The following is a 57,671-nucleotide window of genomic DNA, read 5'->3' on the forward strand; positions in this document are numbered from 1 at the left end:
CCATAAATCTCTAGACCCCAGTGGTACGAGAAAAGCAGTCAGGTCACCACCTGCCCGGTAGGAATCCGGCAGGGTGCGGGCGACACTGACGCCGCCTGTGGTGTCGGCAAACGCCTCCCCGGGCGCTGACCGCTATCGAACCAAACCTGTGCGCTATCGAGCGAACATTGCCCTGCGCGCTGACACACGGCGAAGGCGTCCTGAACGGCAGACGTCTGCGTGTCACCCAGCGCAATGCCGATCTCTCCATTGACTGCACGCACGACCGCCCAGTAAGCCGGCCCATTACCGGACATCAACACGTCGCATCGCCCGCCCCGGCGACCGGAAGCCAGTTGGGCTCGGCAACGATCCAGCGCGGCGACCTTGGCCTTTGCCATCGACGTCTGGTCGGTCACCGACACATACCGAATCCCGCTCGCGGTCCGCACCCCGGCCACCGCCGACGCCGCGACACTCGGCGTGCTGGCGATCGCCAGCACGCTCGCGAGGCCTACTGTGCAAATCAAGGGATAGGAACGCCACCACTGATTCATGACGTGACCGCCGCCGCGCGATTTCCAAAAGTTGAGATTCATACGGCATCAGATCACATCGCCCAAACCGACGAAGCCTCAAGCAGAAGGGAAATCAGTCGCCATATGGCATCGCCGTAAGCCCGTTCGATCGCCCCGCGATCAAGTGACATCGCACCAACGACGCACGCTCAAAACAAAACAGGCGGCGCATCTCACGATGTCACCGCCTGCTTTGTCGGGGCTCCCCCCTTGCCGAACGCCGCCTAGCGGCATGTTCAGCCATCCCGTCGTCGCTCAGGTGCCGCGCTTGATCCACGCCGACAAATTGTGCGGACGCAGCGTGTCGTACTCTTCGAACGGCTGGTGAATCCACGGATTCGTCGGCAGGAAATCGACCGCGTAATCGGGCGCCACTTTCGAACACGCCTTGTGCCACAGCACCGCCGAGCGCACGTCTGTCACCTTTGGGAAACGCTCCTTGAGGTGCTTGCCAACGCGCTCGAGCGTCACGCCCGAATCGACCAGGTCGTCGACCAGCAGCACGCGACCTTCCAGCTCGCCGCGCGTGATGGTGATGAAGTGAGCGATGTCGAGGTCACCGCGAACGGTCCCTTCGGCTTCACGATAGGAACTGGTCGCCAGAATCGCGAGCGGCACGTCGTAGATGCGCGCGAGTTGATCGCCCACACGCAAGCCACCCCGGGCCAGGCACAGGATCTTGTCGAACTTCCAGTTCGATTCGTAGACCTTGAGCGCAAGTCGCTCGATGAGCCGATGATACTCGTCCCACGAGACCCAAAGGTTCTTGTCGTCGTTTTGGGGTAGATTCATGGTGTGCTGTGCCAACGCTACGGTGCTTCAGTGCTTGAACGGGTGACGCAACAAGATGGTTTCGTCACGATCCGGGCCGGTCGACACCATGTCGATCGGAATACCGCTCACCTCTTCAATGCGCTTCAGATAGTTCTGCGCCTGAGCCGGCAATTGGTCCCATGCCGTCACACCCACCGTGCTCTGCGACCAGCCGGGGAAGTCTTCGTACACCGGCTCGCATCGCGCCACATCCACCGCACCACGGGGCAGGATGTCGACCGTCTTGTCGCCAATCTTGTAGCCGACACACAGACGCACCGTGTCGAGACCGTCGAGCACGTCGAGCTTGGTCATGCACAGGCCGGTCACGCCGTTGATCTGAATCGAGCGCTTGAGTGCTGCGGCATCCATCCAGCCGGTACGGCGCGGGCGGCCCGTCACCGAACCGAATTCCTTGCCGACCGTGGCCAGTTGCAGGCCGATCGCTTCCTGACGGGCGGGGTTGTCCGCATCGTACAGTTCGCTCGGGAACGGCCCCGCACCCACGCGAGTGCAATAGGCCTTGGTGATGCCCAGCACGTAATGGAGTTGTTGCGGACCGACGCCCGCGCCAGCCGAAGCGGCACCCGCGACGCAATTGCTGCTGGTCACAAACGGATACGTACCGTGATCGATGTCGAGCAACGTGCCCTGGGCGCCTTCGAACAACAGGTTCTGGCCTTCTCGGTTGGCCGCGTAGAGCATCTGCGACACGTCGGCGATCATCGGCTGCAGACGCGCAGCGTAGCTCAGCATCGTATCCAGCGTTTCCTGGAAGTCGACGGCCTTCGCGCCCAAATACTGTGTCAGGACGAAGTTGTGATAATCGAGGGTTTCACGCAGACGCTCGGCGAAAGTCTCCGGATCGAAGAGATCCTGCACGCGCAGCGCACGACGGCCGACCTTGTCTTCGTAAGCCGGGCCGATGCCGCGACCGGTCGTACCGATCTTGCCGGCGCCGCGACGGGCTTCACGCGCCTGATCGATGGCGACGTGATACGGCAGAATCAGCGTACAGGCTTCGGAAATGCGCAAACGACCGCACACATTCAGGCCCGCGCTTTCCAACTCCTCGATTTCCTTGAACAGCGCTTCCGGCGAGAGCACCACGCCGTTGCCGATGTAACAGGTGACGTCCTTGTGCATGATGCCCGAGGGAATCAGGCGCAGAATTGTCTTCTTGCCACCAATGATGAGCGTATGTCCGGCATTGTGGCCACCTTGAAAACGCACCACGCCTTGCGCGTGATCGGTCAGCCAGTCGACGACCTTACCCTTACCTTCGTCGCCCCATTGAGTTCCGATAACGACGACGTTGCGCCCCTGATTCAAAGCATTGCCGGACATAACAATAGTTGGTTTGGTTAAAAACGTATTCTACCCGTGTTGGCGTAGGCTAGTGCCGCTTTTTTCAGCGACGTTCACCGGGGTGTCACAACCCATTGGCCCGCTTTTTCGACAAGGACGCGGTCGCCCGTGAACTCCTCGAAATCCTGATCGTGGCCCGGCAGCATGCGAATAACGACTTCACCCGCGTTGCGCAGGCTGTCGATCTTCGCGCGCAGCCCCGGCACATCGTCAGCCGGCGCCAAAATCGCGTTACTCCGCGCTTCGACCGGGGAAATCGCAGCCAACTCACGCAAATCCAGCGAAAAGCCCGTTGCCGGACGGTCTCGACCAAACGCCTGGCCCACCTTGTCGTAACGGCCGCCGCGCGCAATCGCATTGGGGATGCCGTCGACATAGGCCGCGAACATCACGCCGCTGTGGTACTGATAGCCACGCAGATCGGCCAGGTCGATCGACAATACGGCCGGCCCGTCCTTGCTTTGCGCCGCCGCCAGATAGGCCAGATCGTCGAGTGCCGCCCTCACGCCGGGCAGGTCCGGCAACGCCTTGCGGGCACGAGCGAGCGTCTCGGCCGGTTCGCCATACAGCGTGGTCAGCGCCAGCAAGGCATCGCGCAGGCTCGCCGGAAGATCGCGGGTCAACGCCTCGAGCTGCGGCACGTCCTTCGTGGCCAATGCCCCGAACAACTCGCTCTCGACGGCCTCAGCGGCCGGCACGCCCTCGATGAGCGCTTCGAGCACACCGGCGTGGCACAAATCGATGCGGATCTGCTTCAGACCGGCAAGCTGGAGACAGTAAAGCAGCAGTTCCTGGATCTCGAGATCGGCTTCGAGCCCGCTGTGCCCAAAGATCTCGGCACCGATCTGGAATGGCTCGCGCGTCGCCAGCAGATTACGCGGACGCGTAAATAGCACGCTTCCGGCATAGCACAGCCGCGTCACGCCCTTCCGATTGAGCAAATGAGCGTCGATACGGGCAATCTGCGGGGTAATGTCCGCACGCAGGCCCATGGTGCGCCCGGAAAGCTGATCGACGAGCTTGAACGTGCGCAGATCGAGGTCATGGCCGGTGCCGGTCAGCAGCGACTCGACGTACTCGAGCATCGGCGGCATCACGAGTTCGTAGCCGTAGGTACGGAAACGGTCCAGCATCAGCCGGCGCAGATCTTCAATCTTGCGCGCCTCGGAAGGCAGCACGTCGGCGATATTTTCGGGGAGTAGCCAGTTCGGCATGGGTATTTCGGTATTCAGGCGGCGCGAGAAAGCGCCTTTTAGTGGTCGGCCAGCAGCATCAGAATCAGCCCCAGCGAGACGGCGGCCAAACCGAAAAAGCGAATCTGGCCGGACGGCATTTCCGTTATTTTACGAAAACTTTGCCGCCACCGGTCTGGTGCGACAAACGGAAACATTCCCTCGACAATCAGCATGAGGGCCAAAGCGAGAAGAATCGTGCTGGTGCTCACAGGGGACTCGGCCAAAATGCCACCGCCCGCGATTGACGCGGGCGGTGGCAGCTACTCGGATGTCAAGGACGCTATTTTCGCGCTTTTCCGGCCGACGCGCCAGCCGCACCGCCGGAACCACGCATGAATCGGAAGAAATCGCTGTTCGGATCGGCAATGATCACGTCGCGCTTGTCACGGAAGGTCGCCTTGTACGCTTCGAGGCTCTGATAGAACTGAGCGAACTGCGGATCGCGACCGAACGCCTGCGCGTAGATACCGGCAGCCGTCGCATCGCCCTCCCCCTTGACCTGCTGCGCCTTGGCATAGGCCTCCGCCACGACCACGTCGCGCTGGCGGTCGGCATCGGCGCGAATCTGCTCGGCCTCGGCCGCGCCGGTCGAACGCAATTCGTTCGCCACGCGCTTGCGCTCCGCCGCCATCCGGCTATAGACCGAATCGCTGATACCCGCGGCCAGATCGACCCGGCGCATCCGCACATCGACAATTTCGATGCCGACTTGCGCAGCGTCCTCGCCGACCTTCTGCTTCACCCACTGCATGACCTGATCGCGCTGCGACGACACGACCTCGGTCACGGTGCGCTTGGTGAACGCTTCCTGCAACGCCGAGCGAATCTGCTGCGTCAGACGATCCTGCGCGAGGCGGCTATCTCCCTTGAAGCTGACATAGAACTTGCGCGGATCGACAATACGCCACTTCACGTACGAGTCGACGATCAGGTTCTTCTTCTCGGCCGTGATGAAGCGTTCCGGCTCGGGATTGTCGATGGTCATGATGCGCTTGTCCAGATACAACACGGTCTGGAGCGGCGGCGGCAATTTGAATTTCAGGCCGGGCTGACTATAGACGTCCTTGATCTCGCCCAGCGAGAACACCACGGCATAACGGCGCTGATCCACCACGAACATGGTCGAGGCAAGCACGATCAACAAAACGATCAGCGCGACAATAACGGTTCCAATACGGTTCATGCGCTTATCCCCTTAGCGTGAATCGCGTTCGCGGTTGCGCAGTGCCGCGCGCGATCGATCATGGTCAACATCGCTGCCGTCATCGGCGGCGGGCGCACCCGCGGCCTTCCCCGTGCTGGCGCCCGAGGCCGGTGCCGGGGCCGACGCGTCGCTACGCGAACGCTCCATGATCTTGTCCAGCGGCAGATACAACAAACTATTGTTCTTCGAATCCACCATGATCTTCGTGGTGCGCGAGTAGATCTGCTCCATCGTGTCGAGATACATCCGCTCGCGAATGACGCCCGGCGCCTTCGCATACGCTTCCTGCACCGACTTGAAGCGATCGGCATCGCCCTGTGCCTGCGACACTACGCGCGCCTTGTACCCGGCCGCCTCTTCCGTCAGACGCGACGCCGTGCCCTTGGCGCGCGGAATCACGTCATTAGCGTAGGCCTGCGCCTCATTCTTGGCACGCTCCAGATCCTGGCCCGCCTTCACCGCATCGTCGAACGCAGCCTGCACCTGTTCAGGCGGCTGCACGCTTTGCATCGTCACGCTCGTGACCAGGATGCCGGTCTTGTAACCGTCGAGAATGCGTTGAATCGAGGTGACGAGTTCATTGGCGATTTCTTCGCGGCCAGCGTAGAGCACGAAATCCATGTTGCTCTTGCCGACAATCTCGCGCACGGCCGTTTGCGCGGCCAGATTCACCGACGATTCGGCATCCACGTTATTGAACAGGAACTCGGTGGCGTCCTTGATGCGGTACTGCACGGCAAAGCGCACGTCGATGATGTTCTCATCGCCGGTGAGCATCGACGAGTCCTTCAGATCGGTGTCGCGAATGGTGTTCGAGCGGCCGATTTCGACCGAACGGATCTGCGACATGTTGACGATCTCGACCGCCTGGAACGGATACGGCAGGCGCCATTGGATACCCGACGTCGTGGTGTACTTGTACTTGCCGAATTGGGTGACGACGCCGACCTGCCCTTCCTGGACGATGAAGACGCCCGTTGCCAGCCAGATCAGGAATGCCAGCGCGACGACCACGCCGACGCCGATACCCGAGCCACGCGAGCCCCCGGCGCCGCTACTCGAGCCACCGTTACCGCTCCCGCCGCCCTTGCGGCCGAAGATACGGTTAAGACGCCGATTGAAATCGCGCCAAAGTTCGTCGAGATCGGGCGGGCCGTCCTGCTGCGGACCTTGCGGTCCGCGCTGCGGCTCCTTCTGATCCTGCGAATTCGGATTGTTCGAACGATCGGGGCGGTTCGGTTCCTGATTACCGGACGGCGTATCGCCGCCGCCGTCCCGCCCCCAGCGCGGGTCGTTCAGGGAGAAGATCAAGCCAACTCGTCGCATCAAAGCTTTTGGAAGCATAGGTAGAAGCGTGGTGACTGAAGCGGTCTTGGCGTTGCGACCGGCGCGCCCACTTCGGAGTGCGCATGCTGCCGGTTCGCGCGTGGTTCCCGAATCTGGTATGCCGATCGGCGGCCTTGACCGGCCTCCGTCTGGTCTCTTGCCAGGTCGTCGCCCTCGTTGGGCCGTGCTGCCGGAAATCCCCGTGGCAAGCTCCGCCCTACATGGTGCGACGTCTCGTGTTATCTGTCTTCTGCGCGCGGCGCATCGGTCCAACGGTCGATAAGCCGGACATCGGGCGCTTCTTGCAGCGATTGTAACCCACCCGTACCGGCCACAACCGCCTCGCTGATGGCCTCGCGCAGCAGGTCGAGCCCTTCGCCAGTGCGCGCGCTCAAAAAGACTCGCGTGATGCGCCCGGCTTCATCCCGTTCGATTCTCGGGCCTTGCGCGGCCAGTTCCGGCACCGCATCGATCTTGTTCCAGACGAGAATCTGCGGGATGTCCGCCGCATCGATCTCCGCCAAAACGGCGTTGACCTCGGCCATCTGCTCCTGACGCACCTGACTTGAGGCGTCCACCACATGCAACAGCATGTTGGCGTGCACCGTTTCCTCAAGCGTCGCCCGGAATGCCGCCACCAACTGGTGCGGCAGCTCGCGGATGAATCCGACAGTGTCAGACAGCACGATGTTCCCGACTTCGCCAAGATAAACGCGACGCGACGTCGTATCGAGCGTGGCAAACAGCTGATCTGCGGCGTAGGCGTTGGCTTTCGTCATCGCGTTGAAAAGCGTGGATTTGCCTGCGTTCGTGTAGCCCACGAGCGAAATCGACATGGTGCCGCTGCGCTGACGCGCACGTCGCTGGGTGTCGTGCTGGCGCTGAAGCCGTTCGAGACGCGCAGAAAGCGACTTCACGCGCTCGCCGAGCAGGCGACGATCGGTTTCCAACTGCGTTTCACCCGGCCCGCGCAGACCGATACCGCCCTTCTGACGTTCCAGGTGAGTCCAGGCGCGCACGAGGCGCGTGGACAAATACTGCAACTGTGCGAGTTCGACCTGCAGCTTGCCCTCATGACTCTTGGCGCGTTGGGCAAAGATATCGAGGATCAGGCTGGTACGATCGACCACACGGCACTGCAGCAGGTGTTCGAGGTTACGCTGCTGACCGGGGGTCAGGGCGTGATTGAAAATCACCAGTTCGACATCGTACTCGTGGATCGCGGCACGCAGTTCTTCGGCTTTGCCACTGCCGATGAACAGCTTCGCGTCCGGGCTACGGCGACGGCCGGTAACGGTCACGACAGGCGTGGCGCCTGCGGATTGCGTCAGAAGGTCGAGTTCTTGGAGACTGGCTTCGAAATCGAGTTTGCCGAAATCGATGCCGACGAGCGCGGCGTTGATAGTCAAGCTACGCGGGGAGTGGGTATTGGGGCTGTTGGACAAGAGCGGGCGATGGGGAAGAGAAATTCGCCCGGCCGGAGTGACTCCCGGTCGGGCGAGCCTGAATCAGGACTGCTCGGCTTCCGGATGGAAATTCACCGGACGCGCAGGCACGACCGTCGAAATGGCGTGCTTATAAACCATTTGGGTGACCGTGTTGCGCAGCAGGACGACATACTGGTCAAACGACTCGATGTTTCCCTGCAGCTTGATACCGTTGACCAGATAGATCGAGACGGGAACATGCTCCTTACGCAAGGCGTTCAGAAACGGGTCTTGTAGAAGTTGCCCTTTGTTGCTCATATATAACTCCGTTGTATTTTTAGCAAATGACCGTAAGTCAAGGCGTGTGCGCGCTTCCCGCCTTGACTTCCACACTATAGCTGATTTTGCTAGCGTCGCCAGCAAAACCCCGCCCGGGTTTGGCTTTCATTCGCCCTTGGCGTAAGGGTTCGCGCTGTTGCGAAACTCTATGCGTAATGGAGTGCCCTTCAACTTAAAAGTTTCCCGGAAACGATTCTCCAGATAGCGGCGATAGCTGTCGGTCACGCCATCGAGACTATTCCCGTGGATGACGATGATCGGCGGATTCGAGCCCCCTTGGTGCGCGTAGCGCAACTTCGGACGCGAGAACCCGGAACGCCGGGGCTGCTGGTGCTCCACCGCCTCGTTGAGGGCGCGCGTGAGCTTCGGCGTCGGCAACTTGGTCATGGCCGCCGCGTACGCATCGTCCACCGAGCGCATCAGCGGGCCAATGCCCGTGGACTTCGTCGCCGAGATAAAGTGAAAATTCGCAAAGCCAAGGAATTTGAGTTTTCGCTCAAGCTCCTGCTTGATCTGGTCGCGCGAATACTCGTCCAGCCCGTCCCACTTGTTCACGCCGACGACCACCGCACGTCCCGACTCGACGATGAAGCCGGCAATGTGCGCATCCTGATCGGAGATGTCCTGACGGGCATCGAGCATGAGGATCACCACGTTCGCATCGGCAATCGATTGCAGTGTTTTCACGACCGAAAACTTTTCAACCGCTTCGAACACCTTGCCACGACGACGCAGCCCGGCCGTATCGATCAACGTGTAGTTTCGCCCCTGACGCTCGAATTCGATGTGGATCGAATCGCGCGTGGTCCCCGGCATGTCGAACGCGATCACGCGCTCTTCGCCGAGCAGCGTGTTGACCAGTGTCGACTTGCCAACGTTAGGACGCCCGACGATCGCGATCTTCACTCGCCCGTCGTCGCGCGTGCTGTCCTCGTTCTCGTCCTGATTGGCATAGAACGGCGCGATGGCTTCGTCGATGACTTCCTTGACGCCGTCGCCGTGTGCCGCCGAGATCGCCAGCGGATCGCCCAGGCCGAGTTCGTAGAAGTCATTCGCGACCGCACTGTACTTCATGCCCTCGGCCTTGTTGACCACGAGCATGATCTTGCGTCCCGTCTTGCGCAGATAGTCCGCGATGATCTGGTCTTGTGGCGTCAGGCCCTGACGCCCGTCCACGATATAGATCACCACGTCGGCCTCGACCACGGCCTGGCGCGTCTGCTTGGCCATTTCGTGGAAAATGCCGTCCTTGGCCACGGGTTCGAAGCCACCGGTGTCGATCACCAGGTACGGATGCTCGCCAACGCGCCCCTCGCCATAGTGACGGTCGCGCGTGAGCCCGGGCATGTCGGCGACGAGCGCGTCGCGCGAGCGGGTCAAACGGTTGAATAGCGTCGATTTGCCGACGTTGGGGCGCCCTACGAGCGCGATCACGGGTTTCATGAATAAGCCTAAAAACGAAGACGGCCGGCGCGCTGCCGGCCGTTCCCGGAAAATGCCCGGGTGCTGCCGGTCACCGGTTAATCCGGACGGAAGCCGTAAATGTTGCCGTCGCGCGTTTGCACGACCAGCGTCTGGCCGGCGAGAATCGGCTGTGCGCTGATCGCACCACTGAGCTTGACGCGGGCGAGCAGTTCGCCGTTCTCACGCGACAGGAAATGCAAATAGCCCTGCTTGTCGCCCACCACCACGACACGGCCGAGCGCCAACGGCGCCGACAAGTCGCGGTACTTGAGCTTGTCGTTCTGCCACAGTGTACTGCCATCGGCAGCGTTGAAAGCGTAGACGGCGCCGTCGGTGTTGACCGCCGCCACGACACGCTCGTCCTGCGTCACACCATTCGGCGACGAAAAATCACGCGCCCACAGGCCATTGCCGGTCTGCACATCGGCGCATCCCACCCGGCCCTGGAACGTGGCGCCGCACACCTGGCGGCCGAAGACGACCGGCGTGCCCGTAACGTCGTTCACACGCTCCACCTCGGTCACGCCCTTCGGGTACGACAGCGGCGTGACCCAAAGCGGGTTGCCGGTGTTGGCATCGAGCGCCACCAGCTTGCCCCCCGGGAAGCCCGTCACGACCGCACGATCGCCCAAAAACGTCATGCCAGTCCCGGTGCGCAGTGTGAGCGTCGACGTCGGCTGCGAGTACGACCAGCGCACCGAACCGGTGGCGGCGTCAAACGCCGTCACCCGGTTGTTGATCGCGCGCACGACGACCAGACCCCGACCGACCAGCGGCGCCGTGAGCACTTCGCTACCGGCGTTCGCCTTCCAGGACGACTTGCCGTCGTGATCGAACGCGATCACGTCGCCCTTGTGCGTGGCGACGACGGTCGTCTCCCCATCGCTGCCCGGACCGGCGGTGATGTTCGTATCCGCCTTGGCCGACCAAGTCGACGCGCCGGTGTCGGCATCCACGCGCACGATGCTGCCGTTGGCGCCCGCCGCGAACACGGCGTTGCCCACGGCGACCGGTGCGAAGCTATAGGCGCCGGACTTACCGACGCTCGCCGTCCATATCTGCTTGACGTTCAGCGCCTGCTTGATCTCCGTGAGCGGCGTCGGCTCGTGCGCCGGCTTGCTGCCAAAGAGTCCACACCCTCCCAGCGTACCCAGCACGGCCAGCATCGTCACGGCGCTGCCCGCGCGCTTGAAAATGCCACGGCGCGTCGAGGCGGACTGTGACATGGCCATCGTTTGCGGCATCGATCGACGGAAGTCGTTAAAGATCATCATGTACCCGATTTTGCGTTATGGGAGGGTAATACTTGCCAACGGAATGCCGACGCGCGTCAGGCCCCCAGCGCGTCGAGCTTGAACTGAACGAACTGGCGCATGCCCGAGTCCTGCTTATCGAGCTTGTCGAGTGCCAGCTTGTATGCGGCCCGCGCGTCGGCCATCTTGCTCTGTGCGACGAGCACGTCGCCACGGCGATCGGCAAACAGCCCGGCATACGGTGCAGGCGGATTGTCGAGCAGCTTGAGCGCCTCGTCGTACGCCTTCTCGTCGAGCAGCACGCCGGCCAGACGCAGCTTGGCGAGTTGCTTGTACTCGTCGTCTTTCGCGTTCGACACAGCCCATTGCAGTTGCGCTTTCGCGAGCGCCACGTCGCCCGCGTCCGCCAGCGACTTGGCCGCCAGTAGCGCCGTCATCTGGGCGTAAGGCGTGCCGCTGAACTTGCTTTCCATGTCCGACGCGATACGCGCCACCTTCGCCTTGTCCTTGGCGTCGATCGCGGTTTCCAGCTCGCCGTAAAGCACACCGGCCTCGACAGTCTGCTTGCGGTCGTAATAACGCCACAGGTTCCAGCCACCATAGGCCAGCATGATGACGACCAGCATCCAGACAACGTAATTGCCGTACTGCTTCCACCAGGCCTTTACGTTCTCGATCTGTTCCTGTTCCTCGTGATAGCTGCTCATTCGCCGGGGTTCTCCGTGTCTGGCGTCTTGGGTTAGTGAAGCGTCGTGTTCGCCGTGCCGTCATCGGCCAGGCTTTCGTTCACGCTTTCGTCGGCACTGGCGACGATGGCGTCGATCAGGTGTTCCGCGAGGGCCTCGAACGCCACGCTCGTCTGGTTGTTCGCCGGATCGGCGGCACGCAGATGCTTGACGACGACGGTACCCGACGCTACTTCGTTTTCACCGACGATGATGGCGAAGTTCGCGCCGCTCGCATCCGCTCGCTTCATTTGCGACTTGAAGCTGCTGCCCTTGCCGTCCGGGCTGCAATGGAACACGACGTTCAACCCGGCGTCGCGCATGCGTTCGGCCGCGATCAAGGCCGGCGCAACCGCCGCCTCACCCTGGTGCACGACGTAGACGTCGGCCCCTTCGGCCTGCGGCACGAGGTCGTCTTCGCGCAACAATTCGAGAATGCGCTCAACGCCCATCGCCCAGCCGCACGCCGGCGTGGCGTCGCCACCCAGTTGCTCGACCAGCGGATCGTAGCGGCCGCCACCGGCGACCGTACCCTGCGCGCCGAGCTTGTCGGTCACCCATTCGAACACGGTCAGGTTGTAGTAATCCAGACCGCGCACCAGACGCGGATTGATCGTGAACGGAATGTTGTTCGCCTTGAGCAGCGACTGCACGCCTTCGAAGTGCTTGATCGAGTCCTCGCCGAGATAATCGATGAGTTTCGGCGCCCCTTCGACCATCGCCTGCATCGCCGGGTTCTTCGTATCGAGCACGCGCAACGGATTCGTGTAGAGACGGCGCTTGCCGTCTTCGTCGAGCAGGTCGACGTGCTTCTCGAGATAGGCAATCAGATCGGCGCGATGACGCGCACGCTCTTCGCCCTGGCCCAGCGAGTTCAGTTGCAACTGGATGCCGGTCAGGCCGAGATCGTCCCACAGGCGCTGGCACATCAGGATGATTTCGACGTCCGCATCCGGGCCGGCAAGCCCCAGTGCTTCAACCCCCACCTGGTGGAACTGGCGATAGCGGCCGCGCTGCGGCTTCTCGTGGCGGAACATTGGACCGAAGTACCACAGGCGCTTCGGGCCGCTGTACAGCAAATTGTGTTCGAGCGTTGCCCGAACCGCCGCAGCCGTTCCCTCAGGGCGCATCGTGAGCTGCTCGCCGTTGAGCGAATCGGTGAAGCTGTACATCTCCTTCTCGACGATATCGGTCACTTCGCCAATACCGCGCGTGAACAACGACGTATGCTCGAGGATCGGCGTGCGGATCTGCTGATAGCCATACGCGCGCAGCATGGCGCGCACCGATTCCTCGAAAAACTCCCATAAGGCCTCATCCTGCGGGAGGATGTCGTTCATGCCTTTGACCCCGGCCAGTTTGGCGGGGCGCTTCTTCTTTGCGTCAGTCATATTTTCTTGTGTCCTGCCTGCTTAGGCGGTGACCGCCCCTTCGGTCTGAGCGTAGCGGGTCTTCACGTACTCGTCGACGATCTGCTGGAACTCTTCGGCGATGCGATCGCCGCGCAGCGTGCGGACCTTTTCGCCATCGACAAAGACCGGCGCGGCCGGCGATTCGCCCGACCCCGGCAAGCTGATGCCGATGTTCGCGTGCTTCGATTCCCCCGGACCATTCACGATGCAGCCCATCACCGCCACGTTCATGGTCTCGACGCCAGGATATTGAGCCTTCCATACCGGCATTTGTTCACGCAGATATGTCTGAATACTGGAAGCGAGTTCCTGGAACACCGTGCTCGTCGTGCGGCCGCAACCCGGGCAGGCGATGACCATCGGCGCGAACGCACGCAGGCCCATCGTCTGCAGAATTTCCTGCGCCACGACAACTTCCGCGGTACGCGCACCGCCCGGCTCGGGCGTAAGCGAGATGCGGATCGTATCGCCGATCCCTTCCTGCAGCAGCACCGACAGCGCCGCCGTCGACGCCACGATACCCTTCGAGCCCATGCCGGCTTCGGTCAATCCCAAATGCAGCGCGTAGTCGCACCGCTTGGCCAGTTCGCGATACACGGCGATCAGGTCCTGCACGGCGCTCACCTTACACGACAGCAAGATCTTGTCGGCCGACAGACCCACGCGCTGCGCCAACGCCGCCGACTCGAGCGCCGACGTGATGAGCGCTTCGTACATCACGCTTTGCGCGTCCCAGGGATGGGCGCGAGCAGCGTTCTCGTCCATGATGCGCGCGAGCAACGCCTGGTCCAGGCTGCCCCAATTCACGCCGATTCGCACCGGCTTGCCGTACTTGATCGCCATTTCGATCATTTGCGAGAACTGCGTATCTCGCTTGGCGCCCTGCCCGACGTTCCCCGGATTGATGCGGTACTTCGACAACGCCTCGGCGCATGCCGGGTAGTCGGCGAGCAGCTTATGGCCGTTGTAGTGGAAGTCGCCCACGAGCGGCACGGCTACGCCCATGCGATCGAGTTGATCGCGAATCGCCGGCACCGCGGCGGCCGCTTCGGGGGTGTTCACCGTGATGCGCACCAGTTCCGAGCCCGCCTGCGCGAGTTCCTTGACCTGAATGGCCGTACCGATCGCGTCTGCGGTATCGGTGTTGGTCATCGATTGCACGCGAATCGGCGAGTCGCCACCGACCGTCACGAGCTGGCCGCCCCAGCGAATGGCGACCTTACGCGACTGACGACGAGGTGCCGGACCGCCGATGATCGGCATGCATTCTACAGAAGCCATGATTACCCTCTTTCGGTCTCACTGCAGCGTCAGACGCGCCACGTTACCCGCATTGCGGGACTTGATCTCGACCGGTTGACCGTTGAATTCCAGCGATTCGACGCCCGCCACGTTGCCCACAACGATCTTGAGCGGCGCATCGCCCGTAATTTCCTGTGCGGTACCCGCGCGCATCAGCTGGGAGAACAGCACCTTGCCGCCCTTCGAACGCACTTCGACCCAGCTATCGGATTTCAGCCGCAACGAAATCTTGCCGGTCCCGGGCGCGACCGCGCTGACCGCAGATGCCGGCGCGGGCGCTGCCGCCAAAGGCGAACTCGCCCCGGCGAGCCCGGCAACCACATGCGTCGGGTCGGCCGCGGCGATCAGGCCCGGGCCCGCCGCCGTCGTGGCCGAAGCGCTGTCGACCGTGCTTTCCGTATTTCCGATGTTCGCGCTTTCCGCGCCCGGCGGCGTGCCATTGGCGTCGGTCACCACGGGCTGGCTGGCGGGCTCCGCCCCCTGCGCCGACACAGCGCTGGCCAGCTCGGCTGGCTCGACCGACCCACGGCCCGCCTTGTGGGCGTTGCCGAAGTACCACGCGGCGCCCGCGATCACGACCAGAGCCACCAATGCCCAAGGCCATTTGGCCTGCGACGCGGCGACCGGCGAGCGGAAACGCACCGGGCTCTTCGGGATGCTGGGCTGGCCCACCGGCGCCTGCGGAACGTCGACGGCAGCGGCGCGGCCGAAACTGCGCAGCGGCTCGACCATCGGCTCCGGGTCGGCCCCGAGCATACGTGCATAACTGCGCACGACCCCCAGAATGAACGGGATTTCCGGCAGCGCTTCCCACTCGCCGGTTTCCAGGCGCTTGAGCTTTTGCACCGAGATTTTCAGGCGCGCCGACACGTCTTCGATCGACATGCCGCGCTTCTCGCGCAATGCGGCCAGTTGCGCTCCCACCTGCGCTCCCAGCTCAGCCCATCCGGCGGCCGCGCCCTGTGACGCGCCCGGGCCCTGAGCCTCGGCTTGCCCGCCGGCTTGCGCCTGATTCTGGTTATCCATCGATACGCCCCCGTTCGTAAGCAGCCGCCCGCAGCGGCTGAGGATATGCTGACCACAATTCCCCACCATCACCTGCCGTGCGCGCGGCGTAAGAATCTGCTCGGCGCATCAGAAGTTTCTGCAAGGAACTGAAGGAATCGCGCAGGACACAAAACGCGCCCTGCGCAAGGAATGCTGTCGTGCGAGACAGATCCGACGAGCGACATGGCACGCGCGGGGCCGACGGCCCTCGCCACGGTCCGCGCTCGCCCATGCGCAACGTCATACGGTACGCACCTCGACCGCGATTTTCCCGAATTTGCCGCGTTGTGCAAGTCGCGTGCGATCCTGCACCTCGCCGGCGAGTTGACCGCAAGCGGCGTCGATGTCGTCGCCACGCGTCTTGCGCACGGTCGTCACGAGGCCTGCGTCGAGCAGAACTTGCGCAAAGCGCTTGATCTGCGGATCCTTCGAGCGCAACAGCCCGGACTCGGGAAACGGATTGAACGGGATCAGATTGAATTTGCACGGCACGTCGCGCGTCAGCGCAACCAGCTCGCGCGCATGCGCCTCGGTGTCGTTCACACCGTCGAGCATGCAGTACTCGAACGTGATGAAATCGCGTGGCGCCACTTCCAGGTAACGCTCGCACGCGCCCATCAGCTCGCGTAACGGATATTTCTTGTTGAGCGGCACGAGGACATCGCGCAGCGCGTCGTTCGGCGCATGCAGCGACACCGCCAACGCCACGGGCAACTCCTGGCCCAGCCGATCCATCATCGGCACGACACCCGAGGTCGACAGCGTGACACGGCGACGTGACAACCCATAGGCGTTGTCATCGAGCATCAGGCGCATCGCCCCCACAACATTCTCGAAGTTGAGCAGCGGCTCGCCCATGCCCATCATCACCACGTTGGTGATAACGCGCTCGTTCTTGCCCTCGCGTCCGAGGTCGCGGCGCAATGCGAATTCGGCCATCCACAACTGACCAATGATCTCGCCGAGCGACAGATTGCGAGAGAAACCCTGCTTGCCGGTCGAACAAAACCGGCAATTGACGGCGCAGCCCGCCTGCGAAGAGACGCAAAGCGTGCCGCGCGTTTCCTCGGGGATGTAGACCGTTTCGACGGCATCGCCGTTGCCCACGTCCAGCAGCCATTTGCGCGTGCCGTCAGCCGACAGGTGGTCGGTGATGACATCGGGCGACGCGATCGTTGCGCGTGTGCGCAACTTCTCGCGCAGCGACTTGGCCAGATCGGTCATGCCGTCGAAATCGGCGGCGCCCATCTGGTGGATCCAACGCTGGAGCTGGCGGGCACGGAACGGCTTCTCGCCGAGCGAGCCGCAATAGGCGGCCAGACCGTCCGGATCGTAATCAAGCAGATTCGTGAGGTTGGTCATGACCTGGGTCCTTCAACATCCCTTCGGTAACTTCCTGCCATGGAGCGGCTAAACGCGGCTTAGCGCGCGTAGACGTTCATGCCCGGGAAGAAGAACGACACTTCCACGGCAGCCGTTTCAGCGGCGTCCGAGCCGTGCACGGCGTTGGCGTCGATGCTATCGGCGAAGTCGGCGCGGATCGTGCCCTTCTCAGCCTTCTTCGGGTCGGTGGCACCCATCAGATCGCGATGCTTCGCCACGGCGTTCTCGCCTTCCAGAACCTGGATCATCACCGGGCCCGAGACCATGAAATCGACCAGATCCTTGAAGAACGGACGTTCCTTGTGCACGGCGTAGAATTGCTCGGCTTCGGCGCGCGACAGATGCACCAGCTTGGCAGCAGCGATCTTCAGGCCCGCGTTCTCGAAGCGGCTATAGATCTGGCCGATCACGTTCTTGGCAACGGCATCGGGCTTGATAATCGACAAAGTGCGTTCGACTGCCATGAAAAACTCCAAAAAATTAAGCAGTTATACAACCAACATGAACCCGTGATTGTAGCACGAAGGCTGTTATGATGGGGATGGAACCTACAGTGCGCATACCGCTCAAACGCAGGACGGCCGGGACGATCCGGCTTGTCGTGAAGTCAGGATCATCGCGGGATTCCGACACCTTCCCTACATAGGAGGGTTGGAAAACGGCGCGGCGGATTGAATTTCAGGCATTCGCCCTGACATTTTGAGAAGCGTCCGAGCGCTTTCCCCGCCATCTTTCGGTATCCTGTGGCTTCGACGACGAGCCAGACGAATGGCTGCGGGGGATCGACCGGCGACTAAAGCCGGTTGTCGTAAGCGTCAAGAGGCGCTTGCCGGCCCCGCCGGCGGGCACAATGACCACGGAGAACACAAGATATGAACCAGGATTTCCAACGTTTCGGCTACGGCGGGATGCGCGACGTCACGACCGTACAGATGCGCAACAAGGTGCTGCGCAATACGTACTGGCTGCTCGCGTTGTCGATGCTGCCGACGATTGCGGGGGCCTGGCTGGGCGTGAACTATGGCTTCGCGCTGTTCGCGGGCAGCCCGATGGTCAGCATGATCGCGTTCCTCGCGATCGCATTCGGCTTCATGTTCGCCATTGAGCGCTTCAAGAACAGCGGCGTGGGGGTGGCGTTGCTGCTGGGCTTTACGTTCTTCATGGGGTTGATGCTCACACGGTTGCTGAGCTTCGTGCTGGGATTCTCGAACGGCGCATCGCTCATCATGATGGCGTTCGGTGGCACCGCCGTGATTTTCGGCGTCATGGCAACGGTCGCCACGGTCAGCAAACGTGACTTCAGCGGGCTGGGCAAGTGGCTGTTCATGGGCGTGCTCGTGATCCTGCTGGCCTCGGTCGCCAATATCTGGCTGCAACTGCCGGCGCTGATGCTGACGGTGTCGGTGATCGCCATCGCCATCTTCTCCGCGTACGTCCTGTTCGATGTGCAGCGTGTCGTGAATGGCGGCGAAACGAACTACGTCACCGCGACGCTGGCCATTTACCTTGACCTGTACAACATTTTCACCAATCTGCTGGCCATTCTCGGCGTGCTCGGCGGCAATCGCAACTGACGCGACCGACAGGTGGTGCGGCGGGCAACTCCGCACCACGCCGCGGATGCGAAAAAGCCAGTCCTTCGGGACTGGCTTTTTCTTTGCGTGACGCGATTTTGCGATGTGCGGCCCACCCGATGCGCTAGTGGGCCGGGTCGCTCAGGCCCGCACTTCGCCCGCCCGGCTCCATCGGCCGCTGCAGCGCCGCGGCCGCCGCAACCGATAGCCAACCCCAACCATCACGCACGATCAGGCCTCGTCGTGAATCACGCCGTCGCCACTGGTAGCACCGGCAATCGCCTCAACGCCCTCAATGCCCTGATCGGCCTGATCGGCGGAAGCATCCGACGCCGACACCCGCACCGTCGGCACCCACGGCTGCCCGATGCTGTCATGCTCGAACACGGCCATCGACTCGACGTGCGACGTGTGTGGGAACATGTTCACCACCCCGGCCAGCGTCAGGCGATAGCCCGCCTCATGCACGAGCACGCCCGCGTCACGCGCCAGCGTTGCCGGACTGCAGGAAACGTAGACGATGCGCTTGGGCAGGCCGTCGTAGCCCTGCTGCGCCAATTCTGCGAGCGCCTTCGATACCGCCAGCGCCCCTTCGCGCGGCGGATCGATCAGGTAGCGGTCAAACGCACCCAATGCGCGAATATCCTCCGGCGTGATGTCGAACAGGTTCCGGCACGCGAATTCGGTCCGTTCGGCCACGCCATTACGTTGCGCATTCGCGAGCGCGCGCTCCGTGAGCGCGGTGCTGCCCTCGATCCCCATGACGGTGCCGGCGCGACGGGCCAGTGGCAGCGTGAAGTTCCCCAGGCCGCAGAACAGATCGAGCACACGCTCATGCGACGCCGGCGCCAGCAAGCGCAAGGCGCGATGCACGAGCACACGGTTGATCTGATGGTTGACCTGCGTGAAGTCCGTCGGCTTGAACGGCATCCGGATCTGATATTCCGGCAGGGTGTAATGCAATTCCGGGTCCAGCGGGTAGAACGGCACCGCGGTGTCCGGCCCCTTCGGTTGAACCCAGAACTGGACGTGATTTGCCTCAGCGAAGGCGCGCAGAATGTCCTCGTCCGCTGGCGTGAGGGGCTCGAGAATACGCAGCACGAGCGCCGTCACCTCGGCGCCGATCGCCAGTTCGATCTGCGGCAGACGCTCCCGAATGGACAGCGACTCGACCAGGCGCCGCAACGGCACGAGCATGTCAGAAACGTGGCGGGGCAGCACTTCGCACGAGTCCATGTCGGCCACGTAGCTGCTCCTGCGCTCATGGAATCCGATGAGCACGCCCCCCTTTTTCGGGACGTATCGCACCGTCAGACGTGCACGGAAGCGATAGCCCCAGTCTGGCCCCTGAATGGGCCGAAGGATGGCTTCGGCCTTCACCTTGCCCAGACGCGCCAGATTGTCCTCGAGCACACGCTGCTTGATTGCGATTTGTGCACGCGGCTCGAGATGCTGCATCGAGCACCCACCGCACTTGCCGAAGTGCGGACACTGTGGCTTGGCGCGCATCGGGCTGGCGCGCAGCACATCAATGGCTTCGGCCTGCTCGAATTTGGGTTTGCGACGATAGCTGAGATAGGTGACGCGTTCGCCCGGCAGCGCGCCTTCGACAAAGATCACCTTGCCGGGCTTGTAGTCCGGTGCACCCGGCTCGCCCTCGGGCGCGGTGCGGCCGACGCCGCGCGCTTCCATGTCGAGCGATTCGATATCGATAATGCCGGGCTCGGCAGCCGGCCGGCCGCGTGAGGAATTTCGGGAGGAGCGGGTCACGTCGTTGTTCTCATGTGCGACAGCAAACCGAACATTTTAATCGATTCGCTCGCCACTGACGTACGCTCGTTCGCGCAGCGCCGACATCCCCCGGCCCCAAACTCAGGCGATCACGCCCAGGCGGCGAGATATTCCTTCCAGTGCGGCGCCGCTTCCTCTTCGAGCGAGCGTCTCACGAATTCGATCTCCTGCGCGTACTCCGCCTGACGCAAACCGCCCCGCATCAACTGAAAGCGGCAATAGACCAGATACGTGTTCACCACGTCCGTCTCGCAGTAATTGCGAATCTCCTCAAGCTTGCCCGCGCGGAACGCTTCCCAGACCTTGCTGCCGTCCATGCCGAGCTTGCCTGGAAACCCGCACAGCTTGGCCAGGTCGTCGAGCGGCGCGTTTGCACGGCCCTGATACATCGCCAGAAGATCCATCAAATCCAGATGACGTTGGTGATATCGGCTGATGTAGTTGTTCCACTTGAACTCGCGGTCGTCCTCACCCATGTCCCAATAGCGCGGCGCGGCAATGCCGTGAATCATCGCGCGGTAATGCAACACGGGCAGGTCGAAGCCGCCGCCATTCCACGACACGAGTTGCGGCGCGTACTTCTCGATCGTGCGGTAGAAGCCAGAGACGAGTGCCGCCTCGCCATCGTCGAGCGTACCGAGGGATTTCACACGAAAGCCGTCGCGATCGCGAAACACGCACGAGATTGCCGCAACGCGCTGCAAGTGCAACGGCAGGAAGTCGTGCCCCACCTTTTCACGGCGGGCGGCAAAGGCGGCGTCGGCCACGGCATCGTCGGACAGCCCGGCGTACGCCGGCTCGAGCTTGCGCAGGCCGTCAACGTCGGGGATCGTTTCAATATCGAAGACGAGGACAGGTGATGACATGGTCAGAATGTGAAGTGAAATTCAGTGCGCGCCGCCGCATCACGGCGACGTCATGGCATGCCGCCCCCGATGACGCGGGCGGCGAATGGCGGCGGTCGTCGAGGTCGACACCAATCAGAGCACGGCGTCCTTGCGCACCCCATTGGATGCGAAATAGCGCTTGAGCTTGACGAGCGCCTCTTGCTGGATCTGACGCACGCGCTCGCGCGTCAGTCCCATTTCGTCGGCCAGTTCTTCCAGCGTGGCGGGTTCCACGCGGTTAAGTCCGAACCGTCGCTCGATGACGTAGCGATGCTTGGTGGACAGGCGCGAGAGCCAAAGGCGCATGAGGTCTTCCAGCTCGCGATGCTGCACCTCCTGCTCCGGGGCCGCACTGTGATCGTCCGAGAGCAAATCGAGCAAGCTACTGCCCGGATCGATTTCCAGCGGCGCGTCGAGCGACGCCACGTGCTCGTTGAGCGCGAGGATGTCGATCACCTCTTCGGGCGTTTTGCCGGTCAAATCGGCGATGTCTTCGATACTTGCGTCGCGCTGCTCGCCACCATCGACATACGCCGCACTCTTTTCAAGATGACGCTTCGCGCGCAGCACCTGATTGAGTTCGCGAATCACATGCACCGGCAAGCGTACGGTGCGCGCCTGATTCATGATGGCGCGCTCGATGCTCTGGCGAATCCACCACGTGGCATAGGTTGAAAAACGGAACCCGCGACCCGGGTCGAACTTTTCAATCGCATGCATCAAGCCGAGATTACCCTCCTCGATCAGATCGAGCAGCGGCACACCGCGATTGAGATAGCCCTTGGCAATGCTCACGACGAGGCGCAGATTGCGCTCGATCATGACCTGACGGGCCGCAAACTCGCCAGCCTGGGCACGCGTGGAGTATTCGAATTCTTCCGCGGGCGTGAGCAGCGGTTTGACGCTGATACGGTTGAGATAGTGCTGGACGGTATCCGCCGTAAGTTCGGCCTGCAGCACCGTGCCGAAGTCCTCGGCCTCGGGCTTGCGCTTGCGGCCGGCGGCACCGGCTTCGGCCGCGTCGGACGACGACGCGTCGTCGCCCTCCTCCGCCTCGCGCTCGTCGAAAGCGTCGTCCACGTCCTCGTCCTGCCGGGATTGCCGATCGTCGATTTCCTGATCGGGCTCCGGGGCAGCGAGGTCTTCCTCTTGCGAAGTGCGACGCTTTCTCTTGAGCATTCGACTCTGCCTAGTTTATTGAGGCGGCAAATACTTCATCGGATCTACAGGCTTGCCGTCGCGACGTACCTCGAAATGCAGCATGACACGATCCGCATCCGAGTTGCCCATTTCGGCAATTTTCTGACCCCGCGTGACGGAGTCGCCTTCCTTGACCAACAGTGTGCGGTTGTGCGCATACGCCGTCAAGAAGGTAGCGTCATGTTTGATGATGACGAGGTTGCCATAGCCGCGCAGGCCAGCCCCCGAATACACGACCTTGCCCGCTCCCGCCGCATAGACAGGCTCGCCTACGGTCCCGCCAATGTTCAGGCCCTTGTTCTTCGAATCGTCGAAGCGGCCAACGACATTGCCCTTGGCTGGCCACGACAATTGCAACTCGCCACTCGACACGGCGGACGGTGCAGACGGTGCGGCCGTCGCCGACGCGCTGGCCGGCGGCGTCACGACCGCCGGCGGCACCGAGGCCACATTGTTGCTGGCGAGCGGCGCCGGCAACGGCGTGCCGGTATCCCCGGCGGGTGGCTTCACACGCAAGACCTGGCCAACCTCGATCTGATCCGCATTCTGGATATTGTTCCAGCGCGCGATATCGCGATAGTTCTGACCGTTCTCCAGCGCGATGCGATAGAGGCGATCGCCGGGCTTGACGCGGTAATACCCGGCCGGCACCGGCGTGTTGTCGATGACAGGCGCTGCGCCTGGCGCACTACCGTCGGTCGCCACACCGCCTACGGTACGGTCGACGACCGGCGCCCCGACTTGTCGCGATGCGCACGCTGCCAGCATGCTCAGCAACAGGACGCTGGCGACGCGTTGTTGGAAACCCGCTCGCAAATTCACTCAAATCCTCCGCAGAATAAGGCCCGTCGGGCTTAGATGATGCCCGATTTTAAGGGGACGAATAACACCCTATCAAGCTGGGTTTCGCGCCACTGGCGCGTACCGGTGCGCTCGATGAGGGTCAAAATCTGTTGCTCACCGCCCACGGGCGCGATGAGGCGTGCGCCAACGGCGAGTTGATCGATCAGCGCGTCCGGAATTTCCAGTCCGGCAGCGGCAATCACAATGCCGTCGAACGGCGCGACCGTCGGCAGCCCTAGCCGCCCGTCTCCGTAATGCAGGCGAATATTCGGCACCCGCAGCGGTCGCAAGTTGGCCTTGGCACGCTCATGGAGCGGACGCACGCGTTCGATCGAGTACACGTCGCGCGCCACACACGACAGGACCGCCGCCTGGTAGCCGCATCCCGTGCCGATTTCCAGCACCTTCTCCAGCGGACGCCCGCCAGCAAGCAGCAGCTCGATCATGCGCCCGACGACCGATGGCTTGGAAATCGTCTGCCCGTGTCCGATCGGCAGCGCCGCGTCTTCATAGGCCTGATTGGCGAGCGCCGCGTCGACAAATCCGTGACGCGGCACCGTGGCCAGCGCCGCCAGCACGCCCGGGTGTTTGACGCCGGATGCGGCCACGCGTTCAGCCATCCGCGCGCGCACCCGCTCGGAGGTCAGTCCGATGCCATCCGGCGAAATCCCGAGCGCCGAGGCGCTCGCGCGTCCCGTGCCACCCGCCGAAACCTTCGTTGCCGTCACCCCGCGCACCGCGCCCCTGGCACCGACGGCCGCGCCCGGCTGGGCATGCCCCGTCCCCGCTGTTTTGACGGTGGGCCGCGGCGCACCTTTCGCAGCATGCGGCGCGGGCTGCGCGTGGGGGGCGGACGCGGGTCGCGCCAGTCCTTTCGGTACGACCGCGTGCGGCGTCTGTGCGCCGCCGGGACGCGCTGACGCGCCGGCCATTGGCGTCGCGGCAGCCCGCAGGCCGCCGTGCGTATTCGGAGAAAGATTGCCGCCAGTCGGCGTCTTTCCGTTCCCTTGACTTGCGGGCGCCGCGGCGCGCGTCATCGCGGCAGGCGGCGCGCCGGCGGGACTGGCCCGCGACGCCTTGTCGAGCACCGGCGCCTGACGTTGCCGGCGGCTCATCACATCGGCCAAGGGGAGAGGAAAACGCTTTGGCGGTGTCGTCATCGTTGGGTCACCCCTGCGCTGGCCAGCCAGTCGTGCACGACGCCAAGCCGTGCGGTATGCGTGAGATCCAGTTGCAAGGGAGTGACCGAGACGTAATCGTGCGCCACGGCGTGAAAATCGGTGCCTTCGCTGCTGTCGCGCGCGTCGCCAGCCGGCCCGATCCAGTAAATCGTTTCGCCACGCGGATTCTCCTGACGGATCACCGGCTGCGATTGATGCCGTTTCCCAAGTCGCGTCGCCACTGCGCCCTTAAGGTGGTCGTACGGCGAATTGGGGATATTGACGTTCAACAGGAAGGGCGCGCCCAGCGGGCGCTCCATATACCGCTCGACGACCTCGCGCGCCACACGCGCGGCGCTATCGAGGTGATCCCAGCCTTTATGGACTTGCGAGAAGGCGAACGAGGGAATCCCGAAGAGAAACCCTTCGGTGGCCGCCGCCACTGTGCCGGAGTAGAGCGTGTCTTCGCCCATGTTCTGGCCGTTGTTGATGCCGGACACAACGATATCGGGCCTTTCGTCGAGCAGCCCGGTCAGCGCTATGTGCACGCAATCGGTCGGGGTGCCGTTGATGAACGTGAAGCCGTTGCCGCCTTTGAACACCGACAGCGGCCGTTGCAGGGTCAGAGAATTGGACGCACCGCTACAGTTCTGTTCGGGCGCCACTACGGTAATGTCGCCAAGCGGTGCCAGCGCTTCGTAAAGCGCGGCCAGGCCAGGCGCCTGATACCCATCGTCGTTGCTGAGCAGGATTCGCATGCGGCAATTGTAACCGAGGAAAGGTGCCCGGATATGACGCCATCACAGCATCACGCCTGTCGTTGCGGCGATTCGGTGGCAACACAACGGCCACGGATCTGCCACAAATTTGCCGCCATGCCGTCACGACCGCCGGCGACATCGGCGTCGCCAGCGGCCGTACCTCACATCTTCTCGGTCTCGCCGGCCTGCGGCTGCCAGACGAGCAAACGCCGTTCGACCACACCGACGAGCCCGTCGAGCACGAGGGCAAACGCCGTCAGGATCAAGACGCCGGCAATCACGGCGTTGATGTCAAACGTGCCTTCCGCTTGCAGAATCAGGTAGCCCACGCCGCGCGCCGACCCCAGATACTCCCCGACCACTGCCCCGACGAACGCGAGTCCGACCGAGTTGTGCAGGCTGGAGAACACCCAGCTCGTGGCGCTCGGCAGATACACGCGACGCAGCAACTGCCGCTGATTCGCGCCCAGCATGCGGGCATTCGCCAGCACGACCGGACTGACTTCCTTTACGCCTTGGTACACGTTGAAGAACACGATGAAGAACACCAGCGTTACACCCAGCGCGACTTTCGACCAGATGCCAAGCCCGAACCACACGCCGAAGATCGGCGCGAGAATCACGCGAGGCATCGAGTTGGCCGCCTTGATGTACGGATCGAACAGCGCGCCCGCGCTCGGCGAGAGCGCCAGCCACAGTCCCACCGCCAGCCCGAACACCGTGCCGATGACAAAGGCGAGCACGGTCTCGAGCAGCGTGACGCCGAGATGCAGATAGATCTCCCCGCCGGCGAACCACTGCCAGATCTGGAGCAATACCTTCTGCGGCTCGCCAAAGAAGAAAGCCGCCTTGTCGGGGCTGTCGAAGTAGAACGCGGGGAGCAGCGTCGGGCTCGTGAGGACATACCAGACGAGAAAAGCCACTACCAGCAGCAGCCATTGCCACAACCGCAAGTGCCGCATGATCGAACGATTACGCATGACGAACAAATTCCGGGAATATCAGACGAGCGATCGGACAAGCCAATCGAACCCACCAAAGCCATCCGGCAAATCGAACCCATCCAGCCCGTCGAGCCAGTCCAGCCATTGCACCCAGCCGCACCCGCCGAACAGAAAGTCGGTGATTTGCCACATGACGTGTCAGACTGCCTTCAACTGTTGCGCATAGCCCTTGAGCACTTCCTCTCGCAGCACGTCCCAGATCTGAGCGTGCAGCTCGGTGAAGCGCGAATGCGTGCGGATTTCCGCCACATCGCGCGGACGCGGCAGATCGATGCGGAACTCCCCGATCGGGTGCGTGCCCGGCCCAGCCGAGAGCACCACGACACGGTCCGATAGCGCTATCGCCTCGTCCAGATCGTGCGTGATGAACAGCACCGCCCGGCGCTTGGCCGCCCACAGGTCGAGCAACTCGTTTTCCATGAGCTGACGCGTCTGGATGTCAAGCGCCGAGAACGGCTCGTCCATCAGAATGATGTCCGGATCGAGAATCAGCGTCTGCGCCATGGCCACGCGCTTGCGCATGCCGCCCGAGAGCTGGTGCGGGTAGCGATCGCCGAACCCGCCCAACCCCACGCGCTTGAGCCACTCGTGTCCGCGTGCCTTCGCTTCCTCGGCCGATACGCCACGGAACTCCAGCCCCGCGGTCACGTTGTCGATGGCGTTGCGCCAGGGCATCAGCGCTTCGGCCTGGAACATATAGCCGGCGCGCGAATTGATGCCCTTGAGCGCCTCGCCGAACACCTTGACGGTACCGGACGACGGCGCCAGCAGCCCGGCAGCGACGTTGAGCAACGTCGACTTGCCGCAACCGGTGGGGCCGACGACCGAGACAAACTCGCCCGGCGCAATGTCGAGCGAGGTGTCGGCCACGGCCGTGTAACGCTTCGCGCGATCGTCTCGCGCGACGAACGTACACGTAATGCTGTCGAAACTCAGAGCCGGCGCTGTCATCATTTGTACTTGGCGTCGGCCTTCTTCGTGAATTCGTTCGTGAACGTCTTCGCCAGATCGATCGGCTTGCCCTTGACGGATTCGTCGAACGCCTGCAACGTGCGCAACGCCGTGGCCGGGCCGTCGGCGGGAATCAGGCCGTCCGGGGACATGGCCTCTTTCACGCGGCCCCAGGCATCGAGGTACAAGGCGCGGTCGCCCAGCAGATAGGCGTCGGGTACCGTCTTGATGATGTCCGCCGGCCCAGCCGTCTGAAGCCAGCGCAACGCACGGACCATCGCATTGGTCAGCGCCTGCGTCGTATTCGGATTCTTCTGAATAAACGATTCGTTCGTGTACAGGCACCCCGCTGGCATGTGGCCGCCGAACACCGACACCGTCTCCTTGAGCGTACGCGTGTCCGAGATCACGCGGATCTCCTTGTCGCGCTCGAGCATGGTGATCACCGGATCGAGGTTGACGATGGCGTCGATATTGCCCGAGCGAATCGCGGCGAGCGCACCGGACGACGCGCCGACACCGACGAACGCTACCTCGTTGGGCTTGACGCCGCCTTTGGCCAGCACGAAGTTCGCCATGATGTTGGTGGACGAGCCGGGCGCCGTCACGCCAATCTTCTTGCCACGCAGGTCGGCCAGCGACTTGTAATTCGGCATTGTCTTGTTCGACACGCCGAAGACGATCTGCGGGGCGCGCCCCTGCAGCACGAACGCGCGGATGAACTGGTTTTTCGCCTGCAACAGGATCGTATGTTCGTAAGCGCCCGACACCACGTCGGCGCTACCGCCCACGAGGGCTTGCAACGCCTTCGAGCCACCGGCGAAATCCGAGATTTCGACGTCGAGACCTTCGTCCTTGAAGTAATTCAGGCGTTCGGCAATCGTGAGCGGCAGGTAATAGAACAGATTCTTGCCGCCGACGGCGATCGCGACCTTGGTCTTCTCGAGTTTGCCTTGCGCGAAGCTGGGGCGAATGCCTGCGCCGATCAAGCCGGCCGCGGCCAGCGTCGTGACGAACTGACGTCGTTGCATGAGGTTTGTCTCCGTGGTTGCAGCGTTTTTTCTTGGTGTAACGTGCTTATTCGCGAGCCGCAGACGGTGCCGCGCCCCGTGGTCCTGCGCGAGATCAGCGCAGCTCAAATGACGCCGTTCTCGCGCAGTGTCTTGATTCGTTCGGCATCATAACCTAGTTGCCCGAGCACCTCTTCGGTGTGCTCGCCAAGTGCCGGGCCGAGCCATTGCGTGTGCCCCGGCGTTTGCGAAAGCTTGGGCGTGACGTTCGGCAGATCGATGGGCGTGCCGTCCGGGAACGTGTGACGCTGAATCATCTCGCGCGCGATGAACTGGGGATCCTTGAACATGTCGGCCACGGTATAGATACGGCTTGCCGGCACGTCGGCCCCTTGCAGCACGGCCAGGGCGTCGTCGATCGGACGCGTGCGCGTCCATTGGCCGATGGCATCGTCGATTTCCTGCGTGCGCGGCACGCGGCCGTCGTTGTGCGCAAGGGCGGGATCGTCCGCCAGATCGGGCCGGCCGATGGCGTGCATCAGCCGCTTGAAGATCGGATCGCTGTTGCCGCCCACCACAATCATGCCGTCGGCGCACGGATAGGTGTTCGACGGCACGATCCCCGGCAGCGACGCGCCCGTGCGCTCGCGCACCATGCCGGCCACACTGTACTCGGGCACCACGCTCTCCATGAGGTTGAAAACGGCCTCATAAAGGGCGACGTCGACCACCTGCCCCCGCCCGCCGTTCACATTGCGGTGATGCAGCGCCATCATCGCGCCAATCACGCCGTGCAGCGCCGCGATGGAGTCGCCAATGGAAATGCCGATGCGCGGCGGTGGCAGGTCCGGATACCCGGTGATATGGCGCAGTCCGCCCATCGACTCGGCAATCGCGCCGAAGCCGGGCCGGTCACGGTACGGCCCGGTCTGCCCGTAGCCCGACAGGCGCACCATCACGAGCCCCGGATTGTCGGCCGAGAGTTGCTCGTACCCCAATCCGAATCGCTCGAGCAGCCCGGGACGGAAATTCTCGACCACGATGTCGGCCTGCGCGGCGAGCTTGCGCACGATCTCCTGCCCCTCGGCAGACTTGAGGTTGATCGTCACCGATTTCTTGTTACGCGCCTGCACGGCCCACCAGAGCGACGTGCCGCCCGCGTCGGGGTGCAGCTTGCGCCACTTGCGCAACGGATCGCCGTGCTGCGGATCCTCGATCTTGATGACTTCGGCGCCGAACTCCCCCAGCATGCGCGCGGCAAACGGACCCGCGATGAGTGTGCCGAGTTCGAGCACCTTCACGCCGGCGAGCGCGCCGCGCGCCGGCAGACCGGCGGCGCCGCCCCCCTGCGACGAGGTGGCGTCGGAAGACGGGCCGGCAGCGGATGCCGTAGACACCGGGGCGGGACCTTGCGGCAATACAGATTCGAACGGCTTGGACGACTTGGACAACGCGTGGACTCCTGTGCCTCGTCGACGGGCATCGCCGTCGACTTCGAGACGCCGCCGTCGGCGGCGCCTGTCGCAATGGGTGGCAAACGAAGCTCGTATAGTAATTCGACAGTCCGCGATCGGCCAACCATCGCGCAGCGATTCCCGGAAAGTTCCGGGTTGAATGGTCGCGAAATCCGATCGGGCAACCCGGGGCCGCTCGTCAGGTCTCGAACAGATGACGCGCCCCGCGCTGCGCCGCGATGTAGATCGCCTCGCCACGATTGCGGGCGCCGAGCCGCCGGTACAGGGCAGACACGTGGGTCTTGGCGGTTCCCTCGGAGATCACCAGTTGCTGGCAGATCGTTTTGATGGATAAACCGCGCGATAGGAGTGCCAGAATTTCGTACTGCCGCGCGGAGATTCCGAGCAGCGCCGACTCGGCCAGTTGCGTCGCCTTGTCGCCGCCCATCGGGAACACCGGCAGACGCGATAGCGGCAGCGCTTCGCCCAGTGCCTCCTGGCGCCAAAGCACGAGCAATGCCGAGATGGCCTCGTCGGGAACGAATCGACCGCCCGTGAACGCCAGATCGAAGACCGCACGCGTGCGCGCAACCGAACTCGGCCATGGCAGACATGCCGCCGCACCAGCCTGCAGCCAGCGAATGATTTCATCGGGAAAACCCGCATCTCCGATGACGAGCACCGGGACGGGCGGCGCACAGTCGGCGGCCGTCGCACACAGACCATCGATGTCTGGCGTACGGGCCACCGACTCGGCAAGCACGAGCGCGCGACGCGACGGCAACTCGCGCAACCAAAGCCAGTCCTGCGCCGTCACCTCGTCGACATGACGCAAAACCGGCGGCGTCGCGTTCGCGTCGGTCTGCAGTGCGACCTGCAGGCCGCTCAGCCAACTGGCAGCCTCACCCACGACCAGCACACGCATGGTTTCCCCCGTCGTTCCGGTCAGCCCCCCCGGGCCGCCGCCCCGCTTGTTATCAAGCCCGATGTGCTCATGAGTTGCCCGCCTGTCGCATGCTCGACACATGCCCAGGCGGCTACGAAAACCGAAGAAACCCTCCAGCCTTCGTCATGAGGCAAACATCAGGCGTCACCTCGCTTGTAGCGCAATTTACGCACGAAACCCGCATGGCACCGGGTCCCGAACTCACGAACGCCGCTCCATGTTGCCTTCGCGCGACAAACCGCAATCTGCGTAAATTATTTACTCAATTTTCTAACATTCCGCTATTACTTTTTTCCCTTCCTTTTCTCGAATCGCGCCATAAAATACAACGTGTGCTGGGAGGACAGTCGTTGGAGGCCGGGGGGCATACCATGAACAAGAAGATCAGCGTCAAGATGACGTGCGTTGCTATGGGTTGTCTGGTGGCGGCGTGCGTTGCCGTCTCCGCGCAAGCCCAGGCGGTCGATATGCGCGGCGTTCCGGTCGCGGTCAGCGACGCCTTGCTCGCCAGCACGCGTGCGGCGAACCTGCAGCACAGCATCGTCGCCAACGTGCCGGGCATTGCGCCCGTCGCCATTGCTCCGGCCCACACCGTGGCGCAAACGGCGAACAATGTACGCCTCTGGGACGAAGTCGTCCCTCCCGCGCCACTGCCCAAACCCACGCAGGCATCGATTTCCTTGCCGAATGGGCCGCGCATGATCGCTGCGATTTCGCACGTTTCACCCCCTGCCCTGTCCGCGGGAATGCAGCCGACCCGTCTGTCCGTCAACGCAGGGGTTGGCGCTATGCCCCCCCGCCCGTCGCGCTAACCGAAGGTCGCGACGGGCCGCGCCCGTCGCTATTGCATCCGCCTTCCCTGACCTTGATTCCATGCGCGTCGTCGGTGCCGGCGACGCGCAAACCCCGTTCCTGCTGCCTTCTTCCACACCTACGCGATGCCCCCGTCATCAGAACGTGTACGGGAAGCGCAAACCGATCACGTAGTTCGGCGCGTCCGGCGACATCCCCGCATTGACGTAACCGTTGACCGTCCAGTGCTTGTTGATCGCATAGTTGATGCCGAAATTGAGCGACGCCGCGTTCGTCGAGCTGCCCGCCACCGTGGTGTAGGCGCCGCCTGGACTGGCCGTCTTCGTCGCGCGCGAGATCGCCGTCGAATACGAGATCGACAGCGCCGTCTTGTCGTTGAGCGCCAATGCCATGCCCGCGCCCACCTGAATGATGTCGCCGAGCTTGACCTTCGCGGGTTGCGTCGTGCCTTCGACAGCGGACACGTCGTCGAACGTGCGGGCCACGTTGTAGGTGTACGCCACGTTCGCGAACAAGACGATCGGATCGTAGGTGCGCAGGAACGACAGGCCGGCCGTGAACGCCCAGATGCCGTTGCCCGTCGGCAGTCGCGACGGCGTCGTCAGGTTGTTATTGGTCGGATCGGGCGTGCCGAGCTTGATGCCAAACGGTGACGTACCGGTCGGCGCGGTCACGCGAAACGAGGCCACGATATCGGGCCAGTTCGCGTTCTCCTTGACGAGTTGGTAGTACAGGGACGCATTCACGTCGCCGATGTTCGCCGAGTTCTTGCTGATGTCGCTCACCGACGATGCCGCACCGCCCACCCCGCCCGAGATGAAGTCCGAATTGCGGTAGAGATACGGCACGTCGAACGCCACACTCAACCGGTCATTGATCCCGTAGCGCGTGTTGACGTCGAACGTCCAGACGTTGGCCTTGGTCTCGCCGAGATTCAACTGACCGAGAAAGATGGCATCGAGGGCGAGAAAGCCGCTCAGCACGAGTTGACGCCGATCGTAGTAGCTGTAGCTGATCCCCGTATCGATGGTCAGCTTGTGGTCGAACAGCGGCGCGTGCTGGGCCTGCACAACCGCCTCTTCGGCCGGTGTGCGCTGCGATTCGCTCGTGCTCTTTTGCATCTGCTGCGTCTCACCGATCGGCGTGGCCGATGAGGGCCCCGCCGCGCCGGCGGCGCCGCCGCCCGGCGTGCCCGCCGAACCGGCGGCCGATCCGTCACCCGGAGAGACCTGCGCGATCTGCGCAGTATCCCAGGCGGTCAGACCGCGTCCGCGTTGCGCCATCTCAATATCCGTGAGGCGCTGCTTGAGAGAAGAAATTTCCCGCTGCTGCCGGTCGACCATGTCCATCAACATTTGCACACGGTCGTCCGGCGATGGGTTCGTATGCTCCTGAGCCTGGGCCGATAGCGTGAAAAGCAGTACCCCCAACGGAATAGCGGCAACGGGAAAAAAGCGATGAGTGTTCATGATCCCCCCCGGGTAAAGGTGCGGACAGGCGTCCGCGCGCAATCCAACAAACACGTATTGCCAACAACGGTTGTCCTTGCTGCTCGACTGCGGGGTGATGCGTGCGAAACCCATTCCGTTTCCGGTGGACGTGCAATGCCCGGGCTCTGCCGACATCACCTTCTTGTTCACCGCAAGCGACCTGCGGCGACGCCCCACTTCTCGTTATCTTGGCGTCCGGCCAAGGGTTACAACGTCGCCGGACACGGTTGCCGGCGTCACCCTGCGCACCCATGGCAGCGCGGCGCCGTCACTTCACTTGCTCTTGACTTACCCTTCACTTGCGCTTCACGTCGTCGACTTGGGTTGACGATCCTCAACCGTCATCGGCGGATCGCGGCGATGTTTGCCAACGCGCTCTGAATGCCGGCCTGATGCAGTGCGGCCGACGTAAGCGGATTCGTCTGCAGATTCAGTTGCATCGTGTTCATGACCTGCTGGGCATTACCCGCCACCTGCACGACCTGCATGATCTGGTTCATCGCCGCACCGGCCCCGCCGCCCACGCTCTGGCCGAGATTGCCGTTCGGCGTATTCAACGTGATCTGCATGCCGGCCGACGAAATGGCCACGCTGGCGCTCAAATTGCCCACCGTGGTCTGCGAACTGTTCGCGCCCTGCCCGCCGATCGGCACCAGCGACGCGATCGTTACCCCGGGACCGAACTGAATGATGGCTTTGTTCAGGGCGTTGTTCGCGTCGCCGGCCACCTGCGTGATCTGGGCGACGCCATTGATCAGTACGCTCGACGCGCCCGACACTGACTGCGTAATCGGCCCGGTCGCGTTGACCAGACCGGGGATAATGCCGGTCGCGGCACCGGTCTGCACCTGGACGCCGCCGCCGTTTTGATTCACACCCAGCACGCCGGTGGCCATCAGGCTCGCACCGGTCGGCATCTGCCATTGCGACTGCATGACGAGCTGAAAGCCCGTGATCATGTTCTGTTGTGCGTACTTGCCGGTCGCGTGCGCGAGCACTTCATCGCTCACAGGCGTCCAGCTCTCGGGCACCACGCTCGATGCAAATGCCGGCACGGCACTTGCAAGCAGCGGGATTGCCAGCATCGGGACAAATCGGTTCATGATGGTCTGGTCTCAAAACAGATCCGCCCGGATGATGCCGAAGTCCACCATCGGGGCCGGAGATGTCCCGGTCGCCAAGGCGCTGTCGCGCAACTTGACTGCCAGGGACTCGTTTCCTTTGAGCAGCGGTGAATCCTCCAAAAACGGCTTGCCGACGACCGCCAACACCAAGCCGTTCCATTGCTTGGCAAAATCGGCCTGCTCGATAATGCGATTGCCCAGCGCCGGATCGGACACGAACACCCTTCCGTCCTTCGCTGCCTTGATGACTACAAAGTGTTGATAGCCGTTGACGTCGATCAGCGCGATGACCGGGATGCGCAAGTCGTAAAGCGCGTTCACGTCAACTTTGAATCCTCGCCCCTCGAGTCCCAGCGTCTCCACGAATTTCTTCATGTCGAGCATCGAGAAGCCATTCTTGATGACCGTTTCCGGGTTGGAGAACGCCATCATTCGCTGGATCATTTCCGGCTCGGGTATGTCGATCCCGTAGCCGTATCGCAGCAGCGTTGCCAAGGCTGCGGATCCACAGCTGAAGTCGTATTCCTGCTGGACCAGATTCACGTAGTGCATCGACTTGAACGAGCGCATCTTCTTGACCGCCGGTACACCAGTCGAAGATTCGAGGTTCACCGATGCATACTGCGCGTGCCCGGCCACGCTTGCGCACGCCAGAGCGCAAACAGTAGCGATCCTCACTGCGGCACGACGCGCATCATTCATGTCACACCTCATGAAAAAACCGGTCCGGGAATCCCCGGACCGGTTCGGTACTTCACTTGATTGCCGAGACGGCAAGGCTGTTGCTCTGCACGTTGCCGATACCCGAAGCCACGTTCACACCGATGTTGCCGCTGGCCCACGACAGTGCGCCGTTACCCAGCGAAGCATTGGCGATGAAGTCGCCCGAAGCGTGCATCGAAGCCGACTGGTCGGTTTGCGCCGTCGAATTGGCCGCACCGCCCTTGTACCAGCCATAACCGCTTTGCGAGACCGCGGCGGCCAGGCCGTTCTGCTGCACGTTACCCACACCTGCTGCCACGTTCACACCCACATTGCCAGTCGCACCGGCGAGGGCGTTGTCCCCCACGCTGGAAGTGACATAGAACTGCGAGATGCTGGCCGAGCCCTTCGACGACTGGTTCGCGAACACCTGTGCCGAGGCATACACCGGCTGGGCATTGAGCGAAGCGATCGCGACGTTGTTGGCCTGCGCGTTGTCGGCACCTGCCGCCACGTTCACACCGATGTTGCCGTTGGCGTTAGCCAATGCCCCATTGCCCAGCGTGGCACCCATCGTCTGGTACTGCGCCGTGTTGATGTGATACGTGATCGCGCCATGCACCCACGTGGTCGACTTCATGTACGTGTCGGAGAAACCCCACAGTGCGCCTGCGGCAATCGATTCGCTATGGACCGAAGCCTGACCTTCGTTGAACAAGCCGTGGAACCCTGCGTCGAAGCTCTTCTGCGTGTTCAGGAAGCCTGCCGCGAGGAAGCCGGCAGCTTCCTGCGATTGCTGCTGGTAGGCGTAGCCGCCCCATGCGGCGCCTTGGCCTGCACCGAAGTTGCCGAAGAGGTAGCCGCCGTACACCCCACCTCCACCCGGCAGCCAGAAGTGACCGCCACCGATGGCGCCGAAGCCACCCGCAATGTTCGAATACTCATACCCGCCACCGGCGATGAAACTGCCCGAGCCGGAGTGTGACTGACCCGCGATATACCCGGCACCGGCCTGGAAGGACTGGCTGGTGTTCAGGTGACCATTGGCCTCGGCATTCACCCACGACGTCGTGTTGTCGAACGACGTCCTGGTCGAGCCAGCGAGCAGGTATGCGCTACCCTGGTTCGAGACCGTGGTGGTCTTGGAATGCACGCCGTACGTCACGTCGCCCGTCACGTAGCTGCCAAGCAGCGGGCCCGTCAGGTGCACGCCGTGCGCGTCGACCATCTGGCTGCTTTGCACGACAGCGTTGCCGGTGTTGTCCACCGTGACGCAGCCGCGAATGCCGACCAGACCGAAAATGCCGACCAGGTTCAGAACGTTGGTTTCGTTGCCGATGAACGAGAAGCTGTATTGCTGGTGATGAGACGGGTACGCCATGGCGGAACCCGTTGCTACCAGCAGTGCGGCCGCTGCAATTGCTTTCGTTTTCATGACCATCTCCTTGACGAGAGAGTTACCCAGTTAAAAAGATGTGCCCGCCGGGGGACGGAGCACAAAAACATTTGCGGTTACATTGCCTATCCCAGCCGACTGGTTCACTTGAACCACACCGTTCGCACCGCGGAAGGCGTCACCGGAGATCGACGCCGTGCGGAACAGATCGTTGAGGTTGTCGTGCCCAGCCGGGCCACCCTTAGCGATCGCAGCGGATAGTGCCGTATCCGATACGCTCGCCACTCCAGCCGCATCGCCCGTCACAATGACCGTGGCGTTGCGTTGAAGATTGCCGGCACCGCTCGACTGGTTGACTTGCGTCAGCCCCGAGGTGCCCGAAAATGCGTTGCCTTGAATTGCGGCGCTGGCCGCGCCGGTCGTCGTGGTGACGAGTGCCTGCTGATTCGTGCTCGACGCGCCGACGCTCACTCCGCCGCCATTGGCGATGACCGCGCTGTTGGCCTGGGCGTTGTTCACGCCAGCCGCTTGATTGACACCAAGGGCCCCGGTCACACCCACCGCCACACCGTTATCGATGGTGGCGTGCGTGCCGGCGAGTTCGCCGTTCACGATCCACACGTCTTGTGCCGACGACACTCCTGCGACGGCGCTCAGGGCGGTGGCTGCCGCCAGAGCGATGGCGCGATGGGCACGATGCGACAGGCGATGCGCGCTCATTTCGCCGCTCCTGCCGCACCAATGCTCGTGAGCGGTGCCAGTGCCGAGTTGATCACTGACGGTACGAGCGTACCGATGCTGCCGATACCACCGCCACCGCCGACCCCGGCGCTGAAGCCGCCGCCCACGCCGTTCGAGGTGTTGAGGGCGTTGCCACCGCGGGCATTGCCCACCAGCACCCCCATCACCGGGTCGATGCCGGAGCGCACGGCCCCCGTAACGAGACCGACCGAGGCGCGGCCCGTCAACTCACTATCCATGACCTGATTGACAGCCCCCATGGCGGTGTTGAACGGCCCCGTCGGGAATGCCGGTACGGCGATGCCAATCGGATTCTGCTCACGGGGCAAGCCGCGATAGGCGACTTCCGGGCCGATGTTGCGTTCGATCACCAGGTCCCCGGGCGTCGCCGGTTCGGCGTGCGCGCGGCCGGGGAGCAGCGCCGGGGTCAGCGCCACCATCATCGTGGCGAGGACACTGCCGGCATGCAACAGGGAGAATTGAGTCATCTGATTCACCGCGTGGAGTAAGTCACACGCGTCACCTGAACGTTGTTCACGCCGCTAGACAGTTGTTGCGGACGCGGCATCGGCGTCACGGCGCCGGGCAGTTCGTCCCACAACGTCACGCCGTTGGCGAGCGTCATTCCAGGTGACTGGACCATCGCGCCGCCTTGCAGATTGCGGCCGCGCTGGCTCCCGAGTTGTGCGTCATCGATACGGGCTGCCGCAAGGGGCACCCCGGTCACGCCCATGTCCTGGACGCTGGCAATGGGACTCGTGTCGTCGCCACCGGCAGCGGCCGGTGCTTCGTCCGTCGTCGTGCGGGCCGCGACCGGGACCAGGTCGGAGACCGGTGCCACCATGGCAGGGTCAGCATCCGTGACCCGCGTCGCAGGCAGCGTCGTCGAAAACGACGTCGGCACCATTGAGCCCGTCAGCATCGCCACATGCATAAGCGGCGAGCGCGAGAATTCATGCGCTTGCGCCGGTGCAGCGCACAGACCGAACGTCGCGGCAATGGCAGCGGCCAGCGCGCCTGCGCCTTGTCGTACTCGGTACTGAATGTCGGTGGTGAGAATTCGCATCGCTGTGCCCTCCTTGCCCGGCTCAATAAAGCGACTTCCGTGCCACCCGACTTAAGTGATTGAAAACATTGACGTTAGATTTTTCGACTTGGCCGAACGCCCGGGCCAATGCGCGAAAACGTTTCAGCATTGATACGCAGGCCATGCCGGGCCGCCGGTGCCACATCACCGACGCATTCCACAAACATTCCGAACTGCGAACGATATCGGCGTCGCCAGCGACGCTTGCCTTGGAGCCCCGGTTGACAAGGGCTTCCGGTGACAGAATTGCGGCAGTTTTATCCGCCTGCGACGTAACGACACAGCGTCGTCACAGATGCCCGCGCGAGGCGCGACGCCGTACGGTGCCGTGGATGTTTCATCTTTGATCGGTCTGCGCGGCCACCGGCCACGCCCATTTTCGGCGGCGGCAAAGCGCGTTCCCCCCGACCGCAGGCAGGACTTCGCGAGGTCGGGAAAGCGCAGGTGACGACGCACCGCAGACGCACACGTACGACGCCGCGGGACGCGTTCTCTGGAAAGGCGAGACAACGCAATGCGTATGGAAGACGTTCGAGAGGACTGCGGGAAGGTTCGCCGGATTCGCCCGTCGTTATTGGCGATGGCAGAAGTCGCGGATTGCGAGGACAGCGGTGAAAACACGGCGTAAAGCGGTCAGACTTGCGGGCTCAACTCGACGATATTCAGGAGCCCAAAAAGAAACGACCGCCCTGCTCATCACAGGACGGCCGCCCTCTCTTCGCCAGAAGACATCAGGCCGGCACGCCCGATTCGTCACCACGCATTCCATACCGGCACATGAGGCGGTACAGGGTAATGCGCGAAATGCCCAGCTCTGCCGCCACGTCCGTGAGCCGATGACAGTGGCGCAGCAATGCCTGCTCGATGGCCGTTCGTTCGGCCTCCGCGCGAATTTCCTCGAGCGTTCGCACGAGGGTCGGCACCCACGGCGTCAAGTCGAGATCCTTGGCCGAAATCATGCGGCCGTCGGCCATGACAATGGCGCGGCGCACGCGGTTGATCAGCTCGCGAACGTTGCCCGGCCAGTGATATTCATACATCGCCTGTACCGCGCACTGGGTGAAGCCGCGGATTTTGCGATGATTGTCGCCCTTGAAGCGTTGCAGAATATGGTGCGCGAGGATCTCGATGTCCTGCCCGCGCGCACGCAGCGGCGGTTCGTCCACCCGCAGTACGCAAAGGCGATGGAACAGATCCATGCGGAACCGCCCTTCTTTGACGGCTTCCTCCAAATCGACGTGCGTCGCCGAAATGATGCGCACGTTGACCGGAATCACTTCATGTCCGCCGAGACGCTCGATGGCGCCCTGCTGCAGGAAGCGCAACAGGCTCGCCTGGCTTTCGATCGGCAGGTCGCCGATTTCGTCGAGCAGCAGCGTGCCGCCATTGGCGGCCTCGACGCGGCCGATCTTGCGCGCATTGGCGCCGGTGAAGGCGCCGCGTTCGTAGCCGAAGAGTTCGGATTGCATCAAGTGCGGCGGAATTGCCCCGCAATTGATCGCGACGAACGGCCCCTTGGCACGCGACGAGCGCTCGTGAATCGCCACGGCACTCAGTTCCTTGCCCGTGCCCGACTCGCCCGAGATAAACACCGGGGCTTCGGTATTGGCCACTTTGCGGATCGTGCGGAAGAGTTGCTGCATCGCCTCGCACGTGCCGACCATCTCCTGATCGCCGCCGACTTGCGGCGTGACGAACGGCACCTCCGAGAGCGATGCCATGCCCCAGGCATGTCCGATCGAATGGGCGAGTTGGTCGTTCGTACAGGGAACGTTGACGTAATCGAAGCAATAGTCGCGGATCAGCCGGCGAATCGCTTTCGTCGTGAGTTGTTCGGGATTCGTCGCGGCAACCCAGCCGACCGTGGCGGGTTGCATGCAGGACTCGAATGCGCCCATCTCGCGGTCGCTATAGCCGCTCGCCAGATCGATGAGTGCTGCGCTGGTCGTCCCCGGATTCAGAATGCGACTGACGTCGCTGGCGCTCTTGGCCGGCAAGACTTGCCAGCCTTGCTCTCCCAGGAAAGACAACAGACCGTCGTTGTGCTTTCGGGAGGCGTAAATCAGGGTGCGCCCGGTATCGTTAGCCATACCTTAACTCCCTGCCTAAGCAGTGCCCGTGCGCAGTTATTGGGTCATCGACCGGATCTACGCGACGGGAATACGGCCCCGCGCCGCTCGTGAACTTTTTGAATTCCCCGTGCTGGTGGGTCATCAAGTCGGCAGGTTCAGTCTAGAAGACCGGGATGGGTGCAGAAATACCGAATAACAGCTAATCCGATTGGATGAGAGGAGCAGTACCTACGCGCAGCGTTGGAGCGCGACACGCGCGCGTCATGCTCAGAGCGTATGTCTGTCGAGCACGGCACGCGCGATCGTACCGGCGTCCACATACTCGAGTTCGCCACCGACGGGCACCCCCCGGGCCAGCCGACTCACGCGCAAACCGCGTGCCTTGAGCATCTGTCCGAGATAGTGCGCGGTGGCCTCGCCTTCGTTGGTGAAGTTGGTGGCGAGCACCACTTCCTTGACCACGCCGTCCGTGGCGCGGCGAATCAGTTGCTCGAAGTGAATCTCGCCGGGCCCCACGCCGTCGAGCGGCGAGAGATGCCCCATGAGCACGAAATACAGCCCTTTGAAGGTCAGCGTCTGCTCCAGCATGTTCTGGTCGGCAGGCGTTTCCACCACGCACAGCAGGCTCGTGTCGCGCTCGGGATCGAGACACGTCTCGCAAATCTCGACTTCGGTAAACGTATTGCAGCGCGCGCAATGACGAATCTGCTCGGCGGCATGCACCAGCGCCTCGCCCAGCCGCACCGCACCTTTGCGGTCGCGTTGCAGCAGATGGTAAGCGATGCGTTGCGCGGACTTCGGGCCGACCCCCGGCAACGCGCGCAGGGCATCGGCGAGTTCCTGCAGGCTCGAGAGCTGGGACATGCGTCGTGTGTCTCTTGAAACTGGCGGAGGACCGCTCAGAACGGCATCTTGAAGCCCGGCGGCAGCGGCAGACCGGCGGTCAGGCCGCCCATCTTCTCCTGCGCCGTCGCTTCGGCCTTGCGCACCGCGTCGTTGAACGCCGCCGCCACGAGGTCTTCGAGCATGTCCTTGTCGTCCGCCAGCAGGCTCGGGTCGATGGTCACGCGACGCACGTCGTTCTTGCACGTCATCACGACCTTGACCAGACCCGCCCCCGACTGACCCTCGACTTCGATCAGGGCAAGCTGCTCCTGCGCCTTCTTCATGTTTTCCTGCATTTGCTGGGCCTGCTTCATCAGACCTGCAATGTTTCCCTTCAGCATGGTGACTCCTGAATAAATCGTATGAGGTGGGTCAGATGCCGCGCGTCCAATGCTGTACGCGCCGAGCATCGCGGTGTGTCGTCGTGTGTCGTCGTGTGTAACGCGCGTTTGAGGATTTTCTTCGAAAACCCGGCACCGAATTGCGACAGCGAACGGCCTTATTGTAACGGGCGAACGCTGCCCGGCAGAATCTGGGCGTCGAATTCGTCGATCAGTTCGCGCACGAGCGGATCGTCCGCGATCGCCCGTTCCGCCGCGCTCTGGCGCGCCGCCGCCGCTTGCGCGGCGAGCGAAGCCGCTGTCGTCCCCACCTGCCCCAGCTCGACATGCAATTGCACCTCGGCGCCGAAGTGCTCAGACAGCGTCTGACGCAGCTTGTCGGTGGTGGCCGCATCGGCCAACTGCCGCAGCGGCACGCGCAAATGCAACGCGCGACCGGCGACTTCGGTCAACTCGCTTTGAAATGCCAGTTGTTGGGCAAGACCGCGTGCCGGGAGACCGGCGGCCAATGCCGGCCATTCGCCGGTAAAGACCGGTGCGACACCGTCGGCTTCACGATAGACGCAAGCACGCGGCGTCGTCGCAGGCGCTGCCGTTACCGCACCGGCAGCCCCTGCAGGCTCGGGCTCCGGGTCGGCACCGGCTGGCGCCTCGTCGGAGGCGCGCGACGCGCTGCCGCGATGGGCGCCTGCGCCGCCGGCAGCGCGCCCTGCCGTGCCCTTGCGTCCAGCATTGAGGGCGGCAAGGGCCGCGCGGGCGGGCGACATCGGGGCGCCATCGGCCGGCGCACTGCTTCGCGCCGACGGGGCACGGCGCGCCTCGGGTTGGGCGGCCGGCGCGGCAGGCGGCGAGACCGCCGACGATGCCACGGAAGCGGCTGACGCGGGCGAAGCCGATGAAGCCGATGCTGCAGACGATGGGGACGCACGCCCCGTTTCCGCCATCGGGGTCCGCGACGGCGCGGACGCTGGGGTCACAGCCCGCGCGACACCCGCCGTCTGCGGCGTTGGCGGTTCCGCCAGCGTGCCGCCCGCGAGCAACGGCGTGAACGCCGCCATTCGCAGCAGCGCCATCGAAAAACCGGTGTATTCGTCCGGCGCAAGTCCCAGATCGCCACGCGCACGCGTGGCGATCTGGTAATACAGTTGGACGGCTTCAGGCGACAACGCCTGCGCCAGACGTCTCACGTCCGCCGCTTCCGGCCATTCGTCCGACACGGCCTGGGGGGCGTATTGCGCCAGAGCAATCTTGTGCAGCAAGCTGCCGAGATCCTGCAATCCCGCCGCAAACGAGAAACTGCGCTCGGCCATTTCGTCGGCAACGGCCAGCAGGTCGGTGCGCGATTCGTCGTTAAGGGCGTCGAGCAGACGCACGAGCACGCTCTGATCGATGGCCCCGAGCATGCCGCGTACGGCCGTCTCGGTCAGCGGACCCGCGGCATAGGCGATGGCCTGATCGGTGAGCGACAAGGCGTCGCGCATGCTGCCGCCCGCCGCCTTGGCGAGCAGACGCAACGCCTGCGTCTCGTTCTCGATGCCTTCCTCGCCGAGGATGGTCGTGAGGTGCGACACGATGTGCCCGGCCGGCATCTGCTTGAGATTGAATTGCAGGCAGCGCGAGAGCACAGTGACCGGAATCTTCTGCGGATCGGTCGTCGCCAGGATGAATTTGACGTGCGCGGGCGGTTCTTCCAGCGTCTTGAGCATCGCATTGAACGCGTGCCCCGTCAGCATGTGCACTTCGTCGATCATATAGACCTTGAAGCGCGCATCCGCTGGCGCGTAGACGGCTTTTTCCAGCAGCGACGTCATTTCGTCGACGCCGCGATTCGATGCCGCGTCCATTTCCACGTAGTCGACGAAGCGCCCTTCGTCGATGGCCCGGCAGGCCTTGCACACGCCACACGGCTCGGCCGTGATGCCCGTCTCACAATTGAGCGCCTTGGCCAGAATGCGCGAGAGCGTCGTCTTGCCCACGCCACGCGTGCCGGTAAACAAGTAGGCGTGATGCAAACGCTGTTGCTCGAGCGCGTGCGTCAACGCACGCACGACATGCTCCTGGCCCACCAGGGTCGAGAAGCCTTTGGGGCGCCATTTGCGCGCGAGTACTTGATAGGTCATGCCAAATTGTAACAGTTCGGCGTTGAGCGTCCGCACCGATGTCAACGCCCAATCGGGCGTTGTCAGCCCGGGAAATCCATCAGGCTATCGGTGCGATAGAAAAAAATGTTGCGCGATTCTACCAAGCGGCCCCGGCGCACGCGATACGCGTTGAAATAGCACCGACGGGACGCGGACGGTGACCGTCAGCGGGCATCGACGAACCACGGCGGCGCCATGTCCATTCACCATGGAAACGACCGATCGCAACGACACGCGGCATGTGAAAGCGGAGGCGGAATGTGCGCGAAATGCGCGGAGAACATCGATAAAACAAGGAGGTAGGTGACGAGCCTGACCCTCGGCACTGGCAGAAAACGGTTGTGGCTGCTTCGTTCCCGACCTGACCAGATTGGCCGCGCCACCATGCGAGGAGGCCCGTCAGGAACAGATTCTACCAGAGTCGGCGTGCCAACAGAAGCCCGACGCGCGAGATTGTGGGGCGCGGGCGCTCCCAACGGCAACCTCGCGGCGCGCTCAGGCACGACGCGCAAGCGTTTGCGATTTCCGCTAAGATGAGCACAAACTGCATTGGCGAACGCTATTGAAGCACGCGATTGCAGCCTCCATATGGAGAATGCACGCCCGGGAAAGCCGGGTGACATCTCCGGCGTCGGCGAAAGCGCGCTGTTTTCACCGGACGTTTCCGAATAGTCAGACGAGGCAACAATACTCATGAGCGAACAAATCAAGCACATTTCCGACGCCAGCTTCGACGCGGACGTTTTGAATTCCGACAAGCCGGTGCTTCTCGACTTCTGGGCGGAATGGTGCGGTCCGTGCAAGATGATCGCCCCGATCCTGGAAGACGTGGCCAAGGAATACGGCGACAAGGTGCAAATCGCCAAGATGAACGTGGACGACAATCAGGCCACGCCGGCCAAGTTCGGCATCCGCGGCATCCCCACCCTGATCCTGTTCAAGAACGGCGCCGTCGCGGGCCAGAAGGTCGGCGCCCTTGCGAAGGGTCAACTGACCGCCTTCCTCGACCAGCATCTGTAATCCCCAGCCAATGACGGCAGGTGCCGGGGCCTTTGTCGCCGCAGTGCGACAGCCCGGCGCCGGACAAGCGGTGCGGTGCTTGCGCGCGGCGCTGCTTGCTATATAATCCGGCAACAAGCATCTCAAAGTTCTTCGAGCGTTCGCTCACTTTTCCCTGATCCTTCACTTGTCGTCCGTCGGACGGCACCTCCGTATGCATTTATCCGAACTAAAGTCCCAGCACGTCTCCGAACTGCTTGAAATGGCGAACGGTCTCGATATCGAGAACGCAAACCGCCTTCGCAAGCAGGAGCTGATGTTCGCCATTCTGAAGAAGCGCGCAAAGACCGGCGAAACCATCTACGGCGACGGTACGCTCGAGGTGCTGCCGGATGGCTTCGGTTTCCTGCGCTCGCCCGAGACGTCGTATCTGGCCAGCACGGACGATATCTATATCAGCCCGTCGCAGATCCGCCGCTTCAACCTGCATACCGGCGACACGATCGAAGGGGAAGTGCGTACGCCGAAGGACGGCGAGCGCTACTTCGCGCTGGTGAAGGTCGACAAGGTCAACGACCATCCACCCGAGGCCTCGAAACATAAGATCATGTTCGAGAACCTCACGCCGCTGCACCCGAACAAGCCGCTCCTGCTCGAGCGCGACATTCGCGGTGAAGAGAACGTGACGGGCCGCATCATCGACATGATTGCGCCGATCGGCAAGGGCCAGCGCGGTCTGCTCGTGGCCTCGCCGAAGTCGGGCAAGACCGTGATGCTGCAGCACATCGCTCACGCGATTGCCACCAACCATCCGGAAGCCAAGCTTTTCGTGCTGCTCATCGATGAGCGCCCGGAAGAAGTGACGGAAATGCAGCGTTCGGTGAAAGGCGAAGTGGTCGCTTCGACATTCGACGAGCCGGCCACGCGTCACGTGCAGGTCGCCGAAATGGTGATCGAGAAGGCCAAACGCCTGATCGAAATGAAACAGGACGTGATCATTCTGCTCGACTCGATCACGCGTCTGGCCCGCGCTTACAACACCGTGATCCCGGCCTCGGGCAAGGTGCTCACCGGCGGTGTGGATGCCAACGCGCTGCAGCGCCCGAAGCGTTTCTTCGGCGCCGCACGTAACGTCGAAGAAGGCGGCTCGCTCACGATTATCGCCACCGCACTGATCGAGACCGGCAGCCGCATGGACGACGTGATCTACGAAGAATTCAAGGGCACGGGCAACATGGAAGTGCACCTTGAGCGTCGTCTCGCGGAAAAGCGCGTCTACCCGGCCATCAACCTGAACAAGTCGGGCACGCGTCGCGAAGAGTTGCTCATCAAGCCGGAAATCCTGCAAAAGATCTGGGTGCTGCGCAAGCTCATCTACGATATGGATGAGGCTGAAGCCATGGAATTCCTGCTTGGCAAGATCAAGCAGACGAAGAACAACGCCGAGTTCTTCGACCTGATGCGCCGCGGCGGCTGATTTCGCCCCCTGCGCGTCATGAGAGAAAGCCGCGACCCGCGTGTCGCGGCTTTTTCATTGCGCCACCCCGCCGCTGCGCGGGCTGTCACGATGACTGTTATATGATGGAACGGCACCGCGCACCGGCCGCCAACATACGTTCCCCAACGCGGTTCCCGAAGGAGAGATTGCAATGTCCGAGCAAGACGATTTGATGGCGGAAGCCTTTGCCCACCTCGAAGCCGGCGACCCCGAGTCGGCGTTGGAGATCGGCAAGCGGCTCGAGTCGATGCAGTACTCGGGCGCCTATGAGGTGCAGGCAATGGCCTACGCCGATATGGACGACATGGAACAGGCCGTGACCATTCTGGAAGCCGGTGTCGCGCATGCGCCGGGCGTCTGGCTGCTCTGGCAACTGCTCGGCAACTACCGCTCCGATCTGGGGCGCTTCCCGGCCGCCATCGAGGCATATGAGGCAGCGGGCAATTGCGCGCCGGACGAAGACGTCGTCATCGTCGACTTCAATCACGCCAACGCCCTCACCCGCCACGGCGATTTCACGTCGGCACAAACGCGTCTCGACCGTGTGCTTGAGAGCCCGCACCTCGCACAGGCCGGACGTGCCTTCATCGAAAACGCCATTGCACTGCGCATGCACCTGTTCAACGCCCAAGGTGAGCCGAAGGCCGCCATTGCAACCTACGAATCGCTGCACCAGCACGCGCGTGACGACGAAGGCAGCAACGTGGCCATGGCCGACGTGCTCGCCGAGCTATCGCTCGCGTACAAGCAGTCGGGCGATAACGATAAGGCGCTCGCGTCGGCGCTGGAGGCCGTGCAGCTCTACAAGTGGAGCGACACGGCCCTGTGGGCCCTGCGTGCCGCACGCGACGCGCAATCGGATGTGGCCCACGTGATGCATCTGATCGTGGAAGGGCAATGGTATGAGCCGCTGGAGGATGAGGATCCCGATGGCCCGCCGCCCGCGTTCGTCACCACCTACGACGTGGTGGCCGAAGATGAAGCCGAAGCTCTGCGTCTGGTCGCGGAATGCGAGCCGCCGCAAGTGCGCGACTCGCTGCGTATCGCCGAGACGCATCCGGTCGATCACGACGAGGAGTCGCCTATGCCCTACAAGGGGGTCTATGCCACGGGCGACTACCATATGTATCAGCCGGGCGATGATATCGACTGAGCGCACTGCCAAGCACATCGCCTGAGCCCACGGATCCCGCGGGTCGATCCACTGAATCGACCGGATTGTCGGGCATCGCTCAGGTCATCAGCGACCGTTAGCGACAAAGGGCACCGGAATTTCCCGGTGCCCTTTGTCGATTGACAGCATCCACGCCGATGATCGCGGGGGCATCGCGCCCCTCGCGATCAGGCGTCGGTTTATTTATAGCCCGCTCGATCGAGAATACGCTGCGCTTCCGGCAGGCTTTTCGCGATGGTGCCGATGGGCACGTCTTCCGCCTTGAATGAGCCCAGCGCGGCGAGTGCGGGGTTGTCGACGCGAGTCGTCGGCACGGCGGGCCACTCGTTGTTGCCGTTCGCGAAGTACCGCTGCGCGTCGTCGCTCGCGAGATATTCCAGGAACTTCACGGCGTTGGCATGGTTCGGTGCATGCTTGGCAATGCCCGCCCCCGCCACATTCACGTGGGTGCCCTTGCCCGCCTGATCCGGCCAGATCAACCCCACCTTGGCCATCAGCGCTTTGTCCTCAGGCTTCTCCGAACGCGCCATGCGCACGTAATAGTAAGAGTTCGCGAGCGCCACGCTGCACTCCCCTGTCGCCACCGCCTTGATCTGGTCGGTATCTCCCCCGCGCGGTGCACGCGCAAAGTTCGCCACCATGCCTTCGGCCCATTTCTGCGTCGCCGGCGCGCCTTCACGCGCGATCAGCGCGCCCACCAGCGAGAGCATGTACGGATGCGAGCCCGACCGGGTGCAGACTTGCCCCTTGCGCGACGGATCGGCCAGCGAGGTGTAGGTCTGCACCGTCTTCGGATCGACCTTGTCCTTGTTGTAGACGATCACACGCGCCCGCGTCGAAAAGCCGTACCAGTCCGTGCCGGCCGTCGTGCTCGCGGCATGCAGCTTGGCTGGAATGCGCGCATCGAGCGTCGTCGACCGGGTCGGCTGGAACAGCCCTGCCTCGTCGGCCTTCGCCAGACGCGCCGCGTCGACCATCAGAATGACGTCCGCCGGACTCTTCGCCCCCTCGCTCTTCAACCGCTCCAGTAGCGCCGCGTCGTCCGCTTCGATCCGATTGATCTTGATGCCGGTCTGTCGTGTGAACTCACCGAAAAGCTGCTCGTCGGTCTGGTAATGACGCGCCGAATACAGGTTCAGCACGCCACCGGTGTCAGCCTGCGCGCCGAGTGTCGCGCCCATCAACGTGCCGAGTAGCGTCAGTCGCGCCAGTTTGCCGATCGTCTTCGCCTTCATGGGCCATTCCCCCGCTGTCGTGGTTTCGTAGAGAGGAACAGGATAATGAATGATGCCCAATATTGCAAATGATTCCCATTATCATTAATTCACATCTTCATTATGGGAAACGTGCAGGAGGATGCGCGGAGGGGCGCTGGTGCGGTCGGCGAATCGCCAAGGCCGCCGCGACTGGGAACAGAACGCACCCGAACCTGGTGCGCTCCGTCGGTTGCGGCTGATAAGACGAAGCACCCCGTCAAAGGTTCCGGTCAGGTGCGCGCCTCTCGACGATGTCCTCGAAAAGTGAACCGAATTGCGCCCGGGCGGCTCCAACCGCCGTAAAATTGCGCGTCGACGCGCGCCAGTCGCCTGCCATCCCCCTCTGATCGAAGGCGCCACGCGCGTTTGTCCTGCCCTGCCGGAGTTTCCCTTTGTTGTCGTCGATTCGAAAACTACGCCGCCCTGTCACACCGACAGCCCACGGCGCCCCCGCCCTTGCGCGGCCCCACTCGCACTCGCTTTTGCATCCTCTTTTGCGTCCCTTCCTGCCCTTCCTCGCCAGCGCGCGCGTCCCGCTCGCCGCCTCACCCCGCACGGCCTTGAGCGCACTCGCCATGGCCGCCGTGTTGGCCGGGTGCGCGAGCGCGCCGGGCGGCAATGCGCCCGTGACCTCTGCCGACAGCACGTCGTCGACCGCGCAGACACCGACGGTACCCGCCACCCCGGCGACGCCGCCGAAGGTCGTCCGGCCGCTGAAGATCGGCCTTGCACTCGGCGGCGGCGCAGCGCGCGGGTTCGCGCATGTGGGCGTCATCAAGGCGCTGGAGGCCCGTGGCATTCACCCGGACATCGTGGTCGGCACCAGTGCGGGGAGCGTCGTCGGCGCGATGTATGCCTCCGGCCTGAACGGCTTCCAGCTCAACCGCCTGGCGTCGACGATGGATGAAGCGTCGATCAGCGACTGGACGATGCCATTCCGCTCCCGCGGCATGCTGCGCGGCGAAGCCCTGCAGTCCTACGTCAACAAGATCCTCAAGGATCGCCCGATCGAGCAGATGCCGCGCCAGTTGGGCATCGTGGCCACCGACTTGCAGAGCGGCGCACCGATCCTGTTCCGCCGCGGCAATACTGGACAGGCCGTACGCGCGTCGAGCAGCGTGCCAGGCGTGTTCGAGCCCGTGCATATCGGCACGCGCGATTATGTCGATGGCGGCCTGGTCGCGCCGGTGCCCGCCGAATACGCCCGCCAGATGGGGGCCGACTTCGTGATTGCCGTCGACATTTCGGCCAACCCGACCGCACAGGCCACACAAGGCCAGTTCGACATCCTCATGCAGACGTTCACGATCATGGGGCAGTCGATCAAGCAGTACGAGTTGGAGAAGAATGCGGACGTGGTGATTCGTCCGTCGCTGGCAAAGATGGGGGCCTCGGACTTCCAGGGCCGCAATCGCGCCATCCTGGCTGGCGAAGAAGCGGTTGCCGCGATGTGGCCGCAGATCCAGCGCAAGCTGGCCGAAGCGCAGACGGACGCCACGCGCGGCATGCCGCAAGCCTCGCGCTGAGCGAAGCCGCACCGGGCGCGCCAAGCGCTCTGGCGAGCGCCGTAATCCACCCCCTGAAATACGAAATGCCGCCCACTGGGCGGCATTTCGTTTTGTTGTCTCGTCTAGATATCCGCCAACGCCGCGGACCTCAAACGCTTACATCGGGTGGTCGTTCTTGAAGAGCTGCTCGACGCGCGTCAGTTCCGCGCTGGCCTTGAGCGTTTCGACACGGCGGGCGCCGTTGTAGCGGGCCGACCAGTATGACTCGCGCAGGTCCTCCACACGAATCTTGCCGCCGGTGGCCGGGGCATGCACGAACTTGTCGCCGCCAATATAGATGCCGACGTGCGAGAAACTTCTCCGCATCGTATTGAAGAACACCAGATCGCCCGGCTTCAGATCGGTCTTGGCGATACGCTCGCCCACCTGGCTCATTTCTTCCGCGCGGCGCGGCAGCATGAAGTTAAGCGTGTCTTGGAACACGTAACGCACGAAGCCGCTGCAATCCAGACCGCTGTCCGGCGTATTGCCACCGTACTTGTAGCGCACGCCGATGTAGTTCAACGCACCCAGCACCACGTCCGAGGCCTTGTCCGTCACGTTCGAGAGCAGCTTCTGCGCACGTTGCACACGCGATTCTTCGACAGGCGCTTGCGGCACATCAGATGCCGCGGCAGTGGTCGCCGCGCTCTGGGCAGCGCTGAAACTACCGCCGGCCTGGAGGGTGGCAGCGGCCGCTCGGGCGGCGGCGGTCGGGCCGTTATTGTAGTCGTCAGCCTGCGCCGACAACGAGGCGGTAACGAGGCCAGCGGCAGTGAACGCGAGAAGGAGTGTCTTGCGGATGCGCGGAGGGATCGTCTGCATTAGTCGCCGGGTTGAGTGTGTCGGATGGCCGATGAGTAGCTCGTCAGGTGCAACAGGATGCTGCCGTGTCGAACGCCTTCGAGTTACGCCCGGCTGACCCACCGCCGAACCTGTCGTCTTGACTGACTGTTAACTCGTTGAATATTCAACTTAATTGGTACGCGATAGTAATGTGAACGTCACATGATGTCAAAAGGTAATAGAAAAAAACAATCAGTGCAATCGGAAAATTTTTATTAACAATCAAGCCTTTGCGATTTAGCCGATGTTCCGCGACGTTGCGTGATATTTCACCGGGGCGTCGTGAGGCCCTACCCCATGGCCGCCGCGATCAGCGTTCTCGTGTAATCGTTTTGCGGATCGAAAAATACCGACTCCGTGTCCCCCTGCTCGACCAGTCGCCCGTCCTTGAAGACCAGAACACGATGTGCCATCGCACGCATGACGGCCAGATCGTGACTGATGAAGAGGTAGCTCAGGTTGTACTTGATCTGCAACTGCGCGAGCAAATGGAGCACTTGCTGTTGAATGGACACGTCGAGCGCGCTGGTCGGTTCGTCAAGCACGATCACCTGCGGATCGACCACGAGCGCGCGCGCAATCGCAATGCGCTGACGTTGACCGCCCGAGAACTCGTGCGGATAGCGCGACATGGCACGCGCATCGATCCCCACCTCGCGCAACACGTCCGCCACACGGGCTCGTCGCTCGTCTTCCGTCTGTTGCGGCCGATGCAGCGCGAGCCCCTCGCCCACGATCTCTTCGATCGTCATGCGCGGCGACAACGAGCCGAACGGGTCCTGGAACACGATCTGCATGCGAGAGCGCAGCGTGCGCTGCGCCTTGCCACGATAGGCGGCGAGCGGCTCGCCCTGGAATTCGACCTGCCCGGCACTCGTGCGCTGAAGTCCCAGCAACGCCATCGCGAGCGTCGATTTGCCGGAGCCCGACTCGCCCACCACGCCCAACGTCTCGCCCTGGCGCAATGCCAGATCGACCGGATGCACCGCGCGGAATCGTCCGCGTTGAAACCAGCCGCGCATGCCGGGCTGCGAGGTCGGGTAGTCGACCGCGATCCCGCGCGCCTCGAGCAACACCGGCGCAATGGGCAACACCGGATGAATCTCCCGCTGCGGACGACTATCGAGCAGCTTGCGCGTGTACGGATGTTGCGGCTCGGTGAAGAGCGTCTCGGTGTCTGCACATTCGACGAGAACGCCTTTCTCCATCACCGCGACGCGCTGCGCGAAACGCCGCACCAGATTCAGATCGTGCGTGATGAGCAGCACCGCCATGCCACGCGTCTCGGCGGCTTCGCGTTGCAGCGCGAGCAATAGTTCAACGATCTGGGCACGAATGGTGACGTCGAGCGCCGTGGTCGGCTCGTCGGCCAGCAGCAACTTGGGCCGGCACGCGAGCGCCATGGCGATCATGGCACGCTGGCGTTGCCCGCCTGATAGCTCGTGCGGGAAGTGCGACACACGGCGCTCTGGCTCGGGAATGCCCGTGCGGCGCAGCAGCTCCACCGCGCGCGCCTTCGCCTCCTTGGCAAAAAGCCCTTCGTGCAGCTCAAGCGCCTCGGCAATCTGGTCGCCGATCGAATAAAGCGGATTGAGCGCGGTCATCGGCTCCTGAAAGATCATGGCGACGTCGTTGCCGCGGATGCCTCGCATCTCGCGCTCGCTCATGCCGGCCAGGTCGACGCCGTCGAGCATGATCCGTCCCTGTACCTGCGCGTCCTGCAGCAGGCGCAGGATGGCCAATGCCGTCACGCTCTTGCCGGAGCCCGACTCGCCGACCAGCGCGACGCGCTCGCCCCGCCCAATGGCAAGACTCACGTCCTTCACGGCTTCGGTGTCGCCGAAGTACACCGACAGGTTTTCGATACTGAGTAGCGGCGCGCTCACATTGCCCCCCCGGCGGCGGCCTGCTTGTCCGCGACACGCGTGTCGAGCGCATTGCGCAAGGCGTCGCCCATGAACGTGAGCAGCAACAGCGTGAGCACGAGCACCACGAACGTGGCCAGCGAAATCCACCATGCATCGAGATTCGCCTTGCCTTGATTGAGCAACTCGCCCAGGCTGGGCGTCGGCGGCGGCACGCCGAGGCCCAGGAAGTCGAGACTCGTCAGCGCAAGAATCGCGCCGCTCATGCGGAACGGCAGGAACGTGATGACCGGCGTCATGCTGTTGGGCAGCACGTGACGCCGGATGATCTGCCAGTTCGAGAGTCCCATCGCCCGCGCAGCGCGAACGTAATCGAGCTGACGATTGCGCAGGAACTCGGCGCGCACGTAGTCGGACAAGCCGATCCAGCCGAACAGCGAGAGCAGCACGAAAAGCAGCCACAGATGAGGCTCGAAGATCGACGCAAAAATGATGAGCAGGTACAGCTCCGGCAACGAGCCCCAGATTTCGATCAGGCGCTGCAGCGTCAGGTCGATGCGCCCGCCGTAGAAACCCTGCACGGCGCCGGCCAGCACGCCGAGCAGCGTGCCGGAGACCGTCAGCGCCAGCGCGAAGATCACCGACAACCGGAACCCGTAGAGCAACCGTGAGAACACGTCTCTGCCGCGATCGTCCGTGCCCAGCCAGTTCTCCGACGACGGCGGCGCGGGATTGGGCGTGGTCGAGAAATAGTTGATGGTGTCGTAGTGGTAACGCACCGGCGGATAGATCGCGAAGTTATCGCCCGCGCGGATGCGCTTCTCGATGAACGGGTCGAGGTAATCGGTCGGCGTCGGAAAATCGCCGCCGAAGGTCAACTCGGGATAGGTCTCCACAAGTGGGAAATACCAGTGCCCGTCGTAGCGAACGACCCACGGCTTGTCGTTGGCGATCACCTCGGCAAAGAGACTGATGCCGAACAACACGACGAACACGATGAGACTCCAATACCCCAGTCGCTGATTGCGAAAGCGCCGCCAGACACGCCAACGCGGCGAACGCGATGGGGCGAACGACGACGGGCGTGGCGATGGCGTGGCGGATCGGGTCACGTCAGTGCTCCAGTCGATCGAATTGAATACGCGGGTCGACCAGGACGTAGCACAGGTCGGAGATGAGCTTGGTCACCAGGCCAATGAGCGTGAACAGATACAACGAGCCGAGCACGACCGGATAGTCGCGCCGCTGCACCGATTCGTACGAGAGACGCCCCAGCCCATCGAGCGAGAACAGCGTCTCGATCAGCAGGCTGCCCGCGAAGAACGCGCCAATGAAGGCCGATGGGAAACCAGTGATCAGCGGAATCAACGCGTTGCGAAAGATGTGCTTGAACAGCACCTTGCGCTCGGAGAGTCCCTTGGCGCGCGCGGTGAGCACGTACTGGCGGCGAATTTCGTCGAGGAACGCGTTCTTCGTGAGCATCGTGACGACCGCGAAACTCCCCACGACCGACGCCGTCACCGGCAGCGTGATGTGCCACAGGTAGTCGGTGATCTTCGCCGGCCACGATAAATCGCTCCAATTATCGGAGACGAGTTCGCGCAACGGGAACAACTGCCAGAACGTGCCGCCGCCGAAGAGCACCAGCAGCAACACCCCGAGCACGAAGCCCGGGATCGCGTAGCCGACGAGCACCACCAGACTCGTGAGCGTGTCGAATCGGGAGCCGTTGCGCACCGCCTTGGCGATACCCAACGGCACCGATATCAGGTATGTGAGGAAAAACGTCCACAGGCCCAGGGAGATCGATACGGGCAACTTCGAGACGATCAGCGACCACACGCTCTGGTGATGGAAGTAACTCTGGCCGAGATCGAATTTCGCGAAGCGCTTGAGCATGAGCCAGTAACGCTGCGCCGGCGTCTTGTCGAACCCGTACAACGCCTTGATCTGGGCCAGTTGTTGCGGGTCGATGCCGCGCCGTCCGCGATAGTCGCTCGCGGCGCCGCCACCGCTCGCTTCCCCGCCGCCACCGCGCCCCTTGAGTTCGAGCATGACCTGCTCGACCGGACCGCCGGGCACAAATTGGATGACCACGAAGGTCAGCGTGATCACACCGAGCAGCGTCGGGATCATGATCAGCAGGCGTTTGAGAATGTAGGACCACATGGTTGGGGGCAGCTCCTGTCGGTTCCTGACTCGGTGACGTGCTATCGGGACGCGGCGGACGCCGGAGACGGCGCAGCGGACATCGACGCCCCGGGCGTCGCCGCCTGCGTCTGCCCCACACGCGAATCCCACCACGTCGACACGAGCCAGCCTTCGGCGGTGTAGTACTTCGGCAACTTGTCCGGGAAGTGCAGATATTGCTTGTAGGCCATGCGGTGCGTCGACGAGAACCAGTGCGGCACGATGTAGTAGCCATGCATCAGCACGCGGTCGAGCGCGCGCGCCGCGGCCACGAGGTCGTCGTAGGTATGCGCACGCACGAGATCGGCCATGAGCGCATCGACGGCGGGATCCTTCAGACCGATGGCGTTATCGGAGCCTTCCACGTCAGCCGAGTGGCTGCCAAAGCGGTCAAGCAATTCGGTGCCGGGAATCTGCGAGTCGGGATAGCGCAGCGAAATCATGTCGAAGTCGAACGCCTCCAGACGCTTCTGATACAACGCGAAGTCGCTCGTGCGAAAGTTCAGCGTAATACCCAGCTTGGCGAGGTTGCGGGCGTAAGCCGAGGCGACCGGCCCCATCGCACCGCCATCGTCGAGAAACTCGAAGACGAACGGCTCGCCTTTCGCGTTACGCAATGCACCGTCGCGATAGGTCCAGCCGGCCTGCGCCAGCAGCTCGCGCGCCTGGCGCAGGTTCTCACGCAGACTGGCGGGCGGGGTCGTCGTCGGCTGCACGACCATCGGCCCGAACACGGCCGGATCGAGCGATTTGCGCAGCGGTTCGAGCAGCTTGCGCTCCGCCTCGCTCGGCAGGCCACGCGCGGCGAGATCGCTGTTGGTGAAATAGCTGTCGATGCGCTGATACTGGTTGTAGAACAGCTGACGGTTAAGCCACTGATAATCGAGCGCAAGATCCAGCGCCCGACGCACGCGCACATCGCGAAATTTGTCGCGTCGCAGGTTCAGGATGAAGCCCTGCATGCCCGCCGTGTTGTGATGCGCGAACTCGCGCTTGATCAGTTCGCCATCGCGAAAGCGCTTCCCCACATAGCTGCGCACCCAGCTTCTCGCACGGTATTCGGTAATGGCGTCGAACTCGCCCGCCTTGAAGCCTTCGAGCCGCACGATGTCGTCGGAGTACAGCTTGTAGACGATGCGCTCGAAGTTATAGGTGCCGCGTCGCACGGGCAACGCGTTGCCCCAGTACTCAGGGTTGCGCCGGAAGGTGATGCGCCTTCCGCCGTCATACGACTCGATGAGATACGGACCACTGGCGATGGGCGTCTCGAACGTCAGCGCGTCGAAGGCCTTGCGCTTGCCGTTCGCGCCGGCCCCCCACTTGGGCGAAAACACCGGCACCGTTGCCACGAGCAGCGGCAGGTCGGGACTCACGCGACGGAAGTCGAAGCGCACACGACGCGCGTCGAGCACGCTCACACTTTTCACGTCCGCGAACATCACCTTGAAGCCCGGCGAGGCCTGCGGGCTCATCAGCGTATCGAACGAATACTTGACGTCTTGCGCCGTCACCGCGTCGCCGTTGTTGAAGCGTGCGGCCGGATTGAGGTGGAACGTGACTGACGCGCCATCGGGGGCCACCGCGATGTCGTCGGCGAGCAGGCCGTAGACGGTGGCAGGTTCGTCGGCGCTGCCAATGCCGAGCGTCTCGAACATGAGGCCGAGCACGCCCGGGGCCGACGTGCCGCGCAGCGTGAATGGATTGAACTTGTCGAAGCTGGTGCGGCGGTCGGGGTTCGCCAGCGTCAGCGTGCCGCCACGCGGCGCATCGGGATTGACGTAGTCGAAGTGTGTGAACCCTTGCGGATACTTCGGTTCGCCGTATTGGGCAATGGCGTACTTCGCCTGCGCCGACGGCGCCAGCAACAGGGCGACGGCGAGGGCGGGAACGACGGTCAGCACGCGGACCAGAGAAGTCACGAAGCGGCTGAGCGGGCCGCGTGTCGTGTATGGGTGCCGTGAAGTGGGCGCTTTCATGCGTCTCCTGTGTTGGTCGGCCAGCACCAGCCTGCCGGGGCCCGGACGCATCCAGCCCCCCTCCCCTTCGCCCCGCCACCGTGTTTGGCGACGTGGCATAACGGCGCGTAACATCTCGTCATGGCGCATCCCTGTGCCGTCACGCACAATTCCCGCACGAGGCTTGGCGACATGGCCGGACCGCGCGACAATTGTACCCAAAAGCCCGGCGGTTACCGCACTGAAAGACACAATCTCGCCGGCCCGGTTCCCCTGTTTCCGCCCTGGAGGCCGACGTTGAGTGCTACACGATCGCCTGCGCAGAACCCCAACCGTACCCTGCCTCGCTGGCTCGCCCGATTTTTCTTTCAATGCGTGGAAGCGGCGCAACGTCGTATTGCGCGTGGGTCATTGGTCGGCGACCGACCCATTTTCGACAACGCGCAGTTCCCGTGGGTCGAAGCCCTCGAAGCGCAGGCGCCGGCCATCGCCGCGGAACTCGACGCCGTCCTCGCCACGCCCGGGCGTTTGCCGGCGTTTCACGAAATCTCGCCCGACGTCGCCACCATCACGCAGGATCATCAGTGGCAGACCTTCGTGTTTCTCGGCTACGGCATGCGCGCCGAGCGCAATCTCGCGCGCTGCCCGGCCACCGCGGCCGCCCTCGACGGCATTCCCGGGTTGCGCACCGCGTTCTTCTCGATCCTCGCGCCGGGCAAGCAGATCCCGCTGCATCGAGGTCCTTACAACGGGGTGCTGCGCCTGCATCTTGCACTGAAGGTGCCGCGCGAGCGGGAGCACTGCTGGATCGAAGTCGACGCTCAGCGTTACGCCTGGCAAGCGAACCGCGCCGTGATCTTCGACGACGCCTATCCCCATCAGGTGCACAACGATACGCCCGAGACACGCGTGGTGCTGTTCGTCGACTTCGAGCGCCCATGCAAAGTCCCGGTATCATGGCTCAACAAGTTGCTGCTGGCCTTCGCGCCGCTCACGCCGGAGTTGCAGCAGGCGAAGGCAAATCACGAACAGTGGGAGCGCGATTATTACGCGGCGCCCGCGCCGGCCGCCAACCCGGCAACGCCCCCTGAGAATGCGGACTCGCCGACCACG

53 protein-coding genes and 1 other RNA gene (1 of these 54 running past the window's edge) are annotated in these 57,671 nt (G+C 63.2%); 7 read left to right on the forward strand and 47 right to left on the reverse strand.

Annotated features, from left to right (window positions below; all coding sequences use genetic code 11):
- Positions 1 to 38: 38 nt before the first annotated feature.
- From BGP02_RS15105 to ndk, 17 genes are all read right to left on the reverse strand, one after another.
- Positions 39 to 578, reverse strand: a complete 540-nt coding sequence (locus tag BGP02_RS15105) for a DUF4189 domain-containing protein (RefSeq protein WP_286798801.1) — start codon at positions 576 to 578, stop codon at positions 39 to 41.
- 234 nt (positions 579 to 812) lie between these two features.
- Complete coding sequence (locus BGP02_RS15110; protein WP_017231571.1) at positions 813 to 1,349, reverse strand: phosphoribosyltransferase; 537 nt, start codon at positions 1,347 to 1,349, stop codon at positions 813 to 815.
- A 27-nt stretch (positions 1,350 to 1,376) separates the two neighbouring features.
- Positions 1,377 to 2,717, reverse strand: a complete 1,341-nt coding sequence (locus BGP02_RS15115) for an adenylosuccinate synthase (RefSeq protein WP_017231570.1) — start codon at positions 2,715 to 2,717, stop codon at positions 1,377 to 1,379.
- Positions 2,718 to 2,791: 74 nt separating this feature from the next.
- On the reverse strand, positions 2,792 to 3,952 hold the full coding sequence (locus BGP02_RS15120) for an ATP phosphoribosyltransferase regulatory subunit (RefSeq protein WP_017231569.1): 1,161 nt from the start codon (positions 3,950 to 3,952) through the stop codon (positions 2,792 to 2,794).
- 38 nt (positions 3,953 to 3,990) lie between these two features.
- Positions 3,991 to 4,182 carry a DUF2065 domain-containing protein gene (locus BGP02_RS15125; RefSeq protein ID WP_017231568.1) on the reverse strand — a complete coding sequence of 64 codons (192 nt, stop codon included), beginning with the start codon at positions 4,180 to 4,182 and terminating at the stop codon, positions 3,991 to 3,993.
- A gap of 71 nt (positions 4,183 to 4,253) precedes the next feature.
- Positions 4,254 to 5,156 (reverse strand): protease modulator HflC, encoded by a 903-nt coding sequence (hflC, locus tag BGP02_RS15130; protein ID WP_286798802.1) that lies wholly within the window; start codon positions 5,154 to 5,156, stop codon positions 4,254 to 4,256.
- 12 nt (positions 5,157 to 5,168) lie between these two features.
- Positions 5,169 to 6,521, reverse strand: coding sequence for an FtsH protease activity modulator HflK (gene hflK, locus BGP02_RS15135; protein ID WP_026131523.1), 1,353 nt, complete (start codon positions 6,519 to 6,521; stop codon positions 5,169 to 5,171).
- 221 nt (positions 6,522 to 6,742) lie between these two features.
- The gene (gene hflX, locus BGP02_RS15140) at positions 6,743 to 7,912 is read right to left on the reverse strand and encodes a GTPase HflX (RefSeq protein ID WP_017231565.1); all 1,170 of its coding nucleotides are present in this window, start codon (positions 7,910 to 7,912) and stop codon (positions 6,743 to 6,745) included.
- 99 nt (positions 7,913 to 8,011) lie between these two features.
- Positions 8,012 to 8,248 carry an RNA chaperone Hfq gene (hfq, locus tag BGP02_RS15145; RefSeq protein ID WP_010807283.1) on the reverse strand — a complete coding sequence of 79 codons (237 nt, stop codon included), beginning with the start codon at positions 8,246 to 8,248 and terminating at the stop codon, positions 8,012 to 8,014.
- Positions 8,249 to 8,374: 126 nt separating this feature from the next.
- Positions 8,375 to 9,712 (reverse strand): ribosome biogenesis GTPase Der, encoded by a 1,338-nt coding sequence (gene der, locus BGP02_RS15150; RefSeq protein WP_017231564.1) that lies wholly within the window; start codon positions 9,710 to 9,712, stop codon positions 8,375 to 8,377.
- Positions 9,713 to 9,789: 77 nt separating this feature from the next.
- Positions 9,790 to 10,959 (reverse strand): outer membrane protein assembly factor BamB, encoded by a 1,170-nt coding sequence (gene bamB, locus BGP02_RS15155; RefSeq protein ID WP_286798803.1) that lies wholly within the window; start codon positions 10,957 to 10,959, stop codon positions 9,790 to 9,792.
- 104 nt (positions 10,960 to 11,063) lie between these two features.
- Entirely contained in the window at positions 11,064 to 11,693 is a 630-nt protein-coding gene (locus BGP02_RS15160) for a tetratricopeptide repeat protein (RefSeq protein ID WP_017231562.1), read from the reverse strand.
- A gap of 32 nt (positions 11,694 to 11,725) precedes the next feature.
- Positions 11,726 to 13,102, reverse strand: a complete 1,377-nt coding sequence (gene hisS / locus BGP02_RS15165; RefSeq protein ID WP_130025657.1) for a histidine--tRNA ligase — start codon at positions 13,100 to 13,102, stop codon at positions 11,726 to 11,728.
- Between the two features lie 21 nt (positions 13,103 to 13,123).
- The gene (gene ispG, locus BGP02_RS15170; RefSeq protein ID WP_502688486.1) at positions 13,124 to 14,404 is read right to left on the reverse strand and encodes a flavodoxin-dependent (E)-4-hydroxy-3-methylbut-2-enyl-diphosphate synthase; all 1,281 of its coding nucleotides are present in this window, start codon (positions 14,402 to 14,404) and stop codon (positions 13,124 to 13,126) included.
- An 18-nt stretch (positions 14,405 to 14,422) separates the two neighbouring features.
- The gene (locus BGP02_RS15175; protein WP_261938741.1) at positions 14,423 to 15,451 is read right to left on the reverse strand and encodes a RodZ domain-containing protein; all 1,029 of its coding nucleotides are present in this window, start codon (positions 15,449 to 15,451) and stop codon (positions 14,423 to 14,425) included.
- Positions 15,452 to 15,712: 261 nt separating this feature from the next.
- Complete coding sequence (rlmN, locus tag BGP02_RS15180) at positions 15,713 to 16,834, reverse strand: dual-specificity RNA methyltransferase RlmN (protein WP_261938742.1); 1,122 nt, start codon at positions 16,832 to 16,834, stop codon at positions 15,713 to 15,715.
- A 59-nt stretch (positions 16,835 to 16,893) separates the two neighbouring features.
- On the reverse strand, positions 16,894 to 17,319 hold the full coding sequence (gene ndk / locus BGP02_RS15185; protein ID WP_017231638.1) for a nucleoside-diphosphate kinase: 426 nt from the start codon (positions 17,317 to 17,319) through the stop codon (positions 16,894 to 16,896).
- 444 nt (positions 17,320 to 17,763) lie between these two features.
- Here ndk and BGP02_RS15190 point away from each other — a divergent pair, with 444 nt between their 5' ends.
- Positions 17,764 to 18,429, forward strand: coding sequence for a Bax inhibitor-1/YccA family protein (locus BGP02_RS15190; RefSeq protein WP_502688489.1), 666 nt, complete (start codon positions 17,764 to 17,766; stop codon positions 18,427 to 18,429).
- Between the two features lie 231 nt (positions 18,430 to 18,660).
- On the opposite strand, the gene rlmD is transcribed toward BGP02_RS15190, so the two are convergent.
- The 12 genes from rlmD to BGP02_RS15250 all read right to left on the reverse strand — a co-directional run bounded on the left by rlmD (position 18,661) and on the right by BGP02_RS15250 (position 30,415).
- Positions 18,661 to 20,199, reverse strand: coding sequence for a 23S rRNA (uracil(1939)-C(5))-methyltransferase RlmD (gene rlmD / locus BGP02_RS15195; RefSeq protein WP_502688487.1), 1,539 nt, complete (start codon positions 20,197 to 20,199; stop codon positions 18,661 to 18,663).
- Between the two features lie 110 nt (positions 20,200 to 20,309).
- Positions 20,310 to 21,086, reverse strand: a complete 777-nt coding sequence (locus tag BGP02_RS15200; RefSeq protein WP_017231641.1) for a 3'-5' exonuclease — start codon at positions 21,084 to 21,086, stop codon at positions 20,310 to 20,312.
- Positions 21,087 to 21,200: 114 nt separating this feature from the next.
- The gene (gene rpoS / locus BGP02_RS15205) at positions 21,201 to 22,286 is read right to left on the reverse strand and encodes an RNA polymerase sigma factor RpoS (RefSeq protein ID WP_286798805.1); all 1,086 of its coding nucleotides are present in this window, start codon (positions 22,284 to 22,286) and stop codon (positions 21,201 to 21,203) included.
- Between the two features lie 15 nt (positions 22,287 to 22,301).
- Complete coding sequence (locus tag BGP02_RS15210) at positions 22,302 to 23,075, reverse strand: peptidoglycan DD-metalloendopeptidase family protein (protein ID WP_240756292.1); 774 nt, start codon at positions 23,073 to 23,075, stop codon at positions 22,302 to 22,304.
- A gap of 86 nt (positions 23,076 to 23,161) precedes the next feature.
- Positions 23,162 to 24,310 (reverse strand): protein-L-isoaspartate(D-aspartate) O-methyltransferase, encoded by a 1,149-nt coding sequence (locus BGP02_RS15215; protein WP_261938743.1) that lies wholly within the window; start codon positions 24,308 to 24,310, stop codon positions 23,162 to 23,164.
- Complete coding sequence (surE, locus tag BGP02_RS15220; RefSeq protein ID WP_017231423.1) at positions 24,307 to 25,068, reverse strand: 5'/3'-nucleotidase SurE; 762 nt, start codon at positions 25,066 to 25,068, stop codon at positions 24,307 to 24,309. The genes BGP02_RS15215 and surE overlap by 4 nt, the downstream gene beginning before the upstream one ends.
- A gap of 164 nt (positions 25,069 to 25,232) precedes the next feature.
- Positions 25,233 to 26,051, reverse strand: coding sequence for an ABC transporter permease (locus tag BGP02_RS15225; protein WP_017231422.1), 819 nt, complete (start codon positions 26,049 to 26,051; stop codon positions 25,233 to 25,235).
- A 21-nt stretch (positions 26,052 to 26,072) separates the two neighbouring features.
- Positions 26,073 to 26,207, reverse strand: coding sequence for a hypothetical protein (locus BGP02_RS15230; RefSeq protein WP_268567611.1), 135 nt, complete (start codon positions 26,205 to 26,207; stop codon positions 26,073 to 26,075).
- A gap of 6 nt (positions 26,208 to 26,213) precedes the next feature.
- Entirely contained in the window at positions 26,214 to 27,026 is an 813-nt protein-coding gene (locus BGP02_RS15235) for an ABC transporter ATP-binding protein (RefSeq protein WP_026131493.1), read from the reverse strand.
- A complete protein-coding gene (locus BGP02_RS15240) occupies positions 27,026 to 28,057 on the reverse strand; it encodes an ABC transporter substrate-binding protein (protein WP_017231419.1) in 1,032 nt (343 codons plus the stop codon). Before BGP02_RS15240 ends, BGP02_RS15235 begins: the two co-directional genes overlap by 1 nt.
- A gap of 104 nt (positions 28,058 to 28,161) precedes the next feature.
- Positions 28,162 to 29,364, reverse strand: a complete 1,203-nt coding sequence (locus BGP02_RS15245) for a CaiB/BaiF CoA transferase family protein (RefSeq protein WP_261939883.1) — start codon at positions 29,362 to 29,364, stop codon at positions 28,162 to 28,164.
- A gap of 325 nt (positions 29,365 to 29,689) precedes the next feature.
- Positions 29,690 to 30,415 carry a helix-turn-helix transcriptional regulator gene (locus BGP02_RS15250; RefSeq protein WP_017231417.1) on the reverse strand — a complete coding sequence of 242 codons (726 nt, stop codon included), beginning with the start codon at positions 30,413 to 30,415 and terminating at the stop codon, positions 29,690 to 29,692.
- Between the two features lie 203 nt (positions 30,416 to 30,618).
- On the opposite strand from BGP02_RS15250, the gene BGP02_RS15255 reads away from it, so the two are divergent.
- Positions 30,619 to 31,248, forward strand: coding sequence for a hypothetical protein (locus tag BGP02_RS15255; protein ID WP_157211301.1), 630 nt, complete (start codon positions 30,619 to 30,621; stop codon positions 31,246 to 31,248).
- A gap of 138 nt (positions 31,249 to 31,386) precedes the next feature.
- Here BGP02_RS15255 and BGP02_RS15260 read toward each other — a convergent pair whose 3' ends face one another.
- From BGP02_RS15260 to ffs, 12 genes are all read right to left on the reverse strand, one after another.
- Positions 31,387 to 32,718 carry a porin family protein gene (locus BGP02_RS15260; protein WP_261938746.1) on the reverse strand — a complete coding sequence of 444 codons (1,332 nt, stop codon included), beginning with the start codon at positions 32,716 to 32,718 and terminating at the stop codon, positions 31,387 to 31,389.
- Between the two features lie 362 nt (positions 32,719 to 33,080).
- A complete protein-coding gene (locus BGP02_RS15265) occupies positions 33,081 to 33,842 on the reverse strand; it encodes a hypothetical protein (protein WP_286798806.1) in 762 nt (253 codons plus the stop codon).
- A 12-nt stretch (positions 33,843 to 33,854) separates the two neighbouring features.
- Complete coding sequence (locus tag BGP02_RS15270) at positions 33,855 to 34,565, reverse strand: C39 family peptidase (protein ID WP_051060032.1); 711 nt, start codon at positions 34,563 to 34,565, stop codon at positions 33,855 to 33,857.
- A 52-nt stretch (positions 34,566 to 34,617) separates the two neighbouring features.
- Positions 34,618 to 36,000, reverse strand: a complete 1,383-nt coding sequence (locus BGP02_RS15275; protein ID WP_017231412.1) for a FapB/FapC family functional amyloid domain-containing protein — start codon at positions 35,998 to 36,000, stop codon at positions 34,618 to 34,620.
- A 30-nt stretch (positions 36,001 to 36,030) separates the two neighbouring features.
- Positions 36,031 to 36,573 carry a FapB/FapC family functional amyloid domain-containing protein gene (locus BGP02_RS15280; RefSeq protein ID WP_232424475.1) on the reverse strand — a complete coding sequence of 181 codons (543 nt, stop codon included), beginning with the start codon at positions 36,571 to 36,573 and terminating at the stop codon, positions 36,031 to 36,033.
- A gap of 104 nt (positions 36,574 to 36,677) precedes the next feature.
- Entirely contained in the window at positions 36,678 to 37,190 is a 513-nt protein-coding gene (locus tag BGP02_RS15285) for a FapA family amyloid fibril periplasmic chaperone (protein WP_026131488.1), read from the reverse strand.
- 5 nt (positions 37,191 to 37,195) lie between these two features.
- Positions 37,196 to 37,768: a hypothetical protein gene (locus BGP02_RS15290; protein WP_017231409.1), complete on the reverse strand. Its 573-nt coding sequence runs from the start codon at positions 37,766 to 37,768 to the stop codon at positions 37,196 to 37,198.
- A 752-nt stretch (positions 37,769 to 38,520) separates the two neighbouring features.
- Positions 38,521 to 39,879 carry a sigma-54 dependent transcriptional regulator gene (locus tag BGP02_RS15295; protein WP_017231407.1) on the reverse strand — a complete coding sequence of 453 codons (1,359 nt, stop codon included), beginning with the start codon at positions 39,877 to 39,879 and terminating at the stop codon, positions 38,521 to 38,523.
- A gap of 249 nt (positions 39,880 to 40,128) precedes the next feature.
- Positions 40,129 to 40,725 (reverse strand): recombination mediator RecR, encoded by a 597-nt coding sequence (gene recR, locus BGP02_RS15300; protein WP_017231406.1) that lies wholly within the window; start codon positions 40,723 to 40,725, stop codon positions 40,129 to 40,131.
- Between the two features lie 35 nt (positions 40,726 to 40,760).
- Positions 40,761 to 41,087 carry a YbaB/EbfC family nucleoid-associated protein gene (locus BGP02_RS15305; RefSeq protein WP_017231405.1) on the reverse strand — a complete coding sequence of 109 codons (327 nt, stop codon included), beginning with the start codon at positions 41,085 to 41,087 and terminating at the stop codon, positions 40,761 to 40,763.
- 158 nt (positions 41,088 to 41,245) lie between these two features.
- A complete protein-coding gene (dnaX, locus tag BGP02_RS15310) occupies positions 41,246 to 43,207 on the reverse strand; it encodes a DNA polymerase III subunit gamma/tau (protein WP_286798807.1) in 1,962 nt (653 codons plus the stop codon).
- A 323-nt stretch (positions 43,208 to 43,530) separates the two neighbouring features.
- Positions 43,531 to 43,629, reverse strand: an RNA gene (gene ffs, locus BGP02_RS15315) — signal recognition particle sRNA small type.
- 292 nt (positions 43,630 to 43,921) lie between these two features.
- Here ffs and trxA point away from each other — a divergent pair.
- The 3 genes from trxA to BGP02_RS15330 all read left to right on the forward strand — a co-directional run bounded on the left by trxA (position 43,922) and on the right by BGP02_RS15330 (position 46,878).
- Complete coding sequence (trxA, locus tag BGP02_RS15320; protein WP_010807316.1) at positions 43,922 to 44,248, forward strand: thioredoxin TrxA; 327 nt, start codon at positions 43,922 to 43,924, stop codon at positions 44,246 to 44,248.
- A gap of 193 nt (positions 44,249 to 44,441) precedes the next feature.
- On the forward strand, positions 44,442 to 45,704 hold the full coding sequence (gene rho, locus BGP02_RS15325) for a transcription termination factor Rho (protein ID WP_026132103.1): 1,263 nt from the start codon (positions 44,442 to 44,444) through the stop codon (positions 45,702 to 45,704).
- A 172-nt stretch (positions 45,705 to 45,876) separates the two neighbouring features.
- Entirely contained in the window at positions 45,877 to 46,878 is a 1,002-nt protein-coding gene (locus BGP02_RS15330) for a tetratricopeptide repeat protein (protein ID WP_150563010.1), read from the forward strand.
- Positions 46,879 to 47,078: 200 nt separating this feature from the next.
- On the opposite strand, the gene BGP02_RS15335 is transcribed toward BGP02_RS15330, so the two are convergent.
- Positions 47,079 to 48,134: an extracellular solute-binding protein gene (locus BGP02_RS15335; RefSeq protein ID WP_502688488.1), complete on the reverse strand. Its 1,056-nt coding sequence runs from the start codon at positions 48,132 to 48,134 to the stop codon at positions 47,079 to 47,081.
- 596 nt (positions 48,135 to 48,730) lie between these two features.
- Between BGP02_RS15335 and BGP02_RS15340 the strand changes: the two genes are divergently transcribed.
- Entirely contained in the window at positions 48,731 to 49,681 is a 951-nt protein-coding gene (locus BGP02_RS15340; protein WP_286798838.1) for a patatin-like phospholipase family protein, read from the forward strand.
- A 138-nt stretch (positions 49,682 to 49,819) separates the two neighbouring features.
- Here the strand turns inward: BGP02_RS15340 and BGP02_RS15345 are convergent, their stop codons facing one another.
- From BGP02_RS15345 to BGP02_RS15365, 5 genes are all read right to left on the reverse strand, one after another.
- Positions 49,820 to 50,527, reverse strand: a complete 708-nt coding sequence (locus BGP02_RS15345) for a C40 family peptidase (RefSeq protein ID WP_150563012.1) — start codon at positions 50,525 to 50,527, stop codon at positions 49,820 to 49,822.
- 311 nt (positions 50,528 to 50,838) lie between these two features.
- Complete coding sequence (locus BGP02_RS15350) at positions 50,839 to 52,434, reverse strand: ABC transporter ATP-binding protein (protein WP_017234713.1); 1,596 nt, start codon at positions 52,432 to 52,434, stop codon at positions 50,839 to 50,841.
- Positions 52,431 to 53,525 (reverse strand): ABC transporter permease, encoded by a 1,095-nt coding sequence (locus BGP02_RS15355; protein WP_261938751.1) that lies wholly within the window; start codon positions 53,523 to 53,525, stop codon positions 52,431 to 52,433. Before BGP02_RS15355 ends, BGP02_RS15350 begins: the two co-directional genes overlap by 4 nt.
- Position 53,526: 1 nt before the next feature.
- Positions 53,527 to 54,582 carry a microcin C ABC transporter permease YejB gene (locus BGP02_RS15360; RefSeq protein ID WP_017234711.1) on the reverse strand — a complete coding sequence of 352 codons (1,056 nt, stop codon included), beginning with the start codon at positions 54,580 to 54,582 and terminating at the stop codon, positions 53,527 to 53,529.
- Between the two features lie 41 nt (positions 54,583 to 54,623).
- Complete coding sequence (locus tag BGP02_RS15365; protein WP_286798810.1) at positions 54,624 to 56,579, reverse strand: extracellular solute-binding protein; 1,956 nt, start codon at positions 56,577 to 56,579, stop codon at positions 54,624 to 54,626.
- Positions 56,580 to 56,855: 276 nt separating this feature from the next.
- On the opposite strand from BGP02_RS15365, the gene BGP02_RS15370 reads away from it, so the two are divergent.
- A protein-coding gene (locus BGP02_RS15370) for an aspartyl/asparaginyl beta-hydroxylase domain-containing protein (RefSeq protein WP_254440954.1) crosses the window boundary here: on the forward strand, positions 56,856 to 57,671 show its 5' portion. 33 nt of this gene lie beyond the right edge of the window; 816 of the gene's 849 nt are visible here — the first part of the coding sequence; it begins with the start codon at positions 56,856 to 56,858; the stop codon falls past the right edge of the window.

The sequence above is a fragment of the Pandoraea sp. 64-18 genome (assembly GCF_001899225.1).
Lineage (GTDB): Bacteria > Pseudomonadota > Gammaproteobacteria > Burkholderiales > Burkholderiaceae > Pandoraea > Pandoraea cepalis.

Bases quoted from the DNA above. Each gene is read 5' to 3' on its own strand.
- BGP02_RS15235 (WP_026131493.1), bottom strand. From the start codon at position 27,026: ATGACAGCGCCGGCTCTGAGTTTCGACAGCATTACGTGTACGTTCGTC.
- BGP02_RS15215 (WP_261938743.1), bottom strand. From the start codon at position 24,310: ATGACGACACCGCCAAAGCGTTTTCCTCTCCCCTTGGCCGATGTGATG.
- BGP02_RS15160 (WP_017231562.1), bottom strand. From the start codon at position 11,693: ATGAGCAGCTATCACGAGGAACAGGAACAGATCGAGAACGTAAAGGCC.
- BGP02_RS15335 (WP_502688488.1), bottom strand. From the start codon at position 48,134: ATGAAGGCGAAGACGATCGGCAAACTGGCGCGACTGACGCTACTCGGC.
- rlmN (WP_261938742.1), bottom strand. From the start codon at position 16,834: ATGACCAACCTCACGAATCTGCTTGATTACGATCCGGACGGTCTGGCC.
- BGP02_RS15345 (WP_150563012.1), bottom strand. From the start codon at position 50,527: ATGCAGACGATCCCTCCGCGCATCCGCAAGACACTCCTTCTCGCGTTC.
- BGP02_RS15250 (WP_017231417.1), bottom strand. From the start codon at position 30,415: ATGCGTGTGCTGGTCGTGGGTGAGGCTGCCAGTTGGCTGAGCGGCCTG.
- BGP02_RS15230 (WP_268567611.1), bottom strand. From the start codon at position 26,207: ATGTGGCAAATCACCGACTTTCTGTTCGGCGGGTGCGGCTGGGTGCAA.
- ndk (WP_017231638.1), bottom strand. From the start codon at position 17,319: ATGGCAGTCGAACGCACTTTGTCGATTATCAAGCCCGATGCCGTTGCC.
- BGP02_RS15260 (WP_261938746.1), bottom strand. From the start codon at position 32,718: ATGAACACTCATCGCTTTTTTCCCGTTGCCGCTATTCCGTTGGGGGTA.
- BGP02_RS15270 (WP_051060032.1), bottom strand. From the start codon at position 34,565: ATGAATGATGCGCGTCGTGCCGCAGTGAGGATCGCTACTGTTTGCGCT.
- BGP02_RS15110 (WP_017231571.1), bottom strand. From the start codon at position 1,349: ATGAATCTACCCCAAAACGACGACAAGAACCTTTGGGTCTCGTGGGAC.
- hfq (WP_010807283.1), bottom strand. From the start codon at position 8,248: ATGAGCAACAAAGGGCAACTTCTACAAGACCCGTTTCTGAACGCCTTG.
- hflC (WP_286798802.1), bottom strand. From the start codon at position 5,156: ATGAACCGTATTGGAACCGTTATTGTCGCGCTGATCGTTTTGTTGATC.
- BGP02_RS15225 (WP_017231422.1), bottom strand. From the start codon at position 26,051: ATGCGTAATCGTTCGATCATGCGGCACTTGCGGTTGTGGCAATGGCTG.
- hisS (WP_130025657.1), bottom strand. From the start codon at position 13,102: ATGACTGACGCAAAGAAGAAGCGCCCCGCCAAACTGGCCGGGGTCAAA.
- BGP02_RS15190 (WP_502688489.1), top strand. From the start codon at position 17,764: ATGCGCGACGTCACGACCGTACAGATGCGCAACAAGGTGCTGCGCAAT.
- hflK (WP_026131523.1), bottom strand. From the start codon at position 6,521: ATGCTTCCAAAAGCTTTGATGCGACGAGTTGGCTTGATCTTCTCCCTG.
- BGP02_RS15210 (WP_240756292.1), bottom strand. From the start codon at position 23,075: ATGCTGGCAGCGTGCGCATCGCGACAAGTCGGGGCGCCGGTCGTCGAC.
- ispG (WP_502688486.1), bottom strand. From the start codon at position 14,404: ATGGCTTCTGTAGAATGCATGCCGATCATCGGCGGTCCGGCACCTCGT.
- BGP02_RS15295 (WP_017231407.1), bottom strand. From the start codon at position 39,879: ATGGCTAACGATACCGGGCGCACCCTGATTTACGCCTCCCGAAAGCAC.
- BGP02_RS15285 (WP_026131488.1), bottom strand. From the start codon at position 37,190: ATGACTCAATTCTCCCTGTTGCATGCCGGCAGTGTCCTCGCCACGATG.
- BGP02_RS15255 (WP_157211301.1), top strand. From the start codon at position 30,619: ATGGCACCGGGTCCCGAACTCACGAACGCCGCTCCATGTTGCCTTCGC.
- BGP02_RS15200 (WP_017231641.1), bottom strand. From the start codon at position 21,086: ATGTCATCACCTGTCCTCGTCTTCGATATTGAAACGATCCCCGACGTT.
- BGP02_RS15365 (WP_286798810.1), bottom strand. From the start codon at position 56,579: ATGAAAGCGCCCACTTCACGGCACCCATACACGACACGCGGCCCGCTC.
- BGP02_RS15360 (WP_017234711.1), bottom strand. From the start codon at position 54,582: ATGTGGTCCTACATTCTCAAACGCCTGCTGATCATGATCCCGACGCTG.
- surE (WP_017231423.1), bottom strand. From the start codon at position 25,068: ATGCGAATCCTGCTCAGCAACGACGATGGGTATCAGGCGCCTGGCCTG.
- der (WP_017231564.1), bottom strand. From the start codon at position 9,712: ATGAAACCCGTGATCGCGCTCGTAGGGCGCCCCAACGTCGGCAAATCG.
- BGP02_RS15240 (WP_017231419.1), bottom strand. From the start codon at position 28,057: ATGCAACGACGTCAGTTCGTCACGACGCTGGCCGCGGCCGGCTTGATC.
- BGP02_RS15120 (WP_017231569.1), bottom strand. From the start codon at position 3,952: ATGCCGAACTGGCTACTCCCCGAAAATATCGCCGACGTGCTGCCTTCC.
- BGP02_RS15105 (WP_286798801.1), bottom strand. From the start codon at position 578: ATGAATCTCAACTTTTGGAAATCGCGCGGCGGCGGTCACGTCATGAAT.
- BGP02_RS15340 (WP_286798838.1), top strand. From the start codon at position 48,731: ATGGCCGCCGTGTTGGCCGGGTGCGCGAGCGCGCCGGGCGGCAATGCG.
- trxA (WP_010807316.1), top strand. From the start codon at position 43,922: ATGAGCGAACAAATCAAGCACATTTCCGACGCCAGCTTCGACGCGGAC.
- BGP02_RS15305 (WP_017231405.1), bottom strand. From the start codon at position 41,087: ATGCTGAAGGGAAACATTGCAGGTCTGATGAAGCAGGCCCAGCAAATG.
- rpoS (WP_286798805.1), bottom strand. From the start codon at position 22,286: ATGCTCAAGAGAAAGCGTCGCACTTCGCAAGAGGAAGACCTCGCTGCC.
- rho (WP_026132103.1), top strand. From the start codon at position 44,442: ATGCATTTATCCGAACTAAAGTCCCAGCACGTCTCCGAACTGCTTGAA.
- BGP02_RS15275 (WP_017231412.1), bottom strand. From the start codon at position 36,000: ATGAAAACGAAAGCAATTGCAGCGGCCGCACTGCTGGTAGCAACGGGT.
- BGP02_RS15175 (WP_261938741.1), bottom strand. From the start codon at position 15,451: ATGGATAACCAGAATCAGGCGCAAGCCGGCGGGCAAGCCGAGGCTCAG.
- BGP02_RS15115 (WP_017231570.1), bottom strand. From the start codon at position 2,717: ATGTCCGGCAATGCTTTGAATCAGGGGCGCAACGTCGTCGTTATCGGA.
- dnaX (WP_286798807.1), bottom strand. From the start codon at position 43,207: ATGACCTATCAAGTACTCGCGCGCAAATGGCGCCCCAAAGGCTTCTCG.
- recR (WP_017231406.1), bottom strand. From the start codon at position 40,725: ATGTCCCAGCTCTCGAGCCTGCAGGAACTCGCCGATGCCCTGCGCGCG.
- BGP02_RS15290 (WP_017231409.1), bottom strand. From the start codon at position 37,768: ATGCGAATTCTCACCACCGACATTCAGTACCGAGTACGACAAGGCGCA.
- bamB (WP_286798803.1), bottom strand. From the start codon at position 10,959: ATGTCACAGTCCGCCTCGACGCGCCGTGGCATTTTCAAGCGCGCGGGC.
- BGP02_RS15265 (WP_286798806.1), bottom strand. From the start codon at position 33,842: ATGAACCGATTTGTCCCGATGCTGGCAATCCCGCTGCTTGCAAGTGCC.
- BGP02_RS15330 (WP_150563010.1), top strand. From the start codon at position 45,877: ATGTCCGAGCAAGACGATTTGATGGCGGAAGCCTTTGCCCACCTCGAA.